Genomic DNA, 51166 nt, shown 5'->3' with positions numbered 1-51166 from the left:
CGTGCCGTCGTAACCGGCGCCGCGGCCGGTGCGCGCCTGCGCGTGCTCCTGGGCCTGGCGCAGCTTGCGCGCGATCCACGAACCCGCGAAGAAGAGAAGAATCAGGAGAAGAATCTGTCGCATCGGAAACCTGCGTTCAAACCACGGAACGGTGCAGCAGCACCTCGAAAACGAACCGGCTGCCGACATACGCGAGCAGCAGCGCGGCGAACGACACGAGCACCCAGCGCGCGGCACCACGGCCACGCCAGCCCGACGTCTTGCGGGCGACCAGCAGGCCGCCGAACATCAGCCACGACAGGATCGCGAATACCGTCTTGTGGTCGAGGCGCAGCGCGCGCGCGTCGACCTGCTCGCTGAACAGGATGCCCGACGCGAGCGTCAGCGTGAGCAGCACGAAGCCGGCGCCGATCAGGCGGAACAGCAGCTTCTCGAGCGTGAGCAGCGGCGGCAGCGTCTCGAGCCAGCTCGCGATCCAGCCCGTCGAGCCGTCGCGCCCGCCGCTCCGCAGCGACTGCAGGCGCCGCTCGACCATCAGCATCAGGATCGCGTGCAGCGCCGCGATCGCGAACAGGCCGTAGGCGATGTTCGCGATCAGGAAATGCAGCTTGAACAACGGCGCTGCGGCATAAGGAAGCACCCGCACGCCGCCGAACACGAGCGGCAGCAGCGACGCGCCGCACGCGAGCGGCAGTACCAGCAGGCGCAGGCTGTCGAGCGGGAAGAAGAAGCTCTCGATCCAGTAGATGCCGGCGCCGAGCCAGAACATCGCGGACAGCGCGAACGCGAAGCCGAACACCATCGCGTCGTTCGGAAAGATCGTCATGTGGAGCAGCACGCCGTGCGCGACCAGCGCGGCGAACAGCAGCGCGCGGCCGGCCCCGCTCATCCCGGACGCGGCGGACGCGGGAACCGGCACGGCCGGCACGCTCGCGACGAGCGGCGTCGCGCCCTGGCGGTGCGTGCGCCAGCCTGCGACGGCGAGGCCGCCGTACAGGAATGCGGTGAGGGCATACAGTACAATATCCATGTTCGAAGTTTACACTAGGCCCCCTTCCCGCGACGGCTCCCTTTGTTCGGTTCCGCCGCGCCTTCGGGCCCCACTGTCCATCGCTCCCCATGCTCGACAATCTCACTCAACGGATGGCGCGCGTCGTCAAGACGCTGCGCGGCGAGGCCCGGCTTACCGAGGCGAACACGCAGGAGATGCTCCGCGAGGTGCGTCTCGCCCTGCTGGAGGCCGACGTTTCGCTGCCGGTCGTCCGCGAATTCATCGCCAAGGTCAAGGAAAAGGCGCTCGGCGAAGAAGTGATCAGCAGCCTGTCGCCGGGTCAGGCGCTGGTCGGCGTGGTCCAGAAGGAACTGACCGCCGTGATCGGCGGCGACTACGAAGGCAAGGCCGCCGAGCTGAACCTCGCGGTCACGCCGCCCGCCGTGATCCTGATGGCCGGCCTGCAAGGCGCGGGCAAGACCACGACCGCCGGCAAGCTCGCGAAGCTGCTGCGCGAGAAGTACAAGAAGAAGGTGCTGACCGTGTCGTGCGACGTGTATCGCCCGGCCGCAATCATGCAGCTGAAAACGGTGAGCGAACAGGTCGGCGCCGACTTCTTCCCGTCCACGCCGGACCAGAAGCCCGTCGACATCGCGGTTGCGGCCGTCGACTGGGCGAAGCGCCACTACCATGACGTGCTGATCGTCGACACGGCCGGTCGCCTCGGCATCGACGAGGCGATGATGCAGGAAATCGCCGCGCTGCACGGCACGCTGAAGCCGGCCGAAACGCTGTTCGTCGTCGACGCGATGCTCGGCCAGGACGCGGTCAACACCGCGAAGGCGTTCAACGACACGCTGCCGCTCACCGGCGTCGTGCTGACCAAGCTCGACGGCGACTCGCGCGGCGGCGCCGCGCTGTCGGTGCGTCACGTCACGGGCAAGCCGATCAAGTTCGTCGGCGTGGCCGAGAAGCTCGACGGCCTCGAGGTGTTCCACCCCGACCGGATGGCGAACCGGATCCTCGGCATGGGCGACATCCTCGCGCTCGTCGAGGAAGCGCAGCGCGGCGTCGACGTGCAGGCTGCGCAGAAGCTCGCCGACAAGGTCAAGAAAGGCGGCGACTTCGACCTGAACGATTTCCGCGCGCAGATCTCGCAGATGAAGAACATGGGCGGGCTGTCGTCGCTGATGGATAAACTCCCTGCGCAGTTCCAGCAGGCGGCCGCCGGCGCCGACATGGGCCAGGCCGAGAAGTCGATCCGCCGGATGGAAGGCATCATCAGCTCGATGACGCCGGCCGAGCGCGCGAAACCCGAGATCATCAAGGCGACGCGCAAGCGCCGCATTGCGGCCGGCGCGGGCGTGCCGGTGCAGGAAGTCAACCGGATGCTGAACCAGTACGACCAGATGCGTACGATGATGAAGAAGCTGAAGGGCGGCAACATGCAGAAGATGATGCGCGGCCTGAAGGGCATGATGCCCGGCATGCGCTGATTCCGCCCATCGGCCGGCGCGCGGGTTTTTGCTGTAGCGCGCGGCGGCCGTTCTGCTTCATTCTTATTTGTATACCGACTGCCCGCCAGAACACATGAACCGCGAAGAAGCCCTCCACATTTTCAACCACTCAGAAGAGATCGTCTCGGCGGACGCCGTCAACGCGTCGATCTCCAAGATGGCCGACGCGATCCGCGCCGAGATCGGCGACGCGTTCCCGCTCGTTCTCTCGGTGATGGGCGGCGCCGCGGTGTTTACCGGGATGCTGCTGCCGCATCTCGATTTCCCGCTGGAATTCGACTACATCCACCTGACCCGCTACCGCAACACGACGCAGGGCAGCCCGGAGATGCACTGGCGCGTCGCGCCGCGCGAATCGGTGAAGGACCGGATCGTGCTCGTGCTCGACGACATCCTCGACGAAGGCGAGACGATGGCCGCGATCCGCGATCGCATTCTCGACATGGGCGCCAAGCGCTTCATGTCGGCCGTGCTGTGCGAAAAGACGCTCGCGAAGGCCAAGCCGCTGCACCCCGACTTCTGCGGCTTCGCGGTACCGGACCGCTACGTGTTCGGCTGCGGGATGGATGCGAAGGGCTACTGGCGCAACCTGCCGACGATCCGCGCGCTGACCACGAACGTCTGAGCGCCCCGCTCCGCACTATATAAATAGAAAGCGGCGCTCCGGTTTCCCGGAGCGCCGCTTTTTTGGCGTCTTGGGTGCGCGCCGCCCCGTCCTACAGCTGGTGCACGAACGCGCGGACGCCGCCTAGCATCATCTCGACCGAAATCGCGACGAGCACGAGGCCCATCAGGCGCTCGAACGCCGCGACGGTCCGCTCGCCGATCCATTGCTGGATCCGCTCGGCCAGCACCAGCGTCACCGCGCAGACGATCATCGTGACCGTCAGCGCGCCGACCCACTCGAGCATCTTGCCGGGCCCCTGCGACGTCAGCAGCATCACCGTCGCGAGCGCGGACGGCCCGGCGAGCGCCGGAATCGCGAGCGGCACGATGAACGGCTCGCCGCCCGCACGCGGATCGTTGCCGAGCGCGCCGTCCGGATGCGGGAAGATCATCCGCAGCGCGATCAGGAACAGCACGATCCCGCCGCCGAGCCGCAGCGACAGGTCGGTGAGGCTCATCATCCGCAGGAAACGGTCGCCGACCAGCATGAAGAACAGCAGGATCACGAACGCGATCCCCACTTCACGCAGGATCAGCTTCACGCGCCGCTCGCGCGGCACATCCCGCATCGCCGAAATGAACAGCGGGATGTTGCCGAGCGGATCGGTGATCAGCACCAGGAGCACGGTGGCCGACAGGAAGGTGTATTCCACCGCGTTCCCCGGTCGGTGCGCTTAGCGCGCGAGCGCGGCGCGGATCTTCTCCGCGACCGTCGCCGCAGCCGCGTCGGCCGGCAGCAGCGTCGCTTCGGCGTCGCGGCGGCCCTGATACTCGATCTTGCCTTCCTTCAGGCCGCGCTCGCCGATCACGAGGCGATGCGGCACGCCGACCAGTTCCCAGTCGGCGAACATCACGCCCGGGCGCTCGCCGCGATCGTCGAGGATCACGTCGATGCCGGCTGCGACGAGTTCCGCGTACAGCTTGTCGGCGGTCTCGCGCACCATGTCGCTGCGGTCATAGCCCATCGGGCACAGCACGACTTCGAACGGTGCAATCGACTCGGGCCAGATGATGCCGCGGTCGTCGAAGTTCTGTTCGATCGCCGCGCCGAGAATGCGCGTGACGCCGACGCCGTAGCAGCCCATCAGCATCGGCTGCGGCTTGCCCGACTCGTCGAGAAACGTCGCACCCATCGCTTCCGAATACTTGGTGCCGAGCTGGAACACGTGGCCGACCTCGATGCCGCGGCAGATGTCGATCACACCCTTGCCGTCCGGCGACGGGTCGCCCTTCTTCACGTTGCGCACGTCGGCGACGTCCGGCTCGGGCAGGTCGCGGCCCCAGTTCACGCCAGCGATGTGGTAGTCGACCTCGTTCGCGCCGACGACGAAGTCGCTCATGTTCGCGACCGTGCGGTCCGCGATCACCTTCACGGGTTTCTTCGTGCCGACCGGGCCGAGATAGCCCGGCGGCGTGCCGAACCACTCGACGATTTCCTGCTCGGTCGCGAAGCGGTGGTTCTTCAGGCCCGGCAGCTTCGACACCTTGATCTCGTTCAGGTCGTGATCGCCGCGCAGCATCACGAGCCAGATGGTCGGCTCGGCACCTTCGTTGTCGGTCGCGAGCACGATCGACTTGATCGTGCGCTCGAGCGGGATGGCCAGCAGCTCGGCGACGGCTTCGCACTTCGCCTTGCCGGGCGTCGCGACCTTCTCCATCGCTTCGGCCGGCGCCGCGCGTTCGGCGATCAGCGGCAGCGCTTCGGCCGCCTCGATGTTCGCCGCGAATTCGGACGTCGGGCAGTACGCGATCGCGTCTTCACCGGTGTCGGCGATCACGTGGAATTCGTGCGAGAAGTTGCCGCCGATCGAGCCGCTGTCGGCCGCGACCGCACGGAACTCGAGGCCGAGGCGCGTGAAGATGCGCACGTACGCGTCGTACATCTTGCGATACGACTCGTTCAGGCCGGCCGCGTCCTTGTCGAACGAGTACGCGTCCTTCATGATGAATTCGCGGCCGCGCATCACGCCGAAGCGCGGACGGATCTCGTCGCGGAACTTCGTCTGGATCTGGTAGAAGTTCACCGGCATCTGCCGGTAGCTCTTGATCTGGTTGCGCGCGATGTCGGTGATGACTTCCTCGTGCGTCGGCCCGATCACGAAGTCGTTGTCCTTGCGGTCCTTGAAGCGCAGCAGCTCGGGACCGTACTGCTCCCAGCGGCCCGATTCCTGCCACAGCTCGGCGGGTTGCACGGCCGGCATCAGCAGCTCGATGGCGCCCGCCCGGTTCATTTCCTCGCGCACGATCGCCTCGACCTTGCGAATCGAACGCAGGCCGACCGGCAGGTAGTTATAGATGCCGCCGGCGACGCGACGGATCATGCCGGCGCGCACCATCAGCTTGTGGCTGACGATCTCTGCGTCGGCGGGTGCTTCTTTCAGGGTGCCGATAAAGAAACGGGAAGCTTTCATGCGGACGGTTCCAAAAACGGCGCCCCCAGGCGGGGCGCCCGAAAAAGTTTCAAGGTGAAAAAGCTGCGCGCGACGAACGGCAATGGCGCAGATGACGTAGCAGACTAATCAGGGACAATTCAACCGGTGTGCCCCGCGCGGATTCGCTCCGTCACGGTGCGCAGCGCCCGTTATCTGTTTATAATCAAAGCAATTTTAAAGGATTCGAAGGTGGTTGTATGCTGGATCGTGAAGGCTTTCGCCCGAACGTCGGCATCATCCTCTTGAACGCGCGCAACGAGGTGTTTTGGGGCAAGCGGCTCCGCGAGCATTCCTGGCAGTTTCCTCAAGGTGGGATCAAGTACGGCGAGACCCCCATGCAGGCGATGTACCGGGAACTGCACGAGGAAACGGGCCTGCACCCGGAACACGTCAAGATAATCGGCCGCACACGCGACTGGTTGCGTTATGAGGTGCCTGACAAGTTCATTAAACGCGAAGTACGCGGTCATTACCGCGGCCAGAAGCAGATCTGGTTCCTGCTGCGGATGGTTGGACGCGATTGCGACATTTGCTTGCGCGCGACCGACCACCCGGAGTTCGATGCGTGGCGCTGGAACGAGTACTGGGTGCCGCTCGATGCGGTGATCGAGTTCAAGCGGGATGTCTATCAGTTGGCGCTGACGGAACTGTCGCGCTTCCTGCGCCGCCCGGCGCAGCGAGCCGAGAAGCCGCGTGGGCCGCGTCTGTCGCGCTATCCGCGCGTCATTGGCGTAGAGGCCCAGCAGACGCTGACGATTGTCGACACATCGGTAGTCTGTTCGGAGATCGAAGTGGAAGCGGGCACGCTCGACGAGATGCCGCCCCACGTGATCGTCGGCAAATGACGAATCGAACTGCATGACCGGGCGCGACCTTGGTGTCGCGCCCTTTTTTTACGAGGAATGCAAATTGAAAGCGATTGCTCTCGCGCTCGCATCGATTGCCGCGGTGGCCACGCTGGCAGGTTGCGCGAATTCGAAGACGCCCACCAACAAGGATGACAGCGAGTTCGTGTATCTGCTGGACCGCCAGGGCACGTGGAAGGAAAACACGGTCGACTCGCTGCCGCCGCTGCCGCAGACGGGCGACCTGCTGCCGTTCAACGTATCGCAGAACACGCCGCTCAAGTTCTTCGTCGATGCGAAGTCGCTGGCGGTCGGCACCGATGGCGTCGTGCGCTACGCGGTCGTCATCACGAGCCCGGCCGGCGCGCGCAACGTGAACTACGAAGGCATCCGCTGCGACACCTACGAGTGGCGCCAGTATGCCGGCCTGAATTCGGAACACGACGGCTGGGACCGCACCGTCGAAAACGACTGGCGGCGCATCGAGAACGGCGAACTGAATGCCTACCACTCGGCGCTCTATCAGGACTACTTCTGCGCGAACAAGATGCCGCAGGGCTCGACCCAGCAGATCCTGGAGAACATCCGGTTTCACCGCACCGCGATGAGCCAGTTGCGCTGACGGCGCGCGGCGCCCGCCGCGCCCCTGTTCGCCGCAAGAAAAAAGCCCGCATCACGCGGGCTTTTTCGTTTGGCGGCCGGAACCTGCTCGAATGGTCACACCAGCACCAGGTTGTCGCGATGGATCAATTCGGGCTCCAGCATGTAGCCGAGCACGGATTCGATCTCGCCGCTCGGCTTGCGGTGAATCAGTTTCGTCTCCGCACTGCTGTAGTTCGTGAGCCCGCGCGCCACTTCGCGCCCGTCGGGGCCGACACACGCGATGACTTCACCGCGCGCGAACGCGCCCTGCACGTCGATCACGCCGATCGGCAGCAGGCTCTTGCCGCCGGCCGTCAGCTTCTCGACCGCGCCTGCGTCGATCACGACATGGCCGCGCACCTGAAGATGGTCGGCCATCCACTGCTTGCGCGCCGCCATCCGCGCGGTACGTGCGATCAGTTGCGTGCCGATCGCCTCACCGGCCGCCAGACGCACGAGCACGTCGGCCTCCCGGCCGCTCGCGATCACGGTGTTCGCGCCGCTGTGCGCCGCGCGCTTCGCCGCGAGGATCTTCGTCAGCATCCCGCCGCGGCCGAGGCTGGAGCCCGCGCCGCCGGCCATCGCCTCGAGCTCCGGCGCGCCTGCATTGGCTTCCGCAACGAGCGTCGCGGTCGGATCCTTGCGCGGATCGGCCGTGAACAGCCCCGACTGGTCGGTCAGGATGATCAGCGCATCGCCTTCGATCAGGTTTGCAACGAGCGCGCCGAGCGTATCGTTGTCGCCGAACTTGATTTCGTCGGTGACGACCGTGTCGTTCTCGTTGATGATCGGCACGACGCCAAGCCGCAGCAGCGTCAGCATCGTCGAACGTGCATTCAGGTAACGCTCGCGGTCCGCCAGGTCGGCATGCGTCAGCAGGATCTGCGCGGTGCGGATGTCGTGCTCGGTGAAGCGGCTTTCATAGACCTGCGCGAGCCCCATCTGGCCGACGGCGGCGGCAGCCTGCAACTCGTCGATTTCCCGCGGTCGCTTGCTCCAGCCGAGCCGCTGCATCCCTTCGGCAATCGCGCCCGAACTGACGAGCACGACTTCCTTGCCCTGCGCGCGCAGTGCGGCGATCTGAGCCGCCCAGCGGCCGATTGCCGCATGATCGAGCCCCTTGCCGTCGTTGGTCACGAGGCTGGAGCCCACCTTCACCACCAATCGCTTCGAATCCGCGATGATCGAACGCATCCTGCACTGTCTCCTGTATCTGCTGCCTTTCCGACCGGGCGCGATTGAACGCCGGCGCCGGGCGGCACGCCCGGCACGCCCGGCGCGCTCCGGAGTCGCTCAGGCGTCGTCGCCCGGCGCTGCATCGCCCTTCGCAGGCGGCGCATCGCGGAAACGCACGTCTGCCGCGAGATCTTCCGCCTCCGCGGCGCGATGCGCGTCCGAATGTTCGGAGAGGTAGTCGTAGATCGCGTAGCACAGCGCTTCACAACCCTGGCCCGTCAGCGCCGAGATCTCGAACACGGGGCCGTCCCACTCGAAGCGCTCGAGGAAATCCTCGACACGCGCCTTGCGCTCGTCTTCCGGCACCATGTCGAGCTTGTTGAGCACGAGCCAGCGCGGCTTCTCGTAGAGCGCCTCGTCGTACTTGCGCAGCTCGCCGACGATCGCCGTCGCTTCCGCCACGGGATCGACGCTTTCGTCGAACGGCGCGAGATCGACCAGATGCAGCAGCACGCCGGTGCGCTGCAGGTGGCGCAGGAATTGATGGCCGAGGCCCGCGCCTTCGGCGGCGCCCTCGATCAGCCCCGGAATGTCGGCGATCACGAAGCTCTTGCTCGGGCCGACGCGCACCACGCCGAGATTCGGCGCAAGCGTCGTGAACGGGTAGTCGGCAATCTTCGGCCGCGCGTTCGACACCGACGAGATGAACGTCGACTTGCCTGCGTTCGGCATGCCGAGCAGGCCGACATCGGCGAGCACCTTCAGCTCGAGCTTCAGCATGCGACGCTCGCCGGGCTTGCCGTCCGTCTTCTGGCGCGGCGCGCGGTTCGTGCTCGACTTGAAATGCAGGTTGCCGAGCCCGCCGGCGCCGCCCTGCGCAAGCATCACCTGCTGGTCGTGCTCGGTCAGGTCGGCGATCAGCTCGCCGGTATCCATGTCGCTGATGATCGTGCCGACCGGCATGCGCAGCGTGACATCGTCGCCGCCCTTGCCGTAGCAATCCGATCCGCGCCCGTTTTCGCCGTTGCGCGCCAGGTGCTTCTTCGCGTAACGGTAGTCGATCAGCGTGTTGATGTTGCGGTCGGCGATCGCGTATACGCTACCGCCCCGGCCGCCGTCGCCGCCGTCCGGCCCGCCGAACGGGACGAATTTCTCGCGGCGCATCGACGCACTGCCATCGCCTCCGTCTCCGGCGATGACTTCGATTCGTGCTTCGTCAATGAACTTCATTCGTCACTCCGCCCAGTATTTCCGCTATTGTGCCGCGCGCCGGCGCGCTTGAACAATCTGCCGTTCGGCCGATCGTACGCCGGTTGCGCGATGGCCGCCCGAACGCACACGCGCCCGGCGGCCAAATAAAAAAAGGCCCCGCGAAGACTGCGGGGCCTTTCGGCTACGAAGCCCGTGGGTGCCTGAACTTAGGCAGCCGCCGGGACAACGATGACCAGATGCTTCTTGTCCGCGCCCTTCGTCGCGAACTTGACGTGACCGTCGACCAGCGCGAACAGGGTGTGATCCTTGCCCATGCCGACGTTCTCGCCTGCGTGCATGCGCGTACCGCGCTGACGCACGATGATGCCGCCGGCATTGATTGCCTGGCCGCCGTACACTTTCACGCCGAGACGTTTCGACTCGGAGTCGCGGCCGTTCCGGGAAGAGCCGCCTGCCTTTTTGTGTGCCATCTGATTGCTCCTTTACCGAGGCGCTTACGCGTTGATCGCGTCGATGCGCAGCTCAGTGTAGTTCTGGCGGTGGCCGCCGTGCTTTTGGTAGTGCTTCCGGCGACGCATCTTGAAGATGGTGACCTTGGCATGACGACCGTGCGACACAACGGTGGCCTTGACGGAAGCCCCACTGACCAGCGGCGTACCGAACTTAATCGATTCGCCTTCGCCCACTGCGAGAACCTGGTCGAGCGTGATTTCAGCGTCAATGTCAGCCGGTATCTGTTCTACTTTGAGTTTTTCGCCAACGGCAACCTTGTACTGCTTGCCGCCGGTTTTTATGACCGCGTACATTGAGAACCTCACTCTGGATCCAATTTTTCCGCACACCACGCGCGGAAAACACGTGATTATACATGGGGTTAGCACCCAAGTCAAAGCCGATTGACGATTGCCGCGCGCGGGCCTCTACCGGAAGGCCAAAATCGCGCCGCTGGTACGTCTGACAGACCGGCATATCGCGGATTCGACTTATAATCCGCGGCATCACCCAATTCCATCATCATGTCGTCGTCCACCGCCTCCCCCACCCTCAGCGCCGCCCATCTGCTCGCTCCGATCACCACTGACATGGAGCAGGTGAATCGCGTTATCCGGCAAAGCCTCGCGTCCGATGTGCTGCTGATCAACCAGATCGCCGAGTACATCATCGGCGCGGGCGGCAAGCGGCTGCGTCCGGCATTGCTGCTGCTCGTCGCCGGCGCGCTCGGCGAGACGTCGCACCAGCGGCACGTGCTGGCCGCCGTCGTCGAGTTCATCCACACGGCCACGCTGCTGCATGACGACGTCGTCGACGAATCCGAGCTGCGCCGCGGCCGCCAGACCGCCAATGCGCTGTTCGGCAACGCGGCGAGCGTGCTGGTAGGCGACTACCTCTATTCGCGCTCGTTCGAGATGATGGTCGGCGTCGGCAAGATGCGCGTGATGGAGATCCTGTCGGAAGCGACGACGATCATTTCCGAAGGCGAGGTGCTGCAGCTCCTCAACATGCACGACGCGGACGTCGACGAAACGCGCTACATGCAGGTGATCCGTTACAAGACGGCCAAGCTGTTCGAGGCCTCGGCACGTCTGGGCGCGGTGCTCGCCGGCGCCGATGCGCCGACCGAGGCCGCCGCCGCCGAATACGGCCGCCGGATCGGCACCGCGTTCCAGATCATGGACGACTGGCTCGACTATGCGGGCACGGCCGAGGCGATGGGCAAGAATGCTGGCGACGACCTGCGCGAAGGCAAGCCGACGCTGCCGCTCATCTATCTGATCGAACGCGGCACGCCCGAACAGTCGGCGCTCGCACGCGAGGCGATCGAACAGGGCGGCACCGATCGCTTCGACACGATCTTCGAAGCAATCACGCGCTCGGGCGCACTGGATCACACGCTCGAATGCGCACGCCAGGAAGCGCAGGCGGCAGCCGCGGCGATTGCCGCGTTCCCGGACTCGATCTATAAGGAAAGCCTGCTCGGGTTGTGCTCATATTCGACGTCGCGGCAATCGTAAACACGCCGCGAACGCGATGCGATGCCTTGTCTCGAAAATTTTCTTCATCAAAGTATTCCCTTTTAGAAAAAACATCGTTATAGTTACGTTCTTGCTTGTGACGACGCAGCGATTCTTAACGAAGAGGGCGAAGTCGGAAGAGCAGAAATCGGGGTGTAGCTTAGCCTGGTAGAGCGCTACGTTCGGGACGTAGAGGCCGGAGGTTCGAATCCTCTCACCCCGACCAGATTTGTAAAAAACCGTGCACCCCGTGCACGGTTTTTTTTTACCCGGCCGCCGCAGGCCCCTTGTGTCGCGCACGACACATCGCGGTCGCCGGCCTCTGCTATATTCCTTCCATCCCAGTCCTTCACTGCCCTTCCAACGCGTGGACCAAATTCCCTTATGGGCGCAAATCGGCGCCGTCTTCCTGCTTCTCCTCTGTTCCAGCTTCTTTTCGATTTCCGAGACCGCGATGATGGCGCTCAACCGCCATCGGCTGAAGCATCTCGCCAGCCAGGGCGCACTCGGCGCGAAAACCACGCAAGGCCTGCTCACGCGCACTGACCTGCTGCTCAGCGTGATCCTGATCGGCAACAACCTGTTCAACACGATCATCCCGGTCCTGACGACGTCGCTCGCGCTGCATACGTTCGGCCGCAACAACCTTGCGCTGTCGATCGCGACCGGCATCGTCGCGTTCCTGATCATCGTGTTCGCCGAAATCGCGCCGAAGATCGTCGGTGCGACGTTCCCCGAACGCATCGCGCTGCCCGCGAGCCTCGTGATCGCGCCGCTGATGCGCGTGTTCAAGCCCGTCGTCTGGTTCGTCAACGCCCTCGCGAACGGCGTGCTGTGGGTGCTGCGCATCAACACGAAGAAGGGTCGCGACCAGAGAATGTCGGCCGACGAGCTGCGGGCCATCGTGCTCGAGTCGAGCAGTTTCATGCCGACCAAGCACCGCAGCATCCTGCTCAACCTGTTCGACCTCGAGAACATCACGGTCGACGACGTGATGGTGCCGCGCCGCCAGATCGAGTCTCTCAATTTCTACGCACCGCTCGACGACGTCCTGCACCAGCTCGAAACCTGCTATCACAACCGGCTCGTCGTCTACGAAGGCGACATCGACAAGGTGCTCGGCGTGTTGCACGTCCGCAAGACGCTGACCGCGCTGCACAACCAGGAATTCGACCGCGAGACGCTGCGCGCGCTGCTCGCCGAGCCGTACTACGTGCCGTCCGGCACACCGGTGGTCCAGCAGCTCCAGTTTTTCCAGGAAACCCGGCAGCGGACGGCGCTCGTCGTCAACGAGTACGGCGAGCTCGAAGGGCTCGTCACGCCCGAAGACATCATCGAGGAGCTGATCGGCGAATTCACGACGTCGATGCCGCGCAGCGAACGCAAGGGCGGCTGGGACGAGAACGGCGAATGCATCGTCTCGGCGAGCATGCCGCTGCGCGAGCTGAATCGCTGGCTGCACCTGAAGCTGCCAACTGACGGGCCGAAGACGCTGAACGGCCTGGTGCTCGAAATCCTCGAGGAAATTCCGGAAGACGACGTGTGCCTGAAAATCGGCGACGTCATGCTCGAGGTGATGCGCAGCGACGATCAGGCCGTGCGCACCGTCAAGCTCTTCAAGCCGCGCGGCTCGCGCACCGCACGCGCCACCACGCGCTAGCCGAACGGCTGACTGCCGGCGCCGCCCGCGACGCGCGACCATCTGCTGGTCACGGTCAACAGGCGGCCAGCGTGCCGGCTCACATGCATTTCCCTCCTCCCGGGGCGCCGCTGCGCACGCAGCCGCACGCCCACTCCGATGCGTCGCCTGCTGCCGCACCGCGCGCGCTCGACGCGGCCCAGCTCGACGATGCGCCGGCCGTGCGGCTGCTGACGGACACGCTCCATGCGGCGCGCGTACGCGACGCATCCGACATCCACGTCGAACCATTCGAAGCCGGCTGGCGCATCCGCCTGCGCATCGACGGCGTGCTGCACGAACATGCACGGCCGCCCCTTCATCTGCGCGACGCGCTCGTCACCCGGATCAAGGTGCTCGCGCGCATGGACATCGCCGAGCGGCGGCTCCCGCAGGACGGCAGGCTGCGCATCGTGATCGACGGCGGTACGCGCGGCGACTACCGGGTCAGCTCGCTGCCGACGTTGTTCGGTGAAAAGCTGGTGCTGCGGCGGCTCGAAACCATGCCGACCGACCTCACACTCGCCCGCCTCGGCTTCGACGCGCAGCAGGCGGCCGCGATGGAGGCCGCGATACGCGCCCCGCATGGCCTCGTACTCGTCACGGGTCCGACCGGCAGCGGCAAGACGCTGTCGCTCTACTGCGCGCTGCAGATGCTCGATCGCGACGCGCACAACGTCTGCACGGTCGAGGATCCCGCCGAGATCCAGCTCGACGGCATCAGCCAGGTCGGCGTCGCCGAAAAGGCCGGGCTCACGTTCGCGACAGCCCTGCGCGCGCTGTTGCGGCAGGATCCGGACATCATCATGGTCGGCGAGATTCGCGATGCGGAGACGGCCGACGTCGCGATCAAGGCCGCGCAGACCGGCCATCTCGTGCTGTCGACGCTGCACACGAACGACGCACCGGCCGCCGTCGCGCGACTGCTCGACATCGGCGTCGCGCCGTACAACCTCGCGGCCGCGCTGCACCTCGTCACCGCGCAACGCCTCGTCCGGCGGCTGTGCACCGCCTGCCGCGTGCACTCGGACGCACCGGTGCCCGTCCTGCGCGAAGCCGGCTGCGACCCGGCCGCCCTCGCAACCGGATGGCGGCCGTTCGTCGCGCGAGGCTGTCCGGCCTGTCACGGCATCGGCTATCGCGGCCGCGTCGGCCTGCATCAGACGATGCCGGTGTCGTCCGGGCTGGCGGAACGCATCGTCGCACGGGCGAGTGTTGGCGAACTCGCGCGATGCGTGGCGGCCGAAGGCGTGCGCAGTCTGCGCGACGCGGCGCTCGCGCGCGTCCGTGACGGCACGACGAGCATCGCGGAAGCCCTCGCCGCGACACCTGTCGCATGAGCATGCACACGCCGCCGCGCGAAACCCGCTTCGCATGGCGCGGCCGCCGTCGCGACGGCACATCGCGCCGCGGGACCGTCATTGCATTCGACGCCGCGAGCGCACGTGCCGCGCTCGCACGCGACGGCATCGCCGTACTGTCGCTCGACTTCCGCGGGCCGGCCCGGCCGCCCACGGCCAGCGCGCGGGACGTCACGCGCTTCACGCGCCAGCTCGCGAGCCTGCTGCAGGCCGGGTTGCCGCTCGCGCCGTCGCTCGAGATGCTCGCGCGTACGCGGCCACACGACGGCCTGCCGCGCATCGCCGCAGGTCTCGCCCGCGAGATCGTCGGCGGCCGACGCTTCGCCGACGCGCTCGCACGCTATCCATCCCAGTTCGGCACGCTGTATCGCCAGCTGATCGAGGTCGGCGAAGCGTCCGGCTCGCTTGGGATCGTACTGACGCGGGTCGCGGAACACCGCGAGCGCACCGACGCGCAGTGGCGCAAGCTGCGGGCCGCGCTCGCGTACCCGGCGGCCGTCATCCTGTTCGGGCTCGCGATCTCGGCCGCGTTGATGGTGTGGGTGGTACCGACGTTCCGCCAGATCTTCGACGGGTTCGGCGCCGCACTGCCGGGGCCAACCCGCGCGCTGCTCGCGCTGTCCTCCGCGCTGTCGGCATGGGGCGGTGGGCTCCTTGCCATTGCCGCGGCAGCCGGGCTGGCCGCACATCACGCGCTGCGACGGTCGGCACCGCTGCGCCACGCGGTCGCGCGGCAACTGCTGCACGCGCCGCTCGCGGGTAGCGCGCTCAGCCGGTACGCGGCCGCACGCTGGTGCCGCTCGCTGGCGACGCTGCTCGGTGCCGGTGTGCCGCTCGCCGACGCCTTCGCCACGCTCGAGCGCACCGCCGGCCATCCGGTGTTCGAGCACGCCACTGCGCACATCGCAGCCCGCGTGCTGCGCGGCGCACGCCTCGCGGACGCCATGCAGTCGGCCGGCTGCTTTCCGGACGACGTCGTGCAGCCGATCGCCGTCGCCGAGGAGACGGGTACGCTCGACACTATGCTCGCCGACATCGCCGCGCTGTGCGAACGCCAGCTCGACGCGCGTCTCGATGCACTCGCCGCGCTCGGCGAACCGCTGATCGTGATCGTACTGGGTGCACTCGTCGGCGGCCTCGTGATCGCGATGTACCTGCCCATCCTTCAGCTCGGCAACGTGGTGTAGCATCGCAACCGATTCTGTCGCCTTTTAGTCCGAACCTTGAGCCTCATGACGCCAGCGCCCCTGTACTCCGCTACCGATTCGCCCGAGAGCACGCTGCTCGCGCTGGCGATGCTGCCGCCCGCGCTGCAGTATGCGTTCGCGGTCGTCGTCGGCCTTTGCGTCGGCAGCTTCCTGAACGTGGTCGTCCACCGGCTGCCCGTGATGATGCAGCGTGCGTGGCAGGCCGAGATCGATGAAGCGACCGGCAACGCGAGCGCTCCGCCCGACGACGGCTACCCGCCGCGCTACGATTTGTGGCGTCCGCGCAGCGCGTGCCCGCATTGCGGCCACGTGCTGCGCGCATGGGAAAACATCCCGCTCGTCAGCTTTCTGATGCTGCGCGGGCGCTGCCGGCGCTGCCGCCACGCGATCGGCATCGTATATCCGCTCGTGGAGCTCGCGTGCGCGCTGCTCGCTGCCGGCTCACTCGCGGTATTCGGCCCGACCGTCGCCGCGCTTGCCGCGTTCGCGCTGTGCGCCGCGCTGCTCGCGATGAGCGCGATCGATATCCGGACGGGCTACCTGCCCGACTCGATGACGCTGCCGCTCCTCTGGGCCGGGCTCGTGCTGAACCTCGGCGGCACGTTCACGTCGCTGCGCTCGGCGGTGATCGGGGCCATGGCCGGCTACCTGTTCCTGTGGGCGATCTACTGGCTGTTCAAATGGCTGCGCGGCATCGAGGGCATCGGTTTTGGTGACCTGAAGCTGCTCGCCGCGCTCGGCGCGTGGATGGGCTGGGCCGCATTGCCGCAGGTCGTGCTGTTCGCCGCGGTGACGGGCGCGATCGTCGGGCTCATCGCGACCTGGCGCGGCCGCATGCGCTTCGAGGAGCCGATTCCGTTCGGCCCGTTCCTCGCGGCAGGCGGCGCCGCGACGCTGTTTTTCGGCACCCCGTTCTATTCGGCGCTCGGAGGCTGACATGTTCGCAATCGGACTCACCGGCGGCATCGGCAGCGGCAAGACGACCGTCGCCGACCTGTTCGGCGCCCGCGGCGCATCGCTGGTCGATACCGATCTGATCGCCCATCGCATCACCGCACCGGGCGGTCTTGCGATGCCGGCGATCGAACAGGCATTCGGCCCGGGCTTCGTTGCCGCCGACGGCTCGCTCGACCGTGCGAAGATGCGCGCACTGATCTTCAGCGACGACGCCGCGCTCCGGCGCCTCGAAGCGATCACGCATCCGCTGATCCGCGCGGAAACCGATCGCGAGGCCCGCGAAGCGCAGGGTCCGTACGTGATGTTCGTCGTGCCGCTGCTCGTCGAGTCAGGCAACTGGAAGGCGCGCTGCGATCGCGTGCTCGTCGTCGATTGCCCGGTCGAAACGCAGATCGCACGCGTGATGCGGCGCAACGGCTTCACGCGCGAGCAGGTCGAAGCGATCATCGCGAAACAGGCGACGCGCGAGGCCCGTCTCGCGGCGGCCGACGACGTGATCGTCAACGACGCGACGACACCCGACACGCTCGCCGCACAGGTCGATGCACTGCACCAACGCTATCTCGGGTTTGCGGCCGCCGCGCGCTGAACCTCGTGCCCAATCGTGATGGTGTACGAAATTGGCGCGTTGCTAGGGTAGAGAGTGAGCATTAGAATGTCCTGCATTGTTTCAATCCCTACCCAAGAGGCGAGCGCGCTTGATTCTTTACGAGTATCCGTTCAACGAGCGAATTCGCACGCTGTTGCGCCTCGAAGATCTCTTCGAGCGCTTCGCGTTCTTTTTGGCTCAGGAGGACCCGCGTGAACACCACGTCGCGCTGACGACGCTGTTCGAAATCGCCGAGGTAACGGGCCGCGCGGACCTGAAATCGGATCTGATGAAGGAGCTCGAACGTCAGCGCCAGACGCTCGCCCCCTTTCGCGGCAATCCGGGCATCGAGCAGAACGCGCTCGAAGCCGTGCTCGGCGAAATCGAGCAGACGCTCGCGAACCTCGCGCAGATGCAGGGCAAGACCGGGCAGCACCTCGTCGACAACGAATGGCTCGCCAGCATCCGCAGCCGCGCGGTGATTCCCGGCGGCACGTGCAAGTTCGACCTGCCGTCGTACTACGCATGGCAGCAGTGGCCCGCCGAGCAGCGGCGCCAGGACATCGCGAAGTGGATCCTGCCGATGCTGCCGCTGCGCGACGCGGTGACGATCGTGCTGCGGCTCGCGCGCGAATCGGGCCAGGCGTCGAAGGTCATGGCGATGCAGGGCAGCTACCAGCAGATGCTGTCCGGCCGCACCTACCAGTTGATGCAGGTGCGTGTGCCGCCGGAGTTGCGCGTCATTCCCGAAGCGAGCGCGAACAAATACATGCTGTGGGTACGGTTCACCATGCAGGACGGCGATGTGCGTCCGCGCGCGGTGGATATCGACGTGCCGTTCCATCTGACACTGTGCAATCTGTAACGGCCGCGGGCCGGATCGCTTTCGTATGACTACCGTTGTGAAATGCCCGTCGTGCGGCGCCGAAGTGCGCTGGACGCCCGAAAATCAGTTCCGCCCGTTCTGCTCGGCCCGCTGCAAGCAGCTCGACCTCGGCGCATGGGCCGCGGAAAAGTACCGGATCGGTGGATCCTCCGACGAGGGCCCCTCGTCGGAAGAAGACGGCACGGACGGCCGCCGCGACAGCTGAGCGGCGCGCAGCACCGCCCGCCAGTGATATGGCCCGCCTTTCCGGCAGGCCATCATGGCGTCAGTTCGACTCGGCTTCCTTCTCGAGCAGTTCGAGCACCGGCAGCGCGGCCGGCAACAGCGGCGCGACGGCGACCGGCAGTTGCTGCCACACGAACGCCTGCCCTTCCTTGCTGTGCGGCTCGCCCGTCCAGCCCGTCACCTTGCAGAAATACAGCCGCACGTACGCATGCGGATAATCGTGCTCGAGCGTGTGCCAGCGGTGGCTGGCCGTGACTTCGATGCCGAGCTCCTCGTGCAGTTCGCGCGCAAGCGCGTCCTCGACGCTTTCACCGGCCTCCAGCTTGCCGCCCGGAAACTCCCAGTAGCCTTCATACGGCTTGCCTTGCAGCCGCTGCGCGAGCAGGTAGCTTCCGTCCGGCTGCACCATCACGCCGACCGCGACTTCCGTCACCTTGCGACCATCGGGCGCGCGCACCGCGCCTTGTGCGAGATCCGCGCTCATGCCTGCTCCTTGCGGCCCGACCAGTCACGCGCAAACTGCCACGCGACGCGCCCCGAGCGCGAACCGCGCTCGAGCGCCCACACGAGCGCGTCGCCGCGTGCGGATTCGATCTCCGCATCCGGGCAGCCGAAATAACGCAGCCAGTGCCCGACGATGTCGAGGTAGTCGTCCTGCTTGAACGGATAGAAGCTGACCCACAGGCCGAAGCGCTCCGACAGCGAGATCTTTTCCTCGACGACTTCGCCGGGGTGAATCTCGCCATCCGGAAGATGCTTGTACGACTCGTTGTCGCTCATGTACTCGGGCAGCAGATGGCGGCGGTTCGACGTCGCGTAAATCAGCACGTTGTCCGACTGCGCGGCGATCGAGCCGTCGAGCGCGACCTTCAGCGCCTTGTAGCCCGACTCGCCTTCCTCGAACGACAGGTCGTCGCAGAACACGATGAAGCGCTCGGGACGCTGCGAGATCAGGTCGACGATGTCGCCGAGATCGTGCAGGTCGTCCTTGTCGACTTCGATCAGGCGCAGGCCGTCGTTCGCATACGCGTTCAGGCACGCCTTGATCAGCGACGATTTGCCGGTACCGCGCGCGCCGGTCAGCAGCACGTTGTTGGCCGGCTTCTGCTGTACGAACTGCCGCGTGTTCTGTTCGATCAGCCCTTTCTGGCGATCGATGTTGTGGAGATCGTCGAGCGTGATCGACGACACGGCCGGCACCGGCTGCAGAAAGCCGCGCCCCTGGCGCTTGCGCCAGCGGAACGCGTGCGCGGCATTCCAGTCGACCGCGGCCGGCGCGGGCGGCAGCATCCCCTCGAGACGGCCGAGCAGCGCTTCGGCGCGCGTCAGAAACTGTTCAAGCTTGTCCATGTCGTTCGAACGCTCCGATCAGGAGCGGTAATCCGCGTTGATGCTCACGTAGTCGTGCGACAGGTCGCACGTCCAGATGGTGGCCTGCGCGTCGCCGCGGCCGAGCAGCACGCGGATCGTGATTTCGCTCTGCTTCATCACGCGCTGGCCGTCTTCTTCCTGGTAAGCCGGGTTGCGACCGCCCGCCTTCGCGACGAGCACGTCGTCGAGATAAAGGTCGATCCTGTCGACGTCCAGATCCGCGACGCCCGCATAGCCGATTGCCGCGAGAATCCGGCCGAGGTTGGGGTCGGATGCGTAGAACGCCGTCTTCACGAGCGGCGAATGGCCGATCGCGTAAGCGATCTGGCGGCATTCCGCGACGTTCTTGCCGCCTTCGACCTGCACCGTCATGAATTTCGTCGCGCCTTCGCCGTCGCGCACGATCAGTTGCGACAGCACCTGCGCGACTTCCGTCACCGCATCGCGCAGCGCCGCATAGGCCGGCGAATCGGTCGACGTGATCGCCGGCAGCGTGCTCTTGCCCGATGCGATCAGGATGAACGAGTCGTTCGTCGACGTATCGCCGTCGATCGTGATGCAGTTGAACGAGCGATCCGCGACTTCCTTCACGAGCGTGTCGAGCACCGGCTGCGCGACGTTCGCGTCGAACGCGAGGAAGCCGAGCATCGTCGCCATGTTCGGCTTGATCATGCCCGCGCCCTTGCTGATGCCCGTCAGCGTGACCGTATGGCCGTCGATCGTCACCTGGCGCGACGTGGCCTTCGGCAGCGTGTCCGTCGTCATGATCGCCTGCGCGGCGTCGAACCAGTTCGCGGCCTTGCGGTTCGCGAGCGCGGCCGGCAGGCCGGCCTTCAGGCGATCGATCGGCAGCGGCTCGAGGATCACGCCGGTCGAGAACGGCAGCACCTGTGCCGGCTCGATGCCCGCGAGGCGCGCGAGTTCCGTGCAGGTTTCGCGTGCGTTCACGAGGCCCGGCTCGCCGGTGCCCGCGTTCGCATTGCCCGTATTCACGACGAGCGCGCGAATGCCCGCGCCGCCCGCGCGCACCTTGGCCAGGTGCTCGCGGCAGACGGTGACCGGCGCGGCGCAGAAACGGTTTTCGGTGAACACGCCCGCGACCGTCGCGCCTTCGTCGACGGAGATGACCAGCACGTCCTTGCGATTCGGCTTGCGGATGTTCGCTTCCGCCCAGCCGAGCGTGACGCCGGCGACGGGATGCAGTTGGGCGGGATCGATCGACGGAAAATTGACAGCCATGGGGCACACCTGCCGGATGGAAAATGCCGGCATGCGCCGGCATCGATTGGAAGAACCAGCGGCCGCACGCGCGGGCCGCCGCAACTCACCTCACTCACTCGAAACTGCGAACGAAGCGGCACGCGTGATGCGCGCCGCCGTCGATCATGACAGCTTCCCGTGACATTGCTTGTACTTCTTGCCGCTGCCGCACGGGCACGGGTCGTTGCGGCCGACCTTCGGCATTTCGCCGCCGGGGCCGCTGTGCGTCATCGCGCTGCCGACCATGTCGGCGGTGGCCGTAGCCGCCGCGGCAGCCGTGACATTGGCCACCGGCGCACCGGCTTCCGCGTAATCGGCATGCTGGTACTCGACGTTCTCGAGATGACCGCCACGCTCCTCGATCTGCTCGGCGGCCTGCTCGAGCTGTTCCGGCGACTGGATCTGCACGTTCATCACGACGCGCGTGACTTCCTGCTTGATCGCCTCGAGCATCGCGGCGAACAGTTCGAACGCTTCGCGCTTGTATTCCTGCTTCGGATTCTTCTGCGCATAGCCGCGCAGGTGGATGCCCTGGCGCAGGTGGTCGAGCGCCGCGAGGTGCTCGCGCCACAGGCGGTCGACCGTCTGCAGCATCACCGAGCGCTCGAACGCGCTGAACGATTCGCGGCCGACCATCGCGACCTTCGCCTCGTACTGCTCGTCGGCGGCCGTCGTCACCGCGTCGAGGATCTCCTCGGCCGTGATCGACGAGGACTCGTTCACCATTTCCTGGATCGCGAGGTCGAGCTGCCAGTCGTTGCGCAGCGCTTCCTCGAGCTCGGGCACGTCCCACTGCTCTTCGATGCTGCCTTCCGGCACGAACTGGCGGACGACTTCGGTAATCACACCATGACGCATCGCGGTGATCGTCTCGGTGATGTCGTGCGCTTCGAGCAGCTCGTTACGCTGCTGGTAGATCACCTTGCGCTGGTCGTTCGACACGTCGTCGTATTCGAGCAGCTGCTTGCGGATGTCGAAGTTGCGCGCTTCGACCTTGCGCTGCGCGGACTCGATCGAGCGCGTGACGATGCCGGCCTCGATCGCCTCGCCTTCCGGCATCTTCAGGCGGTCCATGATCGAACGCACGCGGTCACCCGCGAAAATGCGCAGCAGCGGATCGTCGAGCGACAGGTAGAAGCGCGACGAACCCGGATCGCCCTGGCGGCCCGCACGGCCGCGCAGCTGGTTGTCGATCCGGCGCGATTCGTGGCGCTCGGTGCCGATGATGTGCAGGCCGCCCGCGGCCTTCACCTCCTCGTGCAGCGTTTCCCACTCGTCGTGCAGCTTCTGGATGCGGCGCGCCTTTTCGTCGGCCGGGATCGCTTCGTCGGCCTCGATGAACGCAGCCTGCTTCTCGGCATTGCCGCCGAGCACGATGTCGGTACCGCGGCCGGCCATGTTGGTCGCGATCGTGATGCGCTTCGGCCGGCCGGCTTCCGCGACAATCGCGGCTTCACGCTCGTGCTGCTTCGCGTTCAGCACCTCGTGCGGCAGCCCGGCCTGCTTCAGCAGGTGCGACAGCAGCTCCGAGTTCTCGATCGACGTCGTACCGACCAGCACCGGCTGGCCCCGCTCGTAACAGTCGCGGATGTCGCGGATCACCGCGTCATAGCGCTCCTTGGCCGTCTTGTAGATCTGGTCCTGCTTGTCGATCCGCTTCGGCGGACGGTTGGTCGGAATCACGACCGTCTCGAGGCCGTAGATCTCGTTGAATTCGTACGCTTCGGTGTCGGCGGTACCGGTCATGCCGGCCAGCTTCGCGTACATCCGGAAGTAGTTCTGGAACGTGATCGACGCGAGCGTCTGGTTCTCGCTCTGGATCTTCACGTGTTCCTTCGCCTCGACCGCCTGGTGCAGGCCGTCGGACCAGCGGCGGCCGGCCATCAGGCGGCCCGTGAATTCGTCGACGATGACCACTTCGCCGTTCTGCACGACGTAGTGCTGATCCTTGTGGAACAGCGTGTGCGCGCGCAGCGCCGCGTACACGTGGTGCATCAGCGTGATGTTCTGCGGTGCGTACAGGCTTTCGCCCTCGCCGATCAGGCCCCATTCGGCGAGCAGGCGCTCGGCCTTCTCGTGGCCCGATTCCGTCAGGAACACCTGGCGCGCCTTCTCGTCGAGCGTGTAGTCGCCCGGCTTCTCGACGCCCGTGCCGTCGGCCTTCTCTTCGCCGATCTGGCGCTCGAGCAGCGGCGGCAGTGCGTTCATCCGCACGTACAGCTCGGTGTGATCCTCGGCCTGGCCCGAAATGATCAGCGGCGTACGCGCCTCGTCGATCAGGATCGAGTCCACTTCGTCGACGACCGCGAAATTCAGGGCCCGCTGCACGCGCGCGTCGGTCTCGTAGACCATGTTGTCGCGCAGGTAGTCGAAGCCGAATTCGTTGTTCGTGCCGTACGTGATGTCCGCCGCGTAGGCCTGCTGCTTCTGGTCATGCTCCATGCCGGACAGGTTGATGCCGACCGACAGACCGAGGAAGTTGTAGAGGCGCGCCATCCATTCGGCGTCGCGCTGTGCGAGGTAATCGTTGACGGTCACCACGTGCACGCCGCGGCCTGCCAGCGCGTTCAGGTACACGGGCAGCGTCGCGACGAGCGTCTTGCCCTCGCCGGTGCGCATTTCCGCGATCTTGCCGTAGTGGAGCACCATGCCGCCGATCATCTGCACGTCGAAGTGCCGCATCTTCAGCACGCGACGGCTGGCCTCGCGGCAAACCGCGAAGGCCTCGGGCAGCAGCTTGTCGAGCGACTCGCCGGCCGCGACCCGCTGGCGGAATTCGTCCGTCTTGCCGCGCAACTGGTCGTCCGTCAGCTTCTCGATCTGCGTTTCGAGCGCATTGATCGTCGTGACGGTCTTTTGGTATTGCTTGACGAGCCGCTGGTTGCGGCTGCCAAAAATTTTCTGGAGAAAACCGGTTGTCATCGGATCGGATCCTGCGTCGCAGCACCGACGCCCGGCGCGTGTTGCGCGCCCCGGCGCCCGAGCCTCGGCGGCTTAGCGAATTAGTGGACTCAAACGATGAATTTTAGCACGCGGGGAAGCGTGCGCCCGTGTCTCGGCCGGACGGACACTGCGCGCCGACCGCCGGGCCATCGGGGCGAAAGCCGCCCGTGCACGGGCCCGCGCGGGTACAATCGGCGTCAACGTCCGCGCGCGTGCGCGCCCGAAGAATGTCTCGATGAACCGATTTTCCAAGCGTTTCGGCCCGCTCGCCCCGTATCGCCCGCAACCCGTGTCCGAAGTGCTCGGCCGCACCGACGCGTTCGCGGCGCTGCGCGCCGGCGTCGAACAGATCGCGTCGCTGCAGCGCGATCTTGCCGCGCTCCTGCCCGACTATCTGGCGAACCATATCGAGCCCGGCTTCGTGAAGGATGGCACCCTGACCCTCTTTGCTGCGCACAACGCGTTGGCCGCTCGTCTGCGACAGGTCGAACCGCGGTTGCTCGGCGATCTGCAAAAACGCGGCTGGCCGGTCTCGACGCTACGCGTACGCGTGCGCCCGAAGGATGCGCCGGAGCCGCCCCACGTGAAGCAGGCGCGGATGACGTCGGCCGGCGCGGCCGCGTTGCGCGACCTGGCAGATCATCTCGAACCGTCACCGCTGCAGGACGCGCTCGCGCGGATGGCCGCCCGGCATGGCGCTAAACCACGCTGACGGCACGCCCCGCAGCCGGCCAATAAAAAAGCAGCCCGAAGGCTGCTTTCTTATTGCTTGCACGGAACGCAGATCAGGCGAAGGCCGTCTGCATGTCGAACGCGAAGCCCTTCGGCGCTGCCTGCGGATCGTCGAACGTGACGATCTCGTACGCATCCTCGTTCGCGAGCAGTTCGCGCAGCAGCGCGTTGTTCAGCCCGTGGCCCGACTTGTACGCCGTGTACGACGCCAGCAGCGGATGGCCGATCACGTACAGGTCGCCGATCGCGTCGAGCATCTTGTGCTTCACGAACTCGTCGTCGTAGCGCAGCCCGTCGTTGTTCAGGATGCGGTACTCGTCGAGCACGATCGCGTTTTCCATGCTGCCGCCACGGGCGAGACCCATCTCGCGCAGCATCTCGGCTTCATGTGCGAAGCCGAACGTGCGTGCACGCGCAATCTCGCGCACGTACGACGTATTGGCGAAATCGACCTCGAGCTCCTGGCCGGTCTTGTCGACGGCCGGGTGACGGAAGTCGATCGAGAATTTCAGCTTGAAACCGAAGTACGGATCGAGACGCGCGAACTTGTCGCCATCACGGATTTCGACCGTCTTCTTCACCTTGACGAAGCGCTTCGGCGCGTTCTGCTCCTCGATCCCGGCGGACTGGATCAGGAACACGAAGGTCGCCGCGCTGCCGTCCATGATCGGGATTTCCTCGGCCGTCACGTCGACATAGAGGTTGTCGATACCGAGGCCGGCACATGCCGACATCAGGTGCTCGACGGTCGACACGCGCACGCCATCCTTCTGCAACACCGACGCGAGCCGCGTATCGCCGATCGACGTCGCCGCGGCGGGAATGTCGACGGGCGTGGGAAGGTCGACGCGCGAGAAGACGATGCCCGTGCCCGGCGCGGCAGGACGGAGCGTCAGCTCGATCTTGCGGCCCGAGTGGACACCGATACCCACGGTCTTCACGATGGATTTGATGGTGCGCTGCTTCAGCATGATGTTCTTCGTCGTGATTGAAGATATCAATCAGGAGTTATATTCGATAGGGGAGATTATAGCGTAATTCCCTATTCAGCGTAGTTTGAAACTGCGTATCAATCTGTTTCGACTGTTTACCCGCGCCGATACGGGACGGGCCGATGCCCGGAACGGAGGCGTTTCCGGTCATCGGCCCGTGTTACAACTGCCCTGAGGCCGGTAAGCAGCGTTGCCGGAAGGCAACGGCGCACCGCACGATCAGGACGTCAACGTCGCGAGAACACTCGCCGCATCGCTCACTTCGAATTTGCCCGGCGCCTCGACGGCCAGCGTCTTGACCACACCGCCGTCAATCACCATCGCGTAGCGCAGGGAACGAATTCCCATGCCACGCGCGGACAAATCCTGCGTCAGCCCCAGCGCATGAGTGAAAGCCGCGCTGCCGTCCGCCATCATGCGCACCTTGCCCGCGGTGTGCAGATCACGTCCCCATGCGCCCATCACGAATGCGTCGTTGACGGACACGCACCAGATCTCGTCGATGCCCGCCGCGCGCAATTGCTCGGCGTGTTCGACGTAGCCCGGCACATGCTGCGCCGAGCAGGTCGGCGTGAAAGCGCCCGGCAATCCGAAGATCACCACCCGCTTTCCCGCAACCTGGTCGCGCACGCTGTAGGCGTTCGGCCCCAGCGTGCACCCTTCGCGCGCGTCGTCGATGTACTCGAACAATTGCGCGTCGGGCAGCGCGTCGCCCACTTGAATCATGGCTGGTCCCTCATAGCGATACGGTTTTTCAGCGTGTCGCGGACAGCACGGTCCACCCCGCCCCGCTTGAGCGGAGAGGGCACGTTTCCCGGCCCGGCGTCGCAGCCGACGCGGCCTGTCGTGGTCCGTAGCATCCGTCACGCCGGCGATACCGCGGCAGATTCGCCGCGGCTTCGCCTGTGTTTGCGTCAGTCAGCCTGCTTGCGCAGGAAAGCCGGGATGTCGTACGTGTCGACACCCTTCTCCTGCAGCGCCTGCACGTGCGATGCCGCGGTTTCGCGCGAATTGCGCCACACCGCCGGCGTGTCGAGCGCGCCGTAGTCTGCCGTGCTGACGTGATGCGTCGGCGCATAGCCGTGCGATACCGCGCTGACCGGCTGGTTGTCCGTACCCGTGCGCAGCAGCGTCATCGGTGCCGATTGCTGCTTCTTCGCCGCACGGCCCAGACCCGTCGCCACGACCGTCACGCGCAGCGCATCGCCCATTGCGTCGTCGTACACCGCACCGAAGATCACCGTTGCATCTTCCGCCGCGTAGCTCTTGATCGTGTTCATCACTTCGCGCGTTTCCGACAGACGCAGCGAACGGCTCGACGTGATGTTGACCAGCACGCCGCGCGCGCCCGACAGATCGACGCCTTCGAGCAGCGGGCTCGCCACGGCCTGTTCCGCCGCGAGGCGTGCGCGATCGACGCCGGCGACCGTCGCCGTGCCCATCATCGCCTTGCCCTGCTCGCCCATCACCGTCTTCACGTCTTCGAAGTCGACGTTCACGAGGCCATCGACATTGATGATTTCAGCGATGCCCGCGACCGCGTTGTTCAACACGTCGTCCGCGCACTGGAAGCACTTGTCCATCTCGGCGTCGTCGCCCATCACGTCGAACAGCTTGTCGTTCAGCACGACGATCAGCGAGTCGACGTGATCCTCCAGTTGCTGCGAACCGGCTTCAGCGACGCGCATGCGCTTGCCGCCTTCGAACTCGAACGGCTTGCTGACGACACCGACCGTCAGGATGCCCATCTCCTTCGCGATCTGCGCGACCACCGGTGCCGCGCCCGTGCCCGTGCCACCACCCATGCCGGCCGTGATGAACACCATGTGCGCGCCGCGCAGTGCGTCGGCGATGCGCTCACGCGCTTCTTCCGCTGCCGCACGGCCCATTTCCGGCTTCGCGCCAGCGCCCAGGCCCGTGTTGCCGAGCTGGATCACCGACGATGCGCGCGAACGCGACAGCGCCTGCGCATCCGTGTTCATCACGATGAAGTCGACGCCCTGCACGCCGCGGTTGATCATGTGCTGGACGGCATTGCCGCCAGCGCCGCCAACGCCGACCACCTTGATGATGGTGCCGTTGGTCTCGGTTTCCAGCATTTCGAATTCCATTGTTGCCTCCGTCAAGAGAATGACTGCTACTCGGCCGTTATTCGGCAGGAGATCGGGCAACCCCCTGTCGCGCGCCAGCCGCCGGCACCAGCGCGAATTTCGATTCGGTTCGATTCGTCAGAAGTTGCTCAGGAACCATTCCTTCATCCGCGAGAACACCTGTCCCGCGTTGCCGGACTGCACGGCGACCTTGCGGCCGCGCATGCGCTGGGCACTGCCTTCGACGAGCAGCCCCATCGCCGTCGAGTAGCGCGGATTGCGCACGACGTCGGAGAGGCCGCCTGCATATTCCGGCGCGCCGATGCGCACCGGTTTCAGGAAAATGTCTTCGCCGAGCTCGACCATGCCGGGCATCATCGATGCCCCGCCGGTAATGACCACGCCGGAGCTCAGCAGTTCTTCGTAACCGGATTCGCGCACGACCTGCTGCACGAGCGAGAACAGCTCCTCGACGCGCGGCTCGATCACCGCTGCCAGCGCCTGGCGCGACAGCGTGCGCGGGCCGCGTTCGCCGAGGCCCGGCACTTCGACCATTTCGTCCGGATCGGCGAGCGCCTGCTTCGCGATCCCGTAGCCGACCTTGATGTCTTCCGCGTCCGGCGTCGGCGTGCGCAGCGCCATCGCGATGTCGCTCGTGATCTGGTCGCCGGCGATCGGAATCACCGCGGTATGGCGGATCGCGCCTTCGGCGAAGATCGCGATGTCCGTCGTGCCGCCGCCGATGTCGACCAGCACCACGCCGAGATCCTTCTCGTCTTCCGTCAGCACGGCCAGCGACGACGCGAGCGGCTGCAGGATCAGGTCGTTCACTTCGAGCCCGCAGCGGCGCACGCACTTGACGATGTTCTGCGCGGCACTCACCGCGCCCGTCACGATGTGCACCTTCACTTCCAGCCGGATGCCGCTCATGCCGATCGGCTCGCGCACGTCTTCCTGGCCGTCGATGATGAATTCCTGCGTGAGGATGTGCAGCACCTGCTGGTCGGTCGGGATGTTGATCGCCTTCGCGGTCTCGATCACGCGCGCGACGTCGGTCTGCGTGACTTCCTTGTCCTTGATCGCGACCATCCCGCTCGAGTTGAAGCTGCGGATGTGGCTGCCCGCGATCCCCGTGAACACGTTGGTGATCTTGCAGTCGGCCATCAGCTCGGCTTCCTCGAGCGCGCGCTGGATCGACTGCACGGTGGCCTCGATGTTGACCACCACACCTTTCTTCAGACCCTTCGACTCGCTCTGGCCGAGACCGATCACCTCGTAGTGGCCTTCGCCCTTCAGCTCGGCGACGATGGCCACCACCTTCGACGTGCCGATGTCGAGGGAAACCAGCAGATCCTTGTAGTCTTTGCTCATAAAGTGCTCTTGCGTGTGATCTCTCGTTACTTCTTGCGCTTGTCGGTATCGGTCAGGAACCGCATGCCTGCCGCGCGAATCGCGAATCCGTTCGGATAGCGCAGGTCCGCGTACTCGATGTCGTTGCCCCAGCGTTCCGTGACGGCCGGCCATGCAGCGACCAGACGCTGGCTCCGGTCATGCAGCGACTCGCTGTTGCGTTCCTTGCCCAGCTCGACCTGCATGCCGTTCGACAGCTTCACCGTCCACGCGTACCGCGCCGACAGCGTCACTTCTTCCGGCGCCGCCTTCAGCGGCGCAAACCATTTCCCGAAGTCGCGATACCGCGTGACGACTTCCTTCGCACTGCCCTCCGGGCCGTCGAACGCCGGCAGTTCCTGCTCCAGCTCGCCCTGGTTCGCGGTGAACAGCTCGCCGTCGACGCTCACGAGCTGGTCGCTGCCCCAGGTCCCGAGCGGTTTGTACTCCTCGAGCGTGACAGCCAGCGCATTCGGCCACACCCGGCGCACGCTCGCATGGCGCACCCAGGGCATCTGCTCGAACGCGGCGCGCGCGGCGTCGAGATCGACCGTGAAGAAATTGCCCTTCAGCCGGCCGACCACGCCCGCGCGCACCGTCGGTGAATTGATGTGCTCGGTGTCGCCGTCGATCCGGATTTCCCGCAGCGCGAACGTCGGGCGCTGGATCAGCCAGTAGCAGCCGGCCGCCGCCAACACGAGCAGCAGCAGCGCGTACAGCGCGCTGGCGGCAAGGTTGAGTTGGCGAACGTTGTTCCACATACGTCGTTCCGTTCCTGCGTCAGTCGTTGAGCGTGAGCGACAGCACCTTCACGACCAGCTCCGAATAGCTGATGCCGACCGCGCGCGCGGCCTTCGGCGGCAGCGAGTGGTCGGTCATGCCCGGCGCGGTGTTCACTTCCAGGAAGTACGCGTTGCCGTCGGCGTCGAGCATGAAGTCCGCGCGGCCCCAGTCGGTGCAGCCGAGCACGTCGAACGCCCGGCGCGCGACGCGCTTGAGCTCCGCTTCCTTGTCGGCGGGCAGCCCGCACGGAATCAGGTATTGCGTGTCGTCGGCGACGTACTTCGCGTGATAGTCGTAGAACTCGCCGGCCGGCACGATCTTGATCACCGGCAGGTCGAGATCGCCGGCGATGCAGGCGGTGTACTCGCCGCCGCCTTCGATGCTCTTCTCGACGATCACGATCGGGTCATGCTTGGCGGCTTCCGCGAGCGCGGCCGGCAGCGCGTCGGCCGTCTTCACCTTCAGCACCGCGACGCTCGAGCCTTCGCTCGCCGGCTTCACGAACAGCGGCAGGCCGAGCTTCGCGACGATGTCCGTCGCGCGCGCCGCGAGGTCGTCGCCGCGCAGCACCGTCTCGAACGGCGGCGTCGGCACGCCCGTCTGCTGCCACACGAGCTTCGTGCGGAACTTGTCGAGGCCGAGCGCCGAGCCGAGCACGCCGCTGCCCGTGTAGCGAATGCCGTAGAAATCGAGCGCGCCCTGGATCTGGCCGTTCTCGCCGTAGCCGCCGTGCAGGGCGTTGAACGCGCGCACGAACCCTTCATCCTTCAGCGCCGCCAGCGGGCGCTCGGCCGGGTCGAACGGGTGCGCGTCGATGCCCGCGTCGCGCAGGCCCTGCAGCACGAGCTTGCCCGACGTGAGCGACACCTCGCGCTCCGAGGACTCGCCGCCGAACAACACCGCCACCTTGCCGAAACGTTTCGGATCAATCCCGCTCATGTCATGCCTTCTGTTGAGTGTGCTGCGCAACCTTCGCCGGCACGCCGCCGATCGAACCCGCGCCCATCGTGATCACCACGTCGCCGTTCTGCGCGACCTTCGCCAATGCGTCCGGCACGTCGTCGACCGTCGCGACGAACACCGGGTCAACCTTCCCCACCGCGCGCAGCGCGCGTGACAACGCGTCGCCGTTGGCGGTCGAGATCGCCGCCTCGCCCGCCGCGTAGACTTCGGTCAGCACCAGCGCGTCGACCGTCGACAGCACGTTGACGAAATCGTCGAAGCAGTCGCGGGTGCGCGTGTAGCGGTGTGGCTGGAACGCCAGCACGAGGCGGCGGCCCGGGAACGCGCCGCGCGCGGCCGCGATCGTCGCGGCCATCTCGACCGGGTGATGGCCGTAGTCGTCGATCAGCGTGTACTGGCCGCCGGCCGCGGTCGGCACGTCGCCGTAGCGCTGGAAGCGCCGGCCGACACCGTTGAATTCCGCGAGCGCCAGCTGGATCGCGTCGTCCGACACGCCGAGGTCGGTCGCGATCGCGATCGCCGCGAGCGCGTTCTGCACGTTGTGCAGGCCCGGCATGTTCAGCACGACCGCGAGCGGCGCGCGCCCTTCGCGGATCACCGTGAAATGCATGCGGCCGTCGCGTGCATCGATGTCTTCGGCGCGCACCTGCGCGTCCGGCGACAGCCCGTAACGCACGACCGGCTTCGAAATGAACGGGATGATCTGCCGCACGTTCGGATCGTCGACGCACACGACCGCGCTGCCGTAGAACGGCAGGCGCTGCGTGAATTCGATGAACGCCTGCTTGAGCCGCGCGAAATCGTGGCCGTAGGTGTCCATGTGGTCGGCGTCGATGTTCGTGATGACTTCGATCACCGGATACAGGTTCAGGAACGATGCGTCCGACTCGTCGGCCTCGGCGACGATGAAGTCGCCCGTGCCGAGCCGCGCGTTCGCGCCGGCGCTGATCAGGCGCCCGCCGATCACGAAGGTCGGATCGAGCCCGCCCGCCGCGAGCACGCTTGCGACGAGGCTCGTCGTCGTGGTCTTGCCGTGGGTGCCCGCGATCGCGATGCCCTGCTTCAGGCGCATCAGCTCCGCCAGCATCACCGCACGCTGCACGATCGGCACGCGCTGCGCGCGCGCGGCCAGCACTTCCGGGTTGTCCGAACGCACGGCAGTCGACACGACGACCGCGTTCGCGCCCTCGATGTTCGCCGCGTCGTGGCCGATCGCGATCCGCGCGCCGAGCGCCTGGAGACGATCGGTCACCGCGTTGCGCGACAGGTCCGAGCCGCTGACCTCGTAACCGAGGTTGACGAGCACTTCGGCGATGCCGCTCATGCCCGCGCCGCCGATCCCGACGAAATGAATGTGTTTGACGATGTGTTTCATGTCAGCCTCCGCCGGGCCGCCCCAAGGAGGCTGACCGCCCCCTCGGGGGGCAGCGAACGAAGTGAGCGTGGGGGTTGTTTCATTTAAGTTGTTCCAGGTTCGCGCCGGCCGCCTTCGCGCACACGCGCGCGACTTCGTCGGTGGCCTCGGGCTTCGCCAGCGAGCGCGAACGTTCCGCCATGTCCGCGAGCGATGCCCGCGACTGGCCGCGCAGCCAGTCGGCAAGCAGTTCCGCCGACAGGTCGCGTTGTTGCACCAGCACGGCCGCGCCCGCATCGGCGAGGAACGCGGCGTTGCTCGTCTGGTGATCGTCGACCGCGTACGGGAACGGCACGAACAGCGCCGCCACGCCCACCGCCGCGATCTCCGACACCGTCATCGCCCCTGACCGGCAGATCACGAGATCCGCCGCCGCATACGCGGCCGCCATGTCGTCGATGAACGGCACGAGCCGCACGTCCTCGCCGGCCGCGAAACCGGCCGCTTCGTAATTCGCCTTCAATGCTTCGATGTGCTTCGCGCCGGCCTGGTGCACGATGCGCGGGCGTTCGCCCGGCGCCAGCATCGCCAGCGCGCGCGGCACGACTTCATTCAGCGCGGCCGCCCCGAGGCTGCCGCCGACGACCAGCACGTTCAGCGGGCCGCTGCGCGATGCATAGCGTGCTTTGGGCGCTTGCGTGCCGGCAAGTTCCGCGCGAATCGGGTTACCCGTCCATTCCGCGTGCGGCAGCGCGCCGGGGAACGCGACGAGCACGCGTTTCGCGAATTTCGCGAGCACCTTGTTCGTCAGGCCCGCGATCGAATTCTGTTCATGCAGCACGAGCGGACGGCCCGACAGCGCGGTCATCACGCCCGCCGGGAACGTGATGTAGCCGCCCATCCCGAGCACGACGTCGGGCCGCACGCGGCGCAGCGCGGCGAGGCTCTGTCCGCATGCGCGCAGCAGGTTGAACGGCAGCGTCAGCTTGGTCTTCAAACCCTTGCCGCGCAGCCCGCCGAACCGCACGTATTCCATCGGAATGCCGTGCTTCGGCACGAGCGTCGCTTCCATCCCGGCCGGATTGCCGAGCCACACGACGCGCCAGCCCGCCGCTTCCATCCGGTGCGCGACCGCGAGCCCCGGGAACACGTGGCCCCCGGTGCCGCCTGCCATCACCATCAGCGTGCGTTGCGACGCGGTCATACCTTCCCTCCCCGCATCAATACGCGATTTTCGTAGTCGACCCGCAGCAGCACCGCGAGCGCGACGCAGTTCAGCAGAATGCCCGAGCCGCCGTAGCTCACGAGCGGCAGCGTCAGGCCCTTGGTCGGCAGCAGCCCGAGGTTCACACCCATGTTGATGAAGGTCTGCGCGCCGAACCAGATGCCGATACCCTTCGCCATCAGCCCCGCGAACGTGCGATCGAGTGCGAGCGCCTGACGGCCGATCTCGAACGCGCGGCGCACGATCCAGTAGAACAGCAGGATCACGACCAGCACGCCGACGAAACCGAGCTCCTCGCCGATCACCGCGAGGATGAAGTCGGTATGCGCTTCCGGCAGGTAGTTCAGCTTCTCGACGCTGCCGCCGAGGCCGACACCGAACCACTCGCCGCGGCCGAACGCGATCAGCGAGTGCGTGAGCTGGTACGCCTTGCCCTGCGCGTAGCGCTCGTCCCACGGATCGAGGTACGCGAAGATCCGCTCGCGACGCCACGGCGACAGCCACACCAGCATCGTGAAGGTGCCGATCGCGGTCGCGACGAGACCGCCGAACAGCTTGCCGTTCACGCCGCCGAGGAACAGCACGCCCATCGCGATCGCCGCGACCACCATGAACGCGCCCATGTCCGGCTCGAGCAGCAGCAGCGCACCGACCAGGCCGACCGCGAATGCCATCGGCAGGAAGCCCTTGGCGAAGCTCTGCATGTATTCCTGCTTGCGCACCGTGTAGTTCGCCGCGTAGATCGTCACCGCGAGCTTCATGATTTCCGACGGCTGCATGTTCGTGATGCCGAGCGGAATCCAGCGGCGCGCACCGTTCACGCCCTTGCCGACGTGCGGGATCAGCACGATCACGAGGCCGACGAGCGCGATCAGGAAGAGTTGCGGCGCGTATTTGTCCCACGTCGACACCGGCACGCGGAACGCGATCACCGCCGCGATGAACGCGACGGCGAGCGAGATGCAGTGGCGCATCAGGAACGCGTAATCGTGATACGACGCGTATTTCGGCGAATCGGGCATCGCGATCGACGCCGAATACACCATCACGACGCCGAGCCCGAGCAGCGCGATCGCGACCCACAGCAGCGAGTAGTCGAAGTCGAGCATCCGCGAACGGCTCGGGCGCACGCCGTTGACGACGCTCGCGAGGCCGCCCGTCGCGGCGCGCGTGGCCGACGCGACGCGGCCGCCCGCGGCATTGCCGCCGGTGTCGCGACGATCGTTGAAACGGGAGACGAGGCGATCGGACCAGCTCATGGCGTCGCTCCTTTGTCGATGGCGATTTCGTCGACCGCCGCGCGGAACACATCCGCGCGATGGGCGTAGTTCCTGAACATGTCGAGGCTCGCGCAGGCAGGCGACAGCAGTACCGCGTCGCCCGGCTCCGCGAGGTCGGCCGCCGCGTGCACCGCCCCTTCGAGCGTCGTGTGGTCGGCGAGCGGCACGCCCGTTTCGGCGAGCGTGTCGCGGATCGCCGGTGCGTCGCGGCCGATCAGCATCACCGCACGGCACCAGCGCGCGACCGGCGCGACCAGCGGTGCGAAATCCTGCCCCTTGCCGTCGCCGCCCGCGATCAGCACGATCTTCTGCGCCAGCCCGTCGAGCGCGGCAACCGTCGCGCCGACGTTCGTGCCCTTGCTGTCGTCGACGTAGTCCACGTCGTCGATCGTCGCGATCACTTCGACGCGATGCGCTTCGCCGCGGTACTCGCGCAGCGCGTGCAGCAGCGGCGCGGCCGGCAGGTCGATCGCGCGTGCGAGCGCGAATGCGGCCAGCGCGTTCGCCGCGTTGTGCAGCCCGCGGATGCGCAGCGCGTCGGCCGGCATCAGGCGCTTCTGCGCGATGTCGGGCGTATGCGCGGCATCGCGCTTGCGCCGACGGGTCGTCGTCGCGGTTTCATCCGGGGCGTCGCGATCGACCGCTTCGACCAGCCACGCGATACCGTTATCGCGCGACAGGCCGTAGTCGCCGTCCTGCACCGGTTCGTTCAGGCCGAACGTGACCGTGCGCGGCGCATCGGCCGCGCCGGCTGCCGGAGCGAACTTCATCACGGCCGCATCGTCGCGGTTCAGCACGCGCGTGGTCGTCGCGCCGAAGATCCGGCCCTTTGCCTGCGCGTACGCGTCGAAGCTGCCGTGCCAGTCGAGGTGGTCCTGCGTGATGTTGAGGATCGCGGCCGCATCGGGCGCGAACGTGCGCGCGGTCTCGAGCTGGAAGCTCGACAGTTCGAGCACCCACACGTCGGGCAGCGCGGTTTCGTCGATCGCACCGGCGAGCCGGTCGAGCATCGCGGGGCTGATGTTGCCCGCAACGGCGACCTTCTTGCCCGAGCGCTGGCACAGCAGGCCCGTGAGGCTCGTCGTCGTGGTCTTGCCGTTGGTGCCTGTAATCGCGAGCACCTTCGGCTGGTAGCCGCTCGTGCCGAGCGCACGCAGCGCCTGCGCGAAGAATTCCAGCTCGCCCCACACCGCGACGCCCTGCTCGTTCGCGGCCGCGACCAGCGCCGCGAGTGCCGGTTCGAGCGGCGACAGCCCGGGGCTCAACCCGACGAGCTCGATACCGCCGTCGAGCAGCGCAGGCGTGAACGCCCCGCCGACGAATTCCGCATCGATGCCTTCGGCCTGCAGCGCGGCAAGGTTCGGCGGCGCCTCGCGGGTATCGGCAATACGCAGCCGGCACCCGTGCCTCGCGCACCATCGCGCGATCGCGAGACCCGATTCCCCGAGCCCCAGTACGAGCACCATCGGCCGTTGCCGATCTCCAAACATCTCGCCAGACATCCTTGTTACCTTTCCTTTACCGCAGCTTGAGGGTGGTCAGACCGAACAGGCACAGCATCAGCGTGATGATCCAGAAACGCACGACCACCTGCGTTTCCTTCCAGCCGGACAATTCGAAATGGTGATGCAGCGGCGCCATCTTCAGCAGGCGCCGCCCTTCGCCGTAGCGCTTCTTCGTGTACTTGAACCACGAAACCTGCAGCATCACCGACAGCGTTTCCGCGACGAAGATGCCGCCCATGATGAACAGCACGATTTCCTGGCGCACGATCACCGCGACCGTGCCGAGCGCGCCGCCGAGCGCCAGCGCGCCGACGTCACCCATGAACACCTGCGCGGGGTGCGTGTTGTACCAGAGGAACGCGAGCCCTGCCCCACCCATCGCGGAACAGAAGATCAGCAATTCACCCGCGCCCGGAATGTGCGGGAACAGCAGGTATTTTGAATAGACCGCGCTGCCCATCACGTACGCGAACACACCCAGCGACGCACCGACCAGCACCACGGGCATGATCACGAGGCCGTCGAGGCCGTCGGTCAGGTTCACCGCGTTGCTCGCGCCGACGATCACGAAGTACGTCAACACGATGAAGCCCCACACACCGAGCGGGTAGCTGATCGACTTCAGGAACGGCAGCATCAGGTCGGCGCGTGCCGGCAGCCCCATCGACAGGCCGCTCCTCACCCATGCCATGAACAGGTCGAACACGCGCACGTTGTTCGCCTCGGACACGCTGAAGGCGAGGTAGACGGCCGCGAACAGCCCGATCACCGATTGCCAGAAATACTTCTCGCGCGACGACATCCCGCGCGGGTCCTTGTGGACGACCTTGCGGTAATCGTCGACCCAGCCGATCACGCCGAAACCGAACGTGACGAGCATCACGATCCAGATGAAACGGTTCGTCAGGTCGCCCCACAGCAGCGTCGCGACCGCGATGCCGATCAGGATCAGCACGCCACCCATCGTCGGCGTGCCGGACTTGACCAGGTGCGTCTGCGGACCGTCCTTGCGCACGGCCTGACCGACCTTCATTTGCGTCAGCTTGCGGATCACCCACGGTCCGCACACGAGCCCGATCCCGAGCGCGGTGATGGTGGCCATCACCGCACGGAACGTGAGGTACGTGAACAAGCGCAAAAAGCTTGCGTCTCCTTGCAGCCATTGCGCCAGCGCCAGCAGCATGCTTCCTTCCTTCTACTCAGTGTGCAGCGGGCGTCGTGCCCGCCGCGGGTTGGTTCGTCAGCGCGTCGACCACGCGCTCCATCTTCATGTACCGCGAGCCCTTCACGAGCAGCGTCGCCTGCGCGCCGTAACCCGCCGCGAGCAATGCGCCGACCAGCGCGCCGACGTCGCCGAAATGGCGGGCCGTGTCGCCGTACGCGGTGCAGGCATCGCGCGACGCGTCGCCGAGCGCGAACAGCGCGTCGATCCCGCGCTCGCGCGCGTAGGCTCCGACCTCGCGATGGAAGGCCGGGCCTTCGTCGCCGACCTCGCCCATGTCGCCGATCACCAGCACGCGCGGCGCCGGTTGCGCGGCGAGCACGTCGATCGCGGCACGCATCGAATCGGGATTCGCGTTGTACGTATCGTCGACGACCGTTGCCCCCGCGAGGCTGCCTGCGATCGCCTGTTTCACCTGCAGCCGGCCCTTGACCGGTTCGAACGATTCGAGACCCTGCTTGATCGCCGACAGCGCGACGCCGGCGCCCAGCGCCGCCGCCGTGGCGGCCAGCGCGTTGCGCGCGTTGTGCTCGCCGAGCGCGCGCAGCCGCACCGTGACGGCGCCCGCGGGCGTGTCGATCGCGAGTTCGCCGCCGTGCAGGCGGCCCGTGACCTGCGCGTCGTGTTGCCGCTCGGCATCGTGCAGCGCGAAATCGAGGATCCGGTTGCCGGTCGCCGCGACGCGCCAGATGCCCGCGTATGCGTCGTCGGCCGGGAACACCGCGACGCCGTCCGGCGGCAGTGCATGAATCACGGCCGCGTGTTCGAGCGCGACGGCTTCGACCGTCGCCATGAACTCCTGGTGCTCGCGCTGCGCGTTGTTGACGAGCGCGACCGTCGGCGCCGTGAGGCGCGCAAGGACTTCCGTCTCGCCCGGGTGATTCATCCCGATCTCGATCACCGCAAGACGATGCGCGGCCGACAGGCGCAGCAGCGTCAGCGGCAGGCCGACATCGTTGTTCAGGTTGCCGGCCGTCGCGAGCCGCGCGTCGGCGCCGACCGCCGCCGCGAAGATCGACGCGATCATTTCCTTGACGGTCGTCTTGCCGTTGCTGCCCGTCACCGCGACGAGCGGCAGCGCGAACCGTTTGCGCCAGCCATGCGCAAGCGCGCCGAGCGCGGCACGCGTTTCACCGCCCTCGAGCACCGGCATCGTGACGCCAGCCGGCACGTGCGCGACCAGCGCCGCGGCAGCACCGCGCGCGGCGACATCGCCGAGGAAGGCGTGCGCATCGAAGCGCTCGCCTTTCAATGCGACGAACAGGTCGCCGGGGCCGGCCGTGCGGCTATCCGTCGACACGCGGTCGAACGTGACGCCCGCGTCGCCGTGGACGGTCGCGCCGGGGATCAGGCGAGCGGCTTCGCCGAGACTGAGCATCGTCATTCGGCGCCTCCCTTGCCATGCGTTGCGCGCGCTGCCAGCGCGAGCCGCGCGTGATCCTGGTCGGAGAACGTGCGCTTCTTGCCCATGATTTCCTGTGTGGCCTCGTGGCCCTTGCCGGCCAGCACGACGACATCCTCGCGTGCCGCGCCGCGCACGGCCTGCAGGATCGCGCTCGCGCGATCCTCGATACGGCGTGCGTGATCGGGCGCGGTCATGCCCGCGACGATCTGGTCGATGATGCGCTGCGGATCCTCGCTGCGCGGGTTGTCGCTCGTGACGACGGTTTCATCGGCGAGCCGCTCCGCGATCGCGCCCATCAGCGGGCGCTTCGTCGCATCGCGATCGCCGCCGCAGCCGAACATGCAGACGAGCCGCCCGCCGCGCGCCGTAGCGATCGGGCGCAGCGCGTCGAGCGTCTTTTCGAGCGCGTCGGGCGTGTGTGCGTAGTCGATCACGACGAGCGGTTCGTCGTTCTGCAGCCGGCCGCCGAGCCGCTGCATCCGGCCGTTGACGGACTCGAGCCGTGCGATCTCGGCGAGCGCCGCGTCGAACGGCACGTCGGCCGCGAGCAGCGAGCCGAGCACGGCAAGCAGGTTGCTGACGTTGAACGTGCCGAGCGTGCCGACCTCGACGTCCGCATCGCCCCACGACGAACGCAGACGGAACGCCGTGCCGGTCGCGGTGGCGCGCACGTCGAGCGCGACCAGTTCGCGATCGGCGTCCGGCACCGGTGCATCACCGATCCCGTACGCGATCGTACGCACGCGGCCAGCCAGCTTCTCGAGCAGGCGCCGACCCGCTGCGTCGTCGCGATTGACGACCGCCGCGCGCAGGCCGCGCCATGCGAACAGCTTCGCCTTCGCGGCTTCGTACGCGTCGAACGTGCCGTGATAGTCGAGGTGATCCTGCGTGAGGTTCGTAAACACCGCGATGTCGAAAGCCGTACCGTTCACGCGCCCCTGGTGCAGCGCGTGCGACGACACCTCCATCGCCACGGCCTTCGCGCCCGCGTCGCGCAATTGCGCGAGGCTGCGCTGCAGTTGCGGCGCGTCGGGGGTCGTGAAACCGGTCGGCACGAGCTGGCCGGGCATCCCGGTGCCAAGCGTGCCGATCACCGCGCACGGCTGGTGCAGCGCCGTCAGCGCGGTGGCGATCCACTGCGTGCACGAGGTCTTGCCGTTCGTGCCGGTCACCCCCACTGCGAGCAGGTTGTCGCTCGGATCGCCATACCAGCCGCTGGCGATCTCGCCGGCGAGCTGGTCGAGCGCCGGCACGGCAAGCGCGACAGGAACGGCCGGCGCAGCGGCCAGCCCTTCCGGCTGATACAGCACGGCGGCCGCACCGCGCGCGACGGCTTCGTCAATGAATGCGCGGTTGTCGGCCCCGTCGACCGCATACGCAAAGAACACGTCGCCCGCCTCGAGGCTGCGCGTGTCGGCATGCAGTTGCGCTGCGGGGGCCACATGCTGACGCAGCCACGCAAGCGCGGCTGCGATCTGCTGATGCGCCGGATGGGAACTGCGAGCGGCGCTCATCGAACAACTCCTGGTGAATTACGCGTCGTGCTGGACACGATCATATGCTTCGCACCGCTACCCGCGGGCAGCTTTTGCGGCCCCGTCGCGGAAGGTGCCGCCGGCGAATCGTCAGACACGACGAGCTGTTTGATCGGCATGTTCGGCGGCACGTTCAGCGCACGCATCGTGTCGCCGGCGATCGCCGAGAATACGGGGCCGGACACCTGGCCGCCGAAGTGGCTGCCGGCGGTCGGCTCGTCGACCGACACCGCGACGACGATGCGCGGATTCGGCATCGGCGCCATCCCGACGAACGACGCGCGGTACTTGCGCGTGTAGCCGTGGCCTTCATGCTTGTACGCGGTACCGCTCTTGCCGCCGACGCGATAGCCCGGCACGGCCGCATCCGGCGACGTGCCGCCCGGCGCCACCACCGTCTCGAGCATCGCGCGCACTTCGCGCGCGGTGGTCGGGTTGAACACCTGCGTGCCCGCGACCGGCTGGTTGGGGTCGGTCTTGAAAATGGTCACGGGCATCAGCTCGCCGTCATGCGCGATCGCCGTGTAGGCGCGCGCGAGCTGGAACAGCGACACCGACAGGCCGTAGCCGTAGGACATCGTCGCCTGCTCGATGCGGCGCCAGCTCTTCCACGGACGCAGGCGGCCGGCCACCGCGCCCGGGAACCCGACCTTCGGCGCCTGGCCGAGGCCGATGCTCGTATACATATTCCACATTTCCTCGGGCCGCATCGTCATCGCGATCTTCGTCGCGCCGATGTTGCTCGACTTCTGGATCACGCCGCCGACCGTCAGCGTGCCGAACCCCGCGTCGTCGGTGATCGGTGCGCCATCGAGCACGAAATGCCCGTTGCCCGTCTCGACGAGCGTGTTCGGCGTCACGCGGTGCAGGTCGAGCGCGAGCGACACCGTAAACGGCTTCATGATCGAGCCAGGCTCGAACACGTCGGTCATGATCCGGTTGCGCAACTGCTCGCCCGTCATGCGCGAGCGGTCGTTCGGGTTGTACGTCGGGTAGTTGACGAGTGCGAGCACCTCGCCGGTGCGCACGTCGACGACCATCGCCGCGCCGGCCTTCGCCTTGAACTTCTCGACGGCGGCCTTCAGGTTCGCGTACGCGATGTACTGGATCTTGCTGTCGATCGACAGGTCGACGTCGGTGCCGTTGTGCGGCGGGATCTGCTCGGCGACGTCCTCGACGATGTGCCCCATCCGGTCCTTGATCACGCGACGCATGCCCGACGTGCCGGACAGCATCTTCTGGTCGCCCAGCTCGACGCCTTCCTGCCCTTCGTCCTCGACGTTCGTGAAGCCGATCAGGTGAGCGGTGATCTCGCCTTCCGGATAGAAGCGCTTGTATTCGTTGCGCTGATAGATGCCGGGAATGTCGAGCGCGGCGACCTTGTCCGCGACGTCGATCGGCACCTGACGCTTGACGTAGACGAAACCCTTGTCTTCCGACAGCTTCACGCGCAGTTCCTTCGACGTCATGCCGAGGAGCTTGCCGAGCTGGTTGACCTTGTCGGCATCGAGATCGTCCGGCACCGCGTCGGGAATCGCCCAGATCGCGCGCACGGGCAGGCTCGTCGCGAGCACGAGCCCGTTACGGTCGAGAATCTTGCCGCGCGTCGCCGGCAGATCGATCGTGCGCTGGTAGCGGCTTTCGCCCTGCTTCCGATAGAACGCGTTGCCGGGCCCCTGGATCCAGAACGCGCGCGCGGCCAGCGCGACGAACGCCATGAACAGCAGGAACACGACGAGCTTCGAGCGCCACATCGGCAGATGCACGCCCAGCACGGGGCTCGACGAGAACTTCACGTTCTGGCGCTTGTGGGACGGCTTCATCGCGCGCCTCCCTTGCCCTTGCCGGCCGTGTCCGCCGAAGCCGGGATCGGCGCATCGATCGCCTTCGCGGCGCCCGGCGGCAGCGTCAGGTATTGCGTGCGGCCGGTCGTGATCGGCTGCATCTTCAGTGAATCGTTCGCGAGCTGCTCGATGCGCGACGTCTTCGACAGCGCGCTCTGCTGATATTGAAGCTGCGCGTAGTCCTGCTGGAGCTGACGCTCCTGCGACTGCGCACGCTGCAGCTGGATGAAGATCTGGCGCTGCTGGTTCGTCGAATTGACGACCGACAGCGCGCAACCCATCACGATGATCAGCAGGAAGATGTTGAAGCGGCTCATGGCGTGACGCGCTCCGCAATGCGCATCACGGCGGAGCGGGCGCGCGGATTCGCAGCGACTTCCGCTTCACTCGGAAACTGGCGGCTGATGATCTTGAGCGGTGGGCTCGGGAGGTCGACGGCGCGGATCGGCAAGCGACGATCGACCGCAGGCGCACTCGCGTGCGCCTGCATGAATCGCTTGACGATCCGATCCTCGAGTGAATGAAAGCTGATGACCACCAGCCGCCCCCCTTGCTCCAGCAACGACAGTGCCGCGTCTAGTACGACTTGCAGGTCCGCAAGCTCTTGATTGACGTGAATCCGTATAGCCTGAAAGGTGCGGGTTGCCGGATCCTTGCCCTTCTCACGGGTTTTGACGACGTGACCCACGATTTGGGCAAGCTCGCCCGTGGTGCCGAGAGGCCCAAGACGGTCGGACTCTGCCCGGCGAGCAACAAGCGCCTTTGCAATCTGAAAAGCAAACCGTTCTTCCCCATAATCCCGTATCACCTCCGTCAATTCCTGCACCGAAGCCCGTGCGAGCCATTCCGCCGCCGACTCGCCGCGCGTCGGATCCATCCGCATGTCCAGCGGACCATCGGCGCGGAAGCTGAAGCCGCGCGCCGGATCGTCCACCTGCGGCGAGGACACGCCCAGGTCGAGCAACACTCCCGACACCTTCTCGACGCCGCGCGCCGCAAGCGCGTCGCGCATCGATGCAAAGCTGTCATGCACGATCGAGAAACGCGCATCCTCGATGCCCTGCGCCGTCTCGATCGCCCTCGGATCCTTGTCGAACGCGATCAGCCGCCCGCCCGGCGCCAGCCGCGCGAGCACCGCACGGCTATGGCCGCCGCGCCCGAACGTACCGTCGACATAAATGCCGTCCGGTCGCGTCACGAGCGATTCGACCGCTTCGTCCAACAACACGGTCCGATGCTGCAATTCGTTTCCCATCGCGGGCGTCTCCGTCACCGCAATCAGAACGTGAAATTCTTCAGCGCGTCGGGCATGCCCTGCGCCATCGCTGCCTGCTCCTTCGCGTTGTAGGTCTGCGAATCCCACAGCTCGAAGTGACTACCCATTCCCAACAACATGACTTCCTTTTCCAGTCCGGCTGCCATGCGCAGCTCGGGCGATACGAGAATCCGGCCCGCGCTGTCGAGATCGACATCCATCGCATTGCCGAGAAAAATGCGCCGCCACCAGTGCGCGTCCATCGGCAGCGCGGCGATCTTGGCGCGGAATACCTCCCATTCGGGGCGCGGAAACAGCAACAGGCAGCCGTCCGGGTGCTTGGTCACAGTCACCCGTCCTTCTGCCTGTCCTTGCAGCGCTTCGCGATAGCGAGCCGGCACCGACATCCGCCCTTTCGCATCGAGCGTCAGCGCCGACGCCCCTTGGAACACTTTCCGCTCTCCCGTTCAGGGCACCGAAGCACCCGCTCAATGCTGAGAATTTAGCCGGAATAGCCCGCCAAATCACACAAAAATACACTTTCTCACACTGTCTCCCACTTTAGAGGAAGGGTGTGGCACGGTCAAGGGAGCGGCCCGCTTTTTTGACGAATTTTGTTAGTTAGAACAAGGACTTACGCGCACATGCTCATGCGGCCCCTCATTCTAAAAACCGTTATAAATGAATGAGCTAGTGCAACTTGTGAAGGTGATACGTGAGAAAGGCGGGCCAGACGGGTGTGCCGACGGGGCTTTCGGGGGCGGGAAAACGAGGAATAAACGGGCGGTATCAGCGGTGGGGAACCGGGGCGACGTCACGCATCGCCCCGGTGGGAATCTCACAGATAGTACGCAGTACTCGTCATGACTTTCGACGCGGCGCGCATCAGCATCCGCGCGGGCAGCGGCAGCTCGATCCCGCCTGCGTCGGCCGCGGCCTTGCCGTGCTTCACCTCGTCGATACGCATCTGGTCGACGATCGCGCGCGACGCGGTATCAGCCGCCGGCAACTCGGACATGTGGCCTTCGAGATGGCTCTCGACCTGCCGCTCGGTCTCGGCCATGAAGCCGAGGCTGACCTTGTCGCCGAGCGCGCCGGCCGCCACGCCGATTGCGAGCGAACCCGCATACCAGAGCGGGTTCAGCAGGCTCGGGCGCGAGTCGAGCTCTTTCAGGCGATGCGCGGTCCACGCGAGGTGATCCTCCTCCTCGCGTGCGGCCTCCTCGAACATCGCCTTCGCCGACGCCGTGCGCGCGGTGAGTTTCTGCGCCTGGTACAGCGCCTGCGCGCAGACCTCGCCGACGTGGTTCACGCGCATCAGCCCGGCGGCATGCGTACGCTCCGCAGGCGTCAGCTCGACGGCCGGCGCCTCCGCCGGCGCGGGCACCGGCCGGCTCATCCGGCTAATGCCGGTCAGCGATCGCAGGCCGCGATCGAATTCGCTGATCAGTTCATCCAACACCATCCTGTTCTCCTGGCTGCAGGTGCTGCCGCGAGCGGCAAGGGCACGAGTCCGCTGCGTAACCGACTTGATTATTCAGCGGAAATTGCGGTTAACCCGTGATTTTAACCATTGTTGCATAAAGGAAACATGGCGACCTTGAGCTGCGGCATTTCGCTTTGTGGCAAAAAACGGTTTTGCTACATTACGTGCGACTTCTTGCGAAGTTGAAGGGGCCCGTCAACAGAACATAACTATCCGCCCCGCCAGAAAAATTCAGTGAATTTTGGAGATCCGTTAATGAAAAAGTCGCTTCTCGCGCTCGTCGCGCTGGGCGCGTTTGCTGGCGCTGCCCATGCGCAAAGCAGCGTGACGCTTTACGGCATCATCGATGAAGGCCTGCTCTTCAACAACAACGCGGGCGGCAAGCATCTGTACAGCATGGCCAGCGGCGTGATGCAAGGCAGCCGCTTCGGCCTGCGCGGCACCGAAGACCTCGGTGGCGGCCTGAAGGCGATCTTCACCCTCGAAAACGGTTTCGACGTGAACAGCGGCAAGCTCGGTCAGGGCGGCCTGATGTTCGGTCGTCAGGCTTACGTCGGCCTGTCGAGCCAGTACGGTACGGTCACGCTGGGTCGTCAATACGACTCCGTCGTCGACTTCGTCGGCCCGCTCGAGGCAGGCGACCAGTGGGGCGGCTACATCGCCGCTCACCCGGGCGACCTCGACAACTTCAACAACGCGTATCGCGTGAACAACGCAGTCAAGTTCACGAGCTCGACCTACGGCGGCTTCTCGTTCGGCGGCTTGTACAGCTTCGGCGGTCAGGCAGGCCAGTTCTCGAAGAACCAGGTCTGGTCGCTCGGCGCAGGCTACAACAACGGCCCGCTGGTCTTGGGCGTCGGTTACTTGAACGCACGTACGCCGAACCAGTTCGGCGGCATGTTCAACAACGGCTCGGCGTCTTCGTCGGTCTCGTCGCCGATCTACGGCGGGTACGCGAACAACGCGAACACGTACCAGGTCATCGGTGCAGGCGGCGCCTACACGTTCGGCGCAGCGACGATCGGCGCGACGTACTCGAACACGAAGTTCAAGGGCTTCTCGGCAGGCCCGTTCGTGAACCAGACCGCGACGTTCAACAACGGCGAAATCAACTTCAAGTATCAGCTGACCCCGGCGCTGATTCTCGGCGCTGCGTACGACTACACGCAAGGCAGCAAGATCGACGGCAACTCGGCAGCCAAGTACCACCAAGGCTCGCTGGGCGTCGACTACTTCCTGTCGAAGCGTACCGACGTGTACGCCATCGGCGTGTACCAGCACGCATCGGGCAACGTGCTCGACTCGAACGGCAACGTCCTGAAGGCGACGGCAGCGATCAACGGTCTCGCAGGTTCGAGCTCGGCCAACCAGGTCGCAGCACGCGTCGGCATCCGTCACAAGTTCTAATCAGCTTGCCTGGCAAGCCGCAGCATATTGAAGGCGCCTTCGGGCGCCTTTTTCTTTTCCGGTCGGTGCAGCCGCGAAGCCGGAGCGTGGCGAACCGTATCGACTACGATGCGCTCGTCGAGAAGGCACCGTCCTGTCCTTGCTGCGCCGTAACGCATTGCTGCCGCATCGAGCCCACCCCAGAAGCCGCCTCGCGCGGAAACAGCCTCTTCCGGGTCAAGCCGCAAACGAAAAAACCCGGCACAAGCCGGGCTTTTTCGTTCCGATCGATCGACCGCCGTTATGCGCGTCCGTCGCGCAGTTCGCGCCGCAGGATCTTGCCGACGTTCGTTTTCGGCAACTCCGTGCGGAACTCGACCAGCTTCGGCCGCTTGTAGCCGGTGAGGCGCTCCTTGCAGTAGGCAAGGATGTCCTTGTCGGTGAGCGCCGGGTCCTTCTTCACGACGAACAGCTTCACGGCTTCGCCGGAATGCTCGTCGGGCACACCGACCGCCGCCACCTCGAACACGCCCGGATGCGACGCCACCACGTCCTCGACTTCGTTCGGGTACACGTTGAAGCCCGACACGAGGATCATGTCCTTCTTCCGGTCGACGATCTTCACGTAACCTCGCGCGTCCATCACGCCGACGTCGCCCGTCTTGAAGAAGCCGTCCGCGAACATGACCTTCGCGGTTTCGTCCGGCCGGTTCCAGTAGCCGGCCATCACCTGCGGCCCGCGGATGCAGATCTCGCCGGGTTCGCCGAGCGCGACGTCGTTGCCCGCGTCATCGCGAATCGCCACTTCGGTCGACGGCAGCGGCAAGCCGATCGTCCCGCTGTACTCGGTCGCCGTCACGGGGTTGCAGGTCGCCACCGGCGACGTTTCGGACAGCCCGTAACCCTCGATAATCGCCGTATGGGTCTTTTCATACCAGCGTTTCGCGACGCCCTCCTGGATCGCCATGCCGCCGCCGTTGGCGATTACGAGCTTCGACAGGTCGAGCTGATTGAATTCCGGGTGGTTCAGCAGTGCGTTGTACAGCGTGTTGACCGCCGGGATCGTCGAGATCTGGTAGCCCTTCAGCTCCTTGATCATGCCGGCGATGTCGCGCGGGTTCGGGATCAGGATGCCCATGCCACCGGTACGCATCGTCAGGAAGCCGCAGACGGTCAGCGCGAACACGTGATACAGCGGCAGCGCGACAACGGTCACGAACTGTTTCACGTCGGGAAACTTCTCGTGCGCCGGATGATGCCAGGCGCCCGCCTGCAGCACGTTCGACACGATGTTCCGGTGCAGCAGCGTCGCCCCCTTCGCGACGCCGGTCGTACCGCCCGTGTATTGCAGGAACGCGACGTCATCGGGGCCGATCTTCTGCGCCTTGAATGCCTGGCGCGCACCTTCCGACAGCGCGGCCTTGAAGCGCGTGAACGACGGCAGCTGCCAGGCAGGCACCATCTTTTTCACGTTGCGCACGACGTAGTTGACGAGCCACCCCTTGATGCCCAGCAGATCGCCCATCGATGCAACGACGACGTGCTTGACGCCCGTATTCGCGATGACAGCCTGCAGCGTCGACGCAAAATTCTCGAGGATGACGATCGCCTCCGCACCGCTGTCCTTCAGCTGATGCTCGAGCTCGCGCGGCGTATAGAGCGGGTTGACGTTGACGACGGTGTAGCCCGCGCGCAGTACCGCGGCGATCGCCACGGGGTACTGCAGCACGTTCGGCATCATGATCGCGACGCGCGCCCCGCGCGCAAGCCCGCGCGATTGCAGCCACGCGCCGAACTGGCGCGACAGCTTGTCGAGTTCGCCGTACGTGATGCCCTTGCCCATGCAGACGAATGCCGTGCGGTCGCGATACTGCCGGAAGCTTTCGTCGAGCAGGTCGGGAACGGAGGGATAAGGAGACGCGTCAATTTCGGCTGGAACGCCGGGTGGGTACGATTTCAGCCAAATTTTGTCCATACCGCGCGTCTCCTCATAGATTTTCGAATGGTCGTGCTAAAACGCATCGTAACGGCTCGCTCGTTCCGAGACAACAGGGTTAGATGTCCACTTCGAACTTCCGTGGAAATTCGTCTGATGATACGGTGATATCCGATCAAATGCGCTCAACTTCCACGAGGCAATCGTAGAACGTCGCCGAATTGCCGAGATCGGTGAGTGCCTGGCTCGTCACTTCGTTCGCGTTTCTGCCGTCCGGCGACAGCTTCTTCCACCAGATCGACAGCCCGACGACGAGCCCTGCGCGCGCGCGATCGGTAATTCTCGCGAGCGCCTGCATCGATCCGCGGTCGTTGAAGATGCGAACGACGTCACCTTCCGCGATACCGCGCGCATCGGCGTCAGACGGGTGGATGTCGAGATGCGGCTCGCCTTCGGTATGACGCAGGCTGTCGACGTTCACGAACGTACTGTTCAGGAAGTGGCGAGCCGGCGGCGAGATCATCGCGAGCGGATAGCGTGCGGCGAGATCGGGCGCGGCCTCGGCCGACTCGAATGGCGGCAGGTAGTCGGGCACGGGATCCGCGCCCATCTGCTCGAGTCGGGGGCTGTAGAACTCACACTTGCCGGACGGCGTGCGGAAACCGCCGTTCGCGAACGGCGCCTCCGGCAGCTTGAGCTTCAACCAGCCATCGCGCTTGAGCGTGTCCCAATCGCTGTCGAGCACCGGATCGTCCCAGCGGAGCGCCGCGCGCGCGACCTCTTCGTCGCTGTGATAAAGCGCGGGTTCGTCGAGCCCCATGCTGCGTGCGATGCCGCGGAAGATCTCCGTATTCGGCCGTGCCTCCCCCACCGGAGGAATCGACGGCAAGTTCGCCATCACGTAGGTGTGACCGTACGATTTGTGGATGTCCAGATGCTCGAGCTGGGTGGTGGCCGGCAACACAATGTCGGCGAAATCGACGGTATCGGTCTTGAAATGCTCGAGAACGACCGTGAACAGATCGTCACGCGCGAACCCTGCCGCGACCTTCGATGAATCCGGCGCGACAGCCACCGGGTTCGAGTTGTAAACGATCACCGCTTCGACCTTCGGCCCGAAGGTGGCATCGCCCGGGTGCAGCAGCGCGTCGCCGATCGCGTTCATGTTGATGATGCGCGGCAGTTTGTGCGGCCAGCCCGGCATCAAATCCGGGCGAAGCAGCGCAGCCTGGTTGACCGGCGCGGATTCCGACGACGAGAGCAACAGCCCGCCGGCCCGGTCCCGCCAGGCGCCCGTCAGCGCAGGCAGGCTTGCGATTGCGCGCACGGCGTTGCCGCCACCGCGAACACGCTGCATGCCGTAGTTGAGGCGGATCGATGCCTTACGAGTCGCACCGTAACGACGCGCAAGGTCGATCAGCTCCGACGCGTCGATCCCGCAGATCTGCGCAACGCGTTCCGGCGGATAGGACATCGCCCGCTCCTTGAGCGCGTCGAAGCCGAGCGTATGGCTGGCGATGTAATCGTGATCGAGCAGGTCTTCGGTCATCAGCACGTGCATCATGCCGAGTGCGAACGCGCCGTCGGTACCGGGTTTCAACGCGATGTGCTGATGACACTTCTCCGCTGTCAGCGAACGGTACGGATCGATGGCGACAAGACGTGCGCCTCGGCGCTTCGCTTCCTGCGCACGCGTCCAGAAGTGCAGGCTCGACGCGATCGGGTTTGCTCCCCAAATCAGAATCAGCTCGCTTTCCTCGAAATGCTCGAGGTGCATGCCGAGACTACCGCCATAGGTGTAACGCAACCCCGCTGCACCGGCCGCCGCGCAGATCGTGCGTTCGAGTCGCGAGGCACCGAGCTTGTGGAAGAATCGCTGGGCGATCCCCTCCCCCTGGACGAGCCCCATCGTTCCCGCATAGCTGTACGGCACGATTGCTTCCGGTGTGCGCGCCGCGATTTCACCGAGACGACGGCCGATCTCATCGAACGCCTCGTCCCAGCTGATAGGTACGAAATGCCCTTCCCCTTTGGCACCGATGCGCTTGAGCGGGACGGTGAGGCGGTCGGGGTGATGAACGCGATCGGCGTACCGGCTGACTTTCGTACACAACACGCCTTGTGTCGGCGGATGGTCGGGATCGCCCGTGACCTTGATCGCCTTGCCGTTTTCGACAGTCACACGCATTGCGCACGTGTCCGGACAATCATGCGGGCAAACGGCCCGAGCTACCTGAATGGCGGCGTTCATCGTTTTGTGTGCAGAGATGGGGATTCGCAAATTTTACGTGGACACGCCGAATAAAGCGTTCATTTCGTACGGTTTCTGAGGTATTTGGCCGAAACGCGATGGGGGGAATCGGCTCGGTTTCAGTGGTTCGGTGCGTCGTCCGTGGGGGATTTGCACGATGACCCGACACTCGTTGTCGACGATGGCAAGCTAATCACGTCCGAGTGTGCCAACCGAGGCGAGAGAGAGAGAAATTGCAGCTTTGATCGGAGATAGCGGCAATAGGCCAAGGGATCGCGGATGATACTGGCCGATTGGCGTGCCGGGAGCTGCGAGCGCTTCTAATTGGGAGTAGGCGATGAGGAAACTCAAGCCAGGCCGTCCACTCCACTCGCCCGTGCATTTCCGCCGCCCAAATGCAAAAACCCCCGCCTTTCGGGCGGGGGTTCTTGGCTTAGGGAGCCTGACGATTACCTACTTTCACACGGGAATCCGCACTATCATCGGCGTAGAGTCGTTTCACGGTCCTGTTCGGGATGGGAAGGGGTGGGACCGACTCGCTATGGTCATCAGGCAAAGAGGG

At 65.8% G+C, this 51166-nt stretch carries 45 protein-coding genes, 1 tRNA gene, 1 rRNA gene and 1 pseudogene; 15 read left to right on the top strand and 33 right to left on the bottom strand.

Annotated features, from left to right (window positions below):
• A pseudogene (locus tag G3N98_RS15815) lies at positions 1–123 on the bottom strand (deaminase); the annotation flags it as partial.
• 13 nt (positions 124–136) lie between these two features.
• Positions 137–1030: a cytochrome c biogenesis protein CcsA gene (ccsA, locus tag G3N98_RS15810; protein WP_085042265.1), complete on the bottom strand. Its 894-nt coding sequence runs from the start codon at positions 1028–1030 to the stop codon at positions 137–139.
• A gap of 89 nt (positions 1031–1119) precedes the next feature.
• Here ccsA and ffh point away from each other — a divergent pair, with 89 nt between their 5' ends.
• Together ffh and G3N98_RS15800 are read left to right on the top strand one after the other, a co-directional pair.
• Positions 1120–2487 (top strand): signal recognition particle protein, encoded by a 1368-nt coding sequence (gene ffh / locus G3N98_RS15805; protein WP_021159890.1) that lies wholly within the window; start codon positions 1120–1122, stop codon positions 2485–2487.
• A gap of 94 nt (positions 2488–2581) precedes the next feature.
• Positions 2582–3133, top strand: a complete 552-nt coding sequence (locus G3N98_RS15800) for a hypoxanthine-guanine phosphoribosyltransferase (RefSeq protein WP_089424439.1) — start codon at positions 2582–2584, stop codon at positions 3131–3133.
• Between the two features lie 91 nt (positions 3134–3224).
• On the opposite strand, the gene G3N98_RS15795 is transcribed toward G3N98_RS15800, so the two are convergent.
• Together G3N98_RS15795 and G3N98_RS15790 are read right to left on the bottom strand one after the other, a co-directional pair.
• The gene (locus tag G3N98_RS15795) at positions 3225–3827 is read right to left on the bottom strand and encodes a MarC family protein (protein WP_011350864.1); all 603 of its coding nucleotides are present in this window, start codon (positions 3825–3827) and stop codon (positions 3225–3227) included.
• A gap of 21 nt (positions 3828–3848) precedes the next feature.
• Positions 3849–5585 (bottom strand): proline--tRNA ligase, encoded by a 1737-nt coding sequence (locus G3N98_RS15790; protein ID WP_089424438.1) that lies wholly within the window; start codon positions 5583–5585, stop codon positions 3849–3851.
• 218 nt (positions 5586–5803) lie between these two features.
• On the opposite strand from G3N98_RS15790, the gene G3N98_RS15785 reads away from it, so the two are divergent.
• On the top strand, positions 5804–6451 hold the full coding sequence (locus G3N98_RS15785) for an RNA pyrophosphohydrolase (protein WP_039353086.1): 648 nt from the start codon (positions 5804–5806) through the stop codon (positions 6449–6451).
• Positions 6452–6464: 13 nt separating this feature from the next.
• Positions 6465–7073: a CNP1-like family protein gene (locus tag G3N98_RS15780; RefSeq protein ID WP_175238228.1), complete on the top strand. Its 609-nt coding sequence runs from the start codon at positions 6465–6467 to the stop codon at positions 7071–7073.
• 95 nt (positions 7074–7168) lie between these two features.
• Here the strand turns inward: G3N98_RS15780 and proB are convergent, their stop codons facing one another.
• From proB to rplU, 4 genes are all read right to left on the bottom strand, one after another.
• Positions 7169–8287, bottom strand: coding sequence for a glutamate 5-kinase (proB, locus tag G3N98_RS15775; protein WP_175241063.1), 1119 nt, complete (start codon positions 8285–8287; stop codon positions 7169–7171).
• 99 nt (positions 8288–8386) lie between these two features.
• A complete protein-coding gene (gene obgE / locus G3N98_RS15770; protein WP_039353096.1) occupies positions 8387–9499 on the bottom strand; it encodes a GTPase ObgE in 1113 nt (370 codons plus the stop codon).
• 188 nt (positions 9500–9687) lie between these two features.
• Complete coding sequence (gene rpmA / locus G3N98_RS15765) at positions 9688–9951, bottom strand: 50S ribosomal protein L27 (RefSeq protein ID WP_006476999.1); 264 nt, start codon at positions 9949–9951, stop codon at positions 9688–9690.
• Positions 9952–9975: 24 nt separating this feature from the next.
• Positions 9976–10287: a 50S ribosomal protein L21 gene (gene rplU, locus G3N98_RS15760; protein WP_006025184.1), complete on the bottom strand. Its 312-nt coding sequence runs from the start codon at positions 10285–10287 to the stop codon at positions 9976–9978.
• A 210-nt stretch (positions 10288–10497) separates the two neighbouring features.
• Between rplU and G3N98_RS15755 the strand changes: the two genes are divergently transcribed.
• From G3N98_RS15755 to G3N98_RS15715, 9 genes are all read left to right on the top strand, one after another.
• Positions 10498–11493: a polyprenyl synthetase family protein gene (locus tag G3N98_RS15755; RefSeq protein ID WP_089424435.1), complete on the top strand. Its 996-nt coding sequence runs from the start codon at positions 10498–10500 to the stop codon at positions 11491–11493.
• A gap of 149 nt (positions 11494–11642) precedes the next feature.
• Positions 11643–11719, top strand: a tRNA-Pro gene (locus G3N98_RS15750).
• A gap of 141 nt (positions 11720–11860) precedes the next feature.
• The gene (locus G3N98_RS15745) at positions 11861–13153 is read left to right on the top strand and encodes an HlyC/CorC family transporter (protein ID WP_174976218.1); all 1293 of its coding nucleotides are present in this window, start codon (positions 11861–11863) and stop codon (positions 13151–13153) included.
• 83 nt (positions 13154–13236) lie between these two features.
• Positions 13237–14511, top strand: a complete 1275-nt coding sequence (locus G3N98_RS15740; RefSeq protein ID WP_206148627.1) for an ATPase, T2SS/T4P/T4SS family — start codon at positions 13237–13239, stop codon at positions 14509–14511.
• The gene (locus tag G3N98_RS15735) at positions 14508–15719 is read left to right on the top strand and encodes a type II secretion system F family protein (RefSeq protein ID WP_206148626.1); all 1212 of its coding nucleotides are present in this window, start codon (positions 14508–14510) and stop codon (positions 15717–15719) included. Before G3N98_RS15740 ends, G3N98_RS15735 begins: the two co-directional genes overlap by 4 nt.
• A 45-nt stretch (positions 15720–15764) precedes the next feature.
• Entirely contained in the window at positions 15765–16676 is a 912-nt protein-coding gene (locus G3N98_RS15730; protein ID WP_206148625.1) for an A24 family peptidase, read from the top strand.
• A gap of 1 nt (position 16677) precedes the next feature.
• Positions 16678–17286, top strand: a complete 609-nt coding sequence (gene coaE / locus G3N98_RS15725) for a dephospho-CoA kinase (protein WP_206148624.1) — start codon at positions 16678–16680, stop codon at positions 17284–17286.
• A gap of 109 nt (positions 17287–17395) precedes the next feature.
• Positions 17396–18151 (top strand): cell division protein ZapD, encoded by a 756-nt coding sequence (gene zapD / locus G3N98_RS15720; protein WP_039353119.1) that lies wholly within the window; start codon positions 17396–17398, stop codon positions 18149–18151.
• Positions 18152–18176: 25 nt separating this feature from the next.
• A complete protein-coding gene (locus tag G3N98_RS15715; protein ID WP_027788444.1) occupies positions 18177–18377 on the top strand; it encodes a DNA gyrase inhibitor YacG in 201 nt (66 codons plus the stop codon).
• A gap of 60 nt (positions 18378–18437) precedes the next feature.
• On the opposite strand, the gene G3N98_RS15710 is transcribed toward G3N98_RS15715, so the two are convergent.
• The 4 genes from G3N98_RS15710 to secA form a co-directional block, all read right to left on the bottom strand.
• A complete protein-coding gene (locus G3N98_RS15710; RefSeq protein ID WP_206148623.1) occupies positions 18438–18881 on the bottom strand; it encodes an NUDIX domain-containing protein in 444 nt (147 codons plus the stop codon).
• A complete protein-coding gene (locus G3N98_RS15705; protein ID WP_206148622.1) occupies positions 18878–19747 on the bottom strand; it encodes an ATP-binding protein in 870 nt (289 codons plus the stop codon). The genes G3N98_RS15710 and G3N98_RS15705 overlap by 4 nt, the downstream gene beginning before the upstream one ends.
• An 18-nt stretch (positions 19748–19765) precedes the next feature.
• Positions 19766–21007: a bifunctional glutamate N-acetyltransferase/amino-acid acetyltransferase ArgJ gene (gene argJ, locus G3N98_RS15700; RefSeq protein WP_206148621.1), complete on the bottom strand. Its 1242-nt coding sequence runs from the start codon at positions 21005–21007 to the stop codon at positions 19766–19768.
• 144 nt (positions 21008–21151) lie between these two features.
• Positions 21152–23950 carry a preprotein translocase subunit SecA gene (gene secA / locus G3N98_RS15695; protein WP_089424426.1) on the bottom strand — a complete coding sequence of 933 codons (2799 nt, stop codon included), beginning with the start codon at positions 23948–23950 and terminating at the stop codon, positions 21152–21154.
• 256 nt (positions 23951–24206) lie between these two features.
• Between secA and G3N98_RS15690 the strand changes: the two genes are divergently transcribed.
• Positions 24207–24683: a DUF721 domain-containing protein gene (locus tag G3N98_RS15690; RefSeq protein WP_175241009.1), complete on the top strand. Its 477-nt coding sequence runs from the start codon at positions 24207–24209 to the stop codon at positions 24681–24683.
• Positions 24684–24756: 73 nt separating this feature from the next.
• On the opposite strand, the gene lpxC is transcribed toward G3N98_RS15690, so the two are convergent.
• From lpxC to coq7, 18 genes are all read right to left on the bottom strand, one after another.
• Positions 24757–25674, bottom strand: coding sequence for a UDP-3-O-acyl-N-acetylglucosamine deacetylase (gene lpxC, locus G3N98_RS15685; protein WP_011350845.1), 918 nt, complete (start codon positions 25672–25674; stop codon positions 24757–24759).
• Between the two features lie 240 nt (positions 25675–25914).
• Entirely contained in the window at positions 25915–26421 is a 507-nt protein-coding gene (locus G3N98_RS15680) for a peroxiredoxin (RefSeq protein ID WP_011350844.1), read from the bottom strand.
• A 188-nt stretch (positions 26422–26609) separates the two neighbouring features.
• Positions 26610–27806 carry a cell division protein FtsZ gene (gene ftsZ, locus G3N98_RS15675; protein ID WP_011350843.1) on the bottom strand — a complete coding sequence of 399 codons (1197 nt, stop codon included), beginning with the start codon at positions 27804–27806 and terminating at the stop codon, positions 26610–26612.
• A 117-nt stretch (positions 27807–27923) separates the two neighbouring features.
• Positions 27924–29156 (bottom strand): cell division protein FtsA, encoded by a 1233-nt coding sequence (gene ftsA, locus G3N98_RS15670; protein WP_006487138.1) that lies wholly within the window; start codon positions 29154–29156, stop codon positions 27924–27926.
• 26 nt (positions 29157–29182) lie between these two features.
• Positions 29183–29935, bottom strand: coding sequence for a cell division protein FtsQ/DivIB (locus tag G3N98_RS15665; protein ID WP_011350842.1), 753 nt, complete (start codon positions 29933–29935; stop codon positions 29183–29185).
• A 19-nt stretch (positions 29936–29954) separates the two neighbouring features.
• Complete coding sequence (locus G3N98_RS15660; protein WP_089424424.1) at positions 29955–30896, bottom strand: D-alanine--D-alanine ligase; 942 nt, start codon at positions 30894–30896, stop codon at positions 29955–29957.
• A 1-nt stretch (position 30897) separates the two neighbouring features.
• Positions 30898–32295 (bottom strand): UDP-N-acetylmuramate--L-alanine ligase, encoded by a 1398-nt coding sequence (murC, locus tag G3N98_RS15655; RefSeq protein ID WP_206148620.1) that lies wholly within the window; start codon positions 32293–32295, stop codon positions 30898–30900.
• Positions 32296–32374: 79 nt separating this feature from the next.
• Positions 32375–33478, bottom strand: coding sequence for an undecaprenyldiphospho-muramoylpentapeptide beta-N-acetylglucosaminyltransferase (gene murG, locus G3N98_RS15650; protein WP_089424422.1), 1104 nt, complete (start codon positions 33476–33478; stop codon positions 32375–32377).
• Complete coding sequence (ftsW, locus tag G3N98_RS15645) at positions 33475–34758, bottom strand: putative lipid II flippase FtsW (protein WP_069247050.1); 1284 nt, start codon at positions 34756–34758, stop codon at positions 33475–33477. The genes murG and ftsW overlap by 4 nt, the downstream gene beginning before the upstream one ends.
• On the bottom strand, positions 34755–36269 hold the full coding sequence (murD, locus tag G3N98_RS15640) for a UDP-N-acetylmuramoyl-L-alanine--D-glutamate ligase (protein ID WP_206148619.1): 1515 nt from the start codon (positions 36267–36269) through the stop codon (positions 34755–34757). The genes ftsW and murD overlap by 4 nt, the downstream gene beginning before the upstream one ends.
• Before the next feature lie 28 nt (positions 36270–36297).
• Entirely contained in the window at positions 36298–37467 is a 1170-nt protein-coding gene (gene mraY / locus G3N98_RS15635) for a phospho-N-acetylmuramoyl-pentapeptide-transferase (RefSeq protein ID WP_006477019.1), read from the bottom strand.
• A 16-nt stretch (positions 37468–37483) separates the two neighbouring features.
• Entirely contained in the window at positions 37484–38890 is a 1407-nt protein-coding gene (murF, locus tag G3N98_RS15630) for a UDP-N-acetylmuramoyl-tripeptide--D-alanyl-D-alanine ligase (protein WP_206148618.1), read from the bottom strand.
• Positions 38887–40425: a UDP-N-acetylmuramoyl-L-alanyl-D-glutamate--2,6-diaminopimelate ligase gene (locus G3N98_RS15625; protein ID WP_175240911.1), complete on the bottom strand. Its 1539-nt coding sequence runs from the start codon at positions 40423–40425 to the stop codon at positions 38887–38889. Before G3N98_RS15625 ends, murF begins: the two co-directional genes overlap by 4 nt.
• Entirely contained in the window at positions 40422–42269 is a 1848-nt protein-coding gene (locus G3N98_RS15620) for a penicillin-binding protein 2 (protein WP_174976209.1), read from the bottom strand. Before G3N98_RS15620 ends, G3N98_RS15625 begins: the two co-directional genes overlap by 4 nt.
• Entirely contained in the window at positions 42266–42607 is a 342-nt protein-coding gene (ftsL, locus tag G3N98_RS15615) for a cell division protein FtsL (protein WP_009694564.1), read from the bottom strand. Before ftsL ends, G3N98_RS15620 begins: the two co-directional genes overlap by 4 nt.
• A complete protein-coding gene (gene rsmH / locus G3N98_RS15610; protein WP_206148617.1) occupies positions 42604–43545 on the bottom strand; it encodes a 16S rRNA (cytosine(1402)-N(4))-methyltransferase RsmH in 942 nt (313 codons plus the stop codon). The genes ftsL and rsmH overlap by 4 nt, the downstream gene beginning before the upstream one ends.
• Positions 43546–43568: 23 nt before the next feature.
• Positions 43569–43997, bottom strand: a complete 429-nt coding sequence (gene mraZ / locus G3N98_RS15605) for a division/cell wall cluster transcriptional repressor MraZ (protein WP_006487094.1) — start codon at positions 43995–43997, stop codon at positions 43569–43571.
• Between the two features lie 386 nt (positions 43998–44383).
• Positions 44384–45010 (bottom strand): 2-polyprenyl-3-methyl-6-methoxy-1,4-benzoquinone monooxygenase, encoded by a 627-nt coding sequence (gene coq7 / locus G3N98_RS15600; RefSeq protein WP_089424416.1) that lies wholly within the window; start codon positions 45008–45010, stop codon positions 44384–44386.
• Positions 45011–45286: 276 nt separating this feature from the next.
• On the opposite strand from coq7, the gene G3N98_RS15595 reads away from it, so the two are divergent.
• Entirely contained in the window at positions 45287–46438 is a 1152-nt protein-coding gene (locus G3N98_RS15595; RefSeq protein ID WP_089472100.1) for a porin, read from the top strand.
• A gap of 280 nt (positions 46439–46718) precedes the next feature.
• On the opposite strand, the gene G3N98_RS15590 is transcribed toward G3N98_RS15595, so the two are convergent.
• The 3 genes from G3N98_RS15590 to rrf form a co-directional block, all read right to left on the bottom strand.
• A complete protein-coding gene (locus G3N98_RS15590) occupies positions 46719–48392 on the bottom strand; it encodes a long-chain fatty acid--CoA ligase (RefSeq protein ID WP_089439157.1) in 1674 nt (557 codons plus the stop codon).
• A 136-nt stretch (positions 48393–48528) separates the two neighbouring features.
• Positions 48529–50604, bottom strand: coding sequence for a molybdopterin oxidoreductase family protein (locus G3N98_RS15585; RefSeq protein ID WP_089424413.1), 2076 nt, complete (start codon positions 50602–50604; stop codon positions 48529–48531).
• 440 nt (positions 50605–51044) lie between these two features.
• Positions 51045–51157: ribosomal RNA gene (rrf, locus tag G3N98_RS15580) — 5S ribosomal RNA — on the bottom strand.
• Positions 51158–51166: the final 9 nt, after the last annotated feature.

This window comes from Burkholderia sp. Tr-20390 (genome assembly GCF_017104595.1).
In the GTDB taxonomy this organism is placed as follows: Bacteria; Pseudomonadota; Gammaproteobacteria; order Burkholderiales; family Burkholderiaceae; genus Burkholderia.
The sequence above is the reverse complement of the archived record's forward strand: the minus strand, read 5'-3'. Positions and strand labels throughout refer to the sequence as shown.

What these genes read in the sequence shown, in the direction of transcription:
- ccsA (WP_085042265.1), bottom strand. Translation starts at nt 1,030, where the DNA reads ATGGATATTGTACTGTATGCCCTCACCGCATTCCTGTACGGCGGCCTC.
- ffh (WP_021159890.1), top strand. Translation starts at nt 1,120, where the DNA reads ATGCTCGACAATCTCACTCAACGGATGGCGCGCGTCGTCAAGACGCTG.
- G3N98_RS15800 (WP_089424439.1), top strand. Translation starts at nt 2,582, where the DNA reads ATGAACCGCGAAGAAGCCCTCCACATTTTCAACCACTCAGAAGAGATC.
- G3N98_RS15790 (WP_089424438.1), bottom strand. Translation starts at nt 5,585, where the DNA reads ATGAAAGCTTCCCGTTTCTTTATCGGCACCCTGAAAGAAGCACCCGCC.
- G3N98_RS15785 (WP_039353086.1), top strand. Translation starts at nt 5,804, where the DNA reads ATGCTGGATCGTGAAGGCTTTCGCCCGAACGTCGGCATCATCCTCTTG.
- G3N98_RS15780 (WP_175238228.1), top strand. Translation starts at nt 6,465, where the DNA reads ATGACCGGGCGCGACCTTGGTGTCGCGCCCTTTTTTTACGAGGAATGC.
- proB (WP_175241063.1), bottom strand. Translation starts at nt 8,287, where the DNA reads ATGCGTTCGATCATCGCGGATTCGAAGCGATTGGTGGTGAAGGTGGGC.
- obgE (WP_039353096.1), bottom strand. Translation starts at nt 9,499, where the DNA reads ATGAAGTTCATTGACGAAGCACGAATCGAAGTCATCGCCGGAGACGGA.
- rpmA (WP_006476999.1), bottom strand. Translation starts at nt 9,951, where the DNA reads ATGGCACACAAAAAGGCAGGCGGCTCTTCCCGGAACGGCCGCGACTCC.
- rplU (WP_006025184.1), bottom strand. Translation starts at nt 10,287, where the DNA reads ATGTACGCGGTCATAAAAACCGGCGGCAAGCAGTACAAGGTTGCCGTT.
- G3N98_RS15755 (WP_089424435.1), top strand. Translation starts at nt 10,498, where the DNA reads ATGTCGTCGTCCACCGCCTCCCCCACCCTCAGCGCCGCCCATCTGCTC.
- G3N98_RS15740 (WP_206148627.1), top strand. Translation starts at nt 13,237, where the DNA reads ATGCATTTCCCTCCTCCCGGGGCGCCGCTGCGCACGCAGCCGCACGCC.
- G3N98_RS15735 (WP_206148626.1), top strand. Translation starts at nt 14,508, where the DNA reads ATGAGCATGCACACGCCGCCGCGCGAAACCCGCTTCGCATGGCGCGGC.
- G3N98_RS15730 (WP_206148625.1), top strand. Translation starts at nt 15,765, where the DNA reads ATGACGCCAGCGCCCCTGTACTCCGCTACCGATTCGCCCGAGAGCACG.
- coaE (WP_206148624.1), top strand. Translation starts at nt 16,678, where the DNA reads ATGTTCGCAATCGGACTCACCGGCGGCATCGGCAGCGGCAAGACGACC.
- G3N98_RS15715 (WP_027788444.1), top strand. Translation starts at nt 18,177, where the DNA reads ATGACTACCGTTGTGAAATGCCCGTCGTGCGGCGCCGAAGTGCGCTGG.
- G3N98_RS15710 (WP_206148623.1), bottom strand. Translation starts at nt 18,881, where the DNA reads ATGAGCGCGGATCTCGCACAAGGCGCGGTGCGCGCGCCCGATGGTCGC.
- G3N98_RS15705 (WP_206148622.1), bottom strand. Translation starts at nt 19,747, where the DNA reads ATGGACAAGCTTGAACAGTTTCTGACGCGCGCCGAAGCGCTGCTCGGC.
- argJ (WP_206148621.1), bottom strand. Translation starts at nt 21,007, where the DNA reads ATGGCTGTCAATTTTCCGTCGATCGATCCCGCCCAACTGCATCCCGTC.
- secA (WP_089424426.1), bottom strand. Translation starts at nt 23,950, where the DNA reads ATGACAACCGGTTTTCTCCAGAAAATTTTTGGCAGCCGCAACCAGCGG.
- G3N98_RS15690 (WP_175241009.1), top strand. Translation starts at nt 24,207, where the DNA reads ATGAACCGATTTTCCAAGCGTTTCGGCCCGCTCGCCCCGTATCGCCCG.
- lpxC (WP_011350845.1), bottom strand. Translation starts at nt 25,674, where the DNA reads ATGCTGAAGCAGCGCACCATCAAATCCATCGTGAAGACCGTGGGTATC.
- G3N98_RS15680 (WP_011350844.1), bottom strand. Translation starts at nt 26,421, where the DNA reads ATGATTCAAGTGGGCGACGCGCTGCCCGACGCGCAATTGTTCGAGTAC.
- ftsZ (WP_011350843.1), bottom strand. Translation starts at nt 27,806, where the DNA reads ATGGAATTCGAAATGCTGGAAACCGAGACCAACGGCACCATCATCAAG.
- ftsA (WP_006487138.1), bottom strand. Translation starts at nt 29,156, where the DNA reads ATGAGCAAAGACTACAAGGATCTGCTGGTTTCCCTCGACATCGGCACG.
- G3N98_RS15665 (WP_011350842.1), bottom strand. Translation starts at nt 29,935, where the DNA reads ATGTGGAACAACGTTCGCCAACTCAACCTTGCCGCCAGCGCGCTGTAC.
- G3N98_RS15660 (WP_089424424.1), bottom strand. Translation starts at nt 30,896, where the DNA reads ATGAGCGGGATTGATCCGAAACGTTTCGGCAAGGTGGCGGTGTTGTTC.
- murC (WP_206148620.1), bottom strand. Translation starts at nt 32,295, where the DNA reads ATGAAACACATCGTCAAACACATTCATTTCGTCGGGATCGGCGGCGCG.
- murG (WP_089424422.1), bottom strand. Translation starts at nt 33,478, where the DNA reads ATGACCGCGTCGCAACGCACGCTGATGGTGATGGCAGGCGGCACCGGG.
- ftsW (WP_069247050.1), bottom strand. Translation starts at nt 34,758, where the DNA reads ATGAGCTGGTCCGATCGCCTCGTCTCCCGTTTCAACGATCGTCGCGAC.
- murD (WP_206148619.1), bottom strand. Translation starts at nt 36,269, where the DNA reads ATGTTTGGAGATCGGCAACGGCCGATGGTGCTCGTACTGGGGCTCGGG.
- mraY (WP_006477019.1), bottom strand. Translation starts at nt 37,467, where the DNA reads ATGCTGCTGGCGCTGGCGCAATGGCTGCAAGGAGACGCAAGCTTTTTG.
- murF (WP_206148618.1), bottom strand. Translation starts at nt 38,890, where the DNA reads ATGACGATGCTCAGTCTCGGCGAAGCCGCTCGCCTGATCCCCGGCGCG.
- G3N98_RS15625 (WP_175240911.1), bottom strand. Translation starts at nt 40,425, where the DNA reads ATGAGCGCCGCTCGCAGTTCCCATCCGGCGCATCAGCAGATCGCAGCC.
- G3N98_RS15620 (WP_174976209.1), bottom strand. Translation starts at nt 42,269, where the DNA reads ATGAAGCCGTCCCACAAGCGCCAGAACGTGAAGTTCTCGTCGAGCCCC.
- ftsL (WP_009694564.1), bottom strand. Translation starts at nt 42,607, where the DNA reads ATGAGCCGCTTCAACATCTTCCTGCTGATCATCGTGATGGGTTGCGCG.
- rsmH (WP_206148617.1), bottom strand. Translation starts at nt 43,545, where the DNA reads ATGGGAAACGAATTGCAGCATCGGACCGTGTTGTTGGACGAAGCGGTC.
- coq7 (WP_089424416.1), bottom strand. Translation starts at nt 45,010, where the DNA reads ATGGTGTTGGATGAACTGATCAGCGAATTCGATCGCGGCCTGCGATCG.
- G3N98_RS15595 (WP_089472100.1), top strand. Translation starts at nt 45,287, where the DNA reads ATGAAAAAGTCGCTTCTCGCGCTCGTCGCGCTGGGCGCGTTTGCTGGC.
- G3N98_RS15590 (WP_089439157.1), bottom strand. Translation starts at nt 48,392, where the DNA reads ATGGACAAAATTTGGCTGAAATCGTACCCACCCGGCGTTCCAGCCGAA.
- G3N98_RS15585 (WP_089424413.1), bottom strand. Translation starts at nt 50,604, where the DNA reads ATGAACGCCGCCATTCAGGTAGCTCGGGCCGTTTGCCCGCATGATTGT.